Annotated in this window: 53 protein-coding genes (2 of these 53 running past the window's edge); 26 read left to right on the top strand and 27 right to left on the bottom strand. The window is 72.3% G+C overall.

The features are described 5' to 3' along the window. Nucleotides 1–984 carry the 5' portion of a CaiB/BaiF CoA transferase family protein gene (locus IE317_RS03050; protein ID WP_191306482.1) on the bottom strand. 225 nt of this gene lie to the left of the window's left edge, so only the first 984 of its 1209 coding nucleotides appear in the window; its start codon is at nt 982–984; the stop codon falls past the left edge of the window. A gap of 116 nt (nt 985–1100) precedes the next feature. Between IE317_RS03050 and IE317_RS03045 the strand changes: the two genes are divergently transcribed. From IE317_RS03045 to IE317_RS03035, 3 genes are all read left to right on the top strand, one after another. Continuing rightward, a complete protein-coding gene (locus IE317_RS03045; protein WP_191306481.1) occupies nt 1101–1895 on the top strand; it encodes an IclR family transcriptional regulator in 795 nt (264 codons plus the stop codon). Between the two features lie 148 nt (nt 1896–2043). Then, nucleotides 2044–3438 (top strand): MFS transporter, encoded by a 1395-nt coding sequence (locus IE317_RS03040; RefSeq protein WP_191306480.1) that lies wholly within the window; start codon nt 2044–2046, stop codon nt 3436–3438. Between the two features lie 159 nt (nt 3439–3597). After that, nucleotides 3598–3870, top strand: coding sequence for a DUF1883 domain-containing protein (locus IE317_RS03035; RefSeq protein ID WP_191306479.1), 273 nt, complete (start codon nt 3598–3600; stop codon nt 3868–3870). A 124-nt stretch (nt 3871–3994) separates the two neighbouring features. On the opposite strand, the gene IE317_RS03030 is transcribed toward IE317_RS03035, so the two are convergent. Continuing rightward, nucleotides 3995–4795, bottom strand: coding sequence for a methyltransferase domain-containing protein (locus tag IE317_RS03030; RefSeq protein ID WP_191306478.1), 801 nt, complete (start codon nt 4793–4795; stop codon nt 3995–3997). Between the two features lie 103 nt (nt 4796–4898). Further along, entirely contained in the window at nt 4899–5849 is a 951-nt protein-coding gene (locus IE317_RS03025; RefSeq protein WP_191306477.1) for a Leg1-related protein, read from the bottom strand. A 429-nt stretch (nt 5850–6278) separates the two neighbouring features. On the opposite strand from IE317_RS03025, the gene IE317_RS03020 reads away from it, so the two are divergent. Genes IE317_RS03020 through IE317_RS03010 form a run of 3 tightly spaced genes read left to right on the top strand, consistent with a single transcriptional unit; the run spans nt 6279 to nt 8443 of the window. Beyond that, nucleotides 6279–6599 (top strand): hypothetical protein, encoded by a 321-nt coding sequence (locus IE317_RS03020; RefSeq protein WP_229902437.1) that lies wholly within the window; start codon nt 6279–6281, stop codon nt 6597–6599. Between the two features lie 20 nt (nt 6600–6619). Continuing rightward, a complete protein-coding gene (locus tag IE317_RS03015) occupies nt 6620–7849 on the top strand; it encodes a nucleotide sugar dehydrogenase (protein WP_191306476.1) in 1230 nt (409 codons plus the stop codon). 60 nt (nt 7850–7909) lie between these two features. After that, nucleotides 7910–8443: an EF-hand domain-containing protein gene (locus IE317_RS03010; protein ID WP_191306475.1), complete on the top strand. Its 534-nt coding sequence runs from the start codon at nt 7910–7912 to the stop codon at nt 8441–8443. A 53-nt stretch (nt 8444–8496) separates the two neighbouring features. On the opposite strand, the gene IE317_RS03005 is transcribed toward IE317_RS03010, so the two are convergent. The 6 genes from IE317_RS03005 to IE317_RS02980 are packed head-to-tail and all read right to left on the bottom strand — an operon-like array spanning nt 8497 to nt 13835. Continuing rightward, nucleotides 8497–8901, bottom strand: a complete 405-nt coding sequence (locus IE317_RS03005; RefSeq protein ID WP_191306474.1) for a DUF6917 domain-containing protein — start codon at nt 8899–8901, stop codon at nt 8497–8499. Further along, on the bottom strand, nt 8898–9785 hold the full coding sequence (locus IE317_RS03000; protein ID WP_191306473.1) for a Gfo/Idh/MocA family protein: 888 nt from the start codon (nt 9783–9785) through the stop codon (nt 8898–8900). The genes IE317_RS03005 and IE317_RS03000 overlap by 4 nt, the downstream gene beginning before the upstream one ends. Beyond that, nucleotides 9782–10873: an Ldh family oxidoreductase gene (locus tag IE317_RS02995; protein ID WP_191306472.1), complete on the bottom strand. Its 1092-nt coding sequence runs from the start codon at nt 10871–10873 to the stop codon at nt 9782–9784. The genes IE317_RS03000 and IE317_RS02995 overlap by 4 nt, the downstream gene beginning before the upstream one ends. Next, nucleotides 10854–12122 carry a M20/M25/M40 family metallo-hydrolase gene (locus tag IE317_RS02990; protein ID WP_191306471.1) on the bottom strand — a complete coding sequence of 423 codons (1269 nt, stop codon included), beginning with the start codon at nt 12120–12122 and terminating at the stop codon, nt 10854–10856. Before IE317_RS02990 ends, IE317_RS02995 begins: the two co-directional genes overlap by 20 nt. Then, nucleotides 12116–12970: a sugar phosphate isomerase/epimerase family protein gene (locus tag IE317_RS02985; protein ID WP_191306470.1), complete on the bottom strand. Its 855-nt coding sequence runs from the start codon at nt 12968–12970 to the stop codon at nt 12116–12118. The genes IE317_RS02990 and IE317_RS02985 overlap by 7 nt, the downstream gene beginning before the upstream one ends. After that, complete coding sequence (locus tag IE317_RS02980) at nt 12960–13835, bottom strand: hypothetical protein (RefSeq protein WP_191306469.1); 876 nt, start codon at nt 13833–13835, stop codon at nt 12960–12962. The genes IE317_RS02985 and IE317_RS02980 overlap by 11 nt, the downstream gene beginning before the upstream one ends. A 364-nt stretch (nt 13836–14199) precedes the next feature. Between IE317_RS02980 and IE317_RS02975 the strand changes: the two genes are divergently transcribed. From IE317_RS02975 to IE317_RS02935, 9 genes are read left to right on the top strand one after another with little or no spacing between them, the layout of a single operon-like run. Next, on the top strand, nt 14200–15405 hold the full coding sequence (locus IE317_RS02975; RefSeq protein ID WP_191306468.1) for a DegT/DnrJ/EryC1/StrS family aminotransferase: 1206 nt from the start codon (nt 14200–14202) through the stop codon (nt 15403–15405). Next, nucleotides 15402–16535 carry a DegT/DnrJ/EryC1/StrS family aminotransferase gene (locus IE317_RS02970; RefSeq protein ID WP_191306467.1) on the top strand — a complete coding sequence of 378 codons (1134 nt, stop codon included), beginning with the start codon at nt 15402–15404 and terminating at the stop codon, nt 16533–16535. Before IE317_RS02975 ends, IE317_RS02970 begins: the two co-directional genes overlap by 4 nt. Nucleotides 16536–16540: 5 nt before the next feature. Then, nucleotides 16541–17209 (top strand): class I SAM-dependent methyltransferase, encoded by a 669-nt coding sequence (locus IE317_RS02965; protein ID WP_191306466.1) that lies wholly within the window; start codon nt 16541–16543, stop codon nt 17207–17209. Further along, nucleotides 17209–18174: a UbiA family prenyltransferase gene (locus IE317_RS02960; RefSeq protein WP_191306465.1), complete on the top strand. Its 966-nt coding sequence runs from the start codon at nt 17209–17211 to the stop codon at nt 18172–18174. Before IE317_RS02965 ends, IE317_RS02960 begins: the two co-directional genes overlap by 1 nt. Then, nucleotides 18171–19532 carry a protoporphyrinogen/coproporphyrinogen oxidase gene (locus IE317_RS02955; protein WP_191306464.1) on the top strand — a complete coding sequence of 454 codons (1362 nt, stop codon included), beginning with the start codon at nt 18171–18173 and terminating at the stop codon, nt 19530–19532. The genes IE317_RS02960 and IE317_RS02955 overlap by 4 nt, the downstream gene beginning before the upstream one ends. A gap of 11 nt (nt 19533–19543) precedes the next feature. Then, nucleotides 19544–21100 carry a class I adenylate-forming enzyme family protein gene (locus IE317_RS02950; RefSeq protein ID WP_191306795.1) on the top strand — a complete coding sequence of 519 codons (1557 nt, stop codon included), beginning with the start codon at nt 19544–19546 and terminating at the stop codon, nt 21098–21100. A gap of 9 nt (nt 21101–21109) precedes the next feature. Beyond that, nucleotides 21110–21895: a class I SAM-dependent methyltransferase gene (locus IE317_RS02945; RefSeq protein ID WP_191306463.1), complete on the top strand. Its 786-nt coding sequence runs from the start codon at nt 21110–21112 to the stop codon at nt 21893–21895. Next, a complete protein-coding gene (locus IE317_RS02940; RefSeq protein ID WP_191306462.1) occupies nt 21892–23463 on the top strand; it encodes a CoA transferase in 1572 nt (523 codons plus the stop codon). The genes IE317_RS02945 and IE317_RS02940 overlap by 4 nt, the downstream gene beginning before the upstream one ends. Beyond that, nucleotides 23460–25091, top strand: coding sequence for a class I adenylate-forming enzyme family protein (locus tag IE317_RS02935; RefSeq protein ID WP_229902436.1), 1632 nt, complete (start codon nt 23460–23462; stop codon nt 25089–25091). The genes IE317_RS02940 and IE317_RS02935 overlap by 4 nt, the downstream gene beginning before the upstream one ends. Here the strand turns inward: IE317_RS02935 and IE317_RS02930 are convergent. Genes IE317_RS02930 through IE317_RS02910 form a run of 5 tightly spaced genes read right to left on the bottom strand, consistent with a single transcriptional unit; the run spans nt 25081 to nt 31354 of the window. Next, complete coding sequence (locus IE317_RS02930; RefSeq protein ID WP_191306794.1) at nt 25081–27036, bottom strand: NPCBM/NEW2 domain-containing protein; 1956 nt, start codon at nt 27034–27036, stop codon at nt 25081–25083. The two genes, IE317_RS02935 and IE317_RS02930, sit on opposite strands and share 11 nt — an antisense overlap. 56 nt (nt 27037–27092) lie before the next feature. Further along, on the bottom strand, nt 27093–28988 hold the full coding sequence (locus tag IE317_RS02925; protein ID WP_191306461.1) for a CocE/NonD family hydrolase: 1896 nt from the start codon (nt 28986–28988) through the stop codon (nt 27093–27095). After that, the gene (locus IE317_RS02920; RefSeq protein WP_191306460.1) at nt 28988–29809 is read right to left on the bottom strand and encodes an ABC transporter substrate-binding protein; all 822 of its coding nucleotides are present in this window, start codon (nt 29807–29809) and stop codon (nt 28988–28990) included. The genes IE317_RS02925 and IE317_RS02920 overlap by 1 nt, the downstream gene beginning before the upstream one ends. Nucleotides 29810–29831: 22 nt before the next feature. Next, nucleotides 29832–30611, bottom strand: coding sequence for an amino acid ABC transporter ATP-binding protein (locus tag IE317_RS02915; protein ID WP_191306459.1), 780 nt, complete (start codon nt 30609–30611; stop codon nt 29832–29834). Then, nucleotides 30611–31354, bottom strand: coding sequence for an amino acid ABC transporter permease (locus IE317_RS02910; RefSeq protein ID WP_191306458.1), 744 nt, complete (start codon nt 31352–31354; stop codon nt 30611–30613). Before IE317_RS02910 ends, IE317_RS02915 begins: the two co-directional genes overlap by 1 nt. A 104-nt stretch (nt 31355–31458) precedes the next feature. On the opposite strand from IE317_RS02910, the gene IE317_RS02905 reads away from it, so the two are divergent. Continuing rightward, the gene (locus IE317_RS02905; protein WP_191306457.1) at nt 31459–32535 is read left to right on the top strand and encodes an ArsR/SmtB family transcription factor; all 1077 of its coding nucleotides are present in this window, start codon (nt 31459–31461) and stop codon (nt 32533–32535) included. Between the two features lie 144 nt (nt 32536–32679). Here the strand turns inward: IE317_RS02905 and IE317_RS02900 are convergent, their stop codons facing one another. Then, nucleotides 32680–33447 (bottom strand): S1 family peptidase, encoded by a 768-nt coding sequence (locus IE317_RS02900; RefSeq protein ID WP_191306456.1) that lies wholly within the window; start codon nt 33445–33447, stop codon nt 32680–32682. A gap of 272 nt (nt 33448–33719) precedes the next feature. Here IE317_RS02900 and IE317_RS02895 point away from each other — a divergent pair, with 272 nt between their 5' ends. Beyond that, complete coding sequence (locus IE317_RS02895) at nt 33720–34652, top strand: hypothetical protein (protein WP_191306455.1); 933 nt, start codon at nt 33720–33722, stop codon at nt 34650–34652. A gap of 208 nt (nt 34653–34860) precedes the next feature. Further along, nucleotides 34861–35715 (top strand): carbohydrate-binding protein, encoded by an 855-nt coding sequence (locus tag IE317_RS02890; protein WP_191306454.1) that lies wholly within the window; start codon nt 34861–34863, stop codon nt 35713–35715. A gap of 2 nt (nt 35716–35717) precedes the next feature. On the opposite strand, the gene IE317_RS02885 is transcribed toward IE317_RS02890, so the two are convergent. Then, nucleotides 35718–36683: a LysR family transcriptional regulator gene (locus IE317_RS02885; protein ID WP_191306453.1), complete on the bottom strand. Its 966-nt coding sequence runs from the start codon at nt 36681–36683 to the stop codon at nt 35718–35720. A 252-nt stretch (nt 36684–36935) separates the two neighbouring features. Between IE317_RS02885 and IE317_RS02880 the strand changes: the two genes are divergently transcribed. Further along, complete coding sequence (locus tag IE317_RS02880; RefSeq protein ID WP_191306452.1) at nt 36936–37241, top strand: hypothetical protein; 306 nt, start codon at nt 36936–36938, stop codon at nt 37239–37241. 5 nt (nt 37242–37246) lie between these two features. Here the strand turns inward: IE317_RS02880 and IE317_RS02875 are convergent, their stop codons facing one another. From IE317_RS02875 to IE317_RS02865, 3 genes are all read right to left on the bottom strand, one after another. Further along, nucleotides 37247–38461, bottom strand: a complete 1215-nt coding sequence (locus IE317_RS02875; RefSeq protein ID WP_191306451.1) for an MAB_1171c family putative transporter — start codon at nt 38459–38461, stop codon at nt 37247–37249. Between the two features lies 1 nt (nt 38462). Next, nucleotides 38463–38906: a hypothetical protein gene (locus tag IE317_RS02870; RefSeq protein ID WP_191306450.1), complete on the bottom strand. Its 444-nt coding sequence runs from the start codon at nt 38904–38906 to the stop codon at nt 38463–38465. Between the two features lie 67 nt (nt 38907–38973). Next, complete coding sequence (locus IE317_RS02865; protein WP_191306449.1) at nt 38974–39417, bottom strand: helix-turn-helix domain-containing protein; 444 nt, start codon at nt 39415–39417, stop codon at nt 38974–38976. Between the two features lie 173 nt (nt 39418–39590). Between IE317_RS02865 and IE317_RS02860 the strand changes: the two genes are divergently transcribed. The 6 genes from IE317_RS02860 (at nt 39591) to IE317_RS02835 (ending at nt 49590) form a co-directional block, all read left to right on the top strand. Beyond that, nucleotides 39591–42629 carry an AfsR/SARP family transcriptional regulator gene (locus tag IE317_RS02860; RefSeq protein ID WP_191306448.1) on the top strand — a complete coding sequence of 1013 codons (3039 nt, stop codon included), beginning with the start codon at nt 39591–39593 and terminating at the stop codon, nt 42627–42629. 91 nt (nt 42630–42720) lie between these two features. Continuing rightward, nucleotides 42721–44106 carry a CHAP domain-containing protein gene (locus IE317_RS02855; RefSeq protein WP_191306447.1) on the top strand — a complete coding sequence of 462 codons (1386 nt, stop codon included), beginning with the start codon at nt 42721–42723 and terminating at the stop codon, nt 44104–44106. A 17-nt stretch (nt 44107–44123) separates the two neighbouring features. After that, nucleotides 44124–45569, top strand: coding sequence for a glucosaminidase domain-containing protein (locus tag IE317_RS02850; RefSeq protein ID WP_191306446.1), 1446 nt, complete (start codon nt 44124–44126; stop codon nt 45567–45569). A 315-nt stretch (nt 45570–45884) separates the two neighbouring features. Then, on the top strand, nt 45885–48467 hold the full coding sequence (locus IE317_RS02845; protein WP_191306445.1) for a WD40 repeat domain-containing protein: 2583 nt from the start codon (nt 45885–45887) through the stop codon (nt 48465–48467). A 108-nt stretch (nt 48468–48575) separates the two neighbouring features. Next, nucleotides 48576–49109, top strand: a complete 534-nt coding sequence (locus IE317_RS02840) for a hypothetical protein (protein ID WP_191306444.1) — start codon at nt 48576–48578, stop codon at nt 49107–49109. A gap of 208 nt (nt 49110–49317) precedes the next feature. After that, entirely contained in the window at nt 49318–49590 is a 273-nt protein-coding gene (locus IE317_RS02835; protein WP_191306443.1) for a sigma factor-like helix-turn-helix DNA-binding protein, read from the top strand. 43 nt (nt 49591–49633) lie between these two features. Here the strand turns inward: IE317_RS02835 and IE317_RS02830 are convergent, their stop codons facing one another. From IE317_RS02830 to IE317_RS02795, 8 genes are all read right to left on the bottom strand, one after another. Further along, nucleotides 49634–50140 (bottom strand): DUF2231 domain-containing protein, encoded by a 507-nt coding sequence (locus tag IE317_RS02830; RefSeq protein WP_191306442.1) that lies wholly within the window; start codon nt 50138–50140, stop codon nt 49634–49636. Continuing rightward, complete coding sequence (locus IE317_RS02825; RefSeq protein WP_229902435.1) at nt 50137–50922, bottom strand: FAD:protein FMN transferase; 786 nt, start codon at nt 50920–50922, stop codon at nt 50137–50139. The genes IE317_RS02830 and IE317_RS02825 overlap by 4 nt, the downstream gene beginning before the upstream one ends. After that, nucleotides 50919–51356, bottom strand: a complete 438-nt coding sequence (locus IE317_RS02820; protein WP_191306441.1) for an FMN-binding protein — start codon at nt 51354–51356, stop codon at nt 50919–50921. The genes IE317_RS02825 and IE317_RS02820 overlap by 4 nt, the downstream gene beginning before the upstream one ends. A 14-nt stretch (nt 51357–51370) precedes the next feature. Next, entirely contained in the window at nt 51371–52756 is a 1386-nt protein-coding gene (locus tag IE317_RS02815; protein WP_191306440.1) for a ferredoxin reductase family protein, read from the bottom strand. A gap of 47 nt (nt 52757–52803) precedes the next feature. Continuing rightward, a complete protein-coding gene (locus tag IE317_RS02810; RefSeq protein WP_191306439.1) occupies nt 52804–54183 on the bottom strand; it encodes a HAMP domain-containing sensor histidine kinase in 1380 nt (459 codons plus the stop codon). Continuing rightward, a complete protein-coding gene (locus tag IE317_RS02805) occupies nt 54180–54872 on the bottom strand; it encodes a response regulator transcription factor (RefSeq protein WP_308443387.1) in 693 nt (230 codons plus the stop codon). Before IE317_RS02805 ends, IE317_RS02810 begins: the two co-directional genes overlap by 4 nt. Before the next feature lie 56 nt (nt 54873–54928). Next, a complete protein-coding gene (locus IE317_RS02800) occupies nt 54929–55399 on the bottom strand; it encodes an ATP-binding protein (protein ID WP_191306437.1) in 471 nt (156 codons plus the stop codon). 117 nt (nt 55400–55516) lie between these two features. After that, entirely contained in the window at nt 55517–55864 is a 348-nt protein-coding gene (locus IE317_RS02795; RefSeq protein ID WP_191306436.1) for a spore germination protein GerW family protein, read from the bottom strand. Between the two features lie 159 nt (nt 55865–56023). Between IE317_RS02795 and IE317_RS02790 the strand changes: the two genes are divergently transcribed. Further along, nucleotides 56024–56176: the 5' end (the start) of a class I fructose-bisphosphate aldolase gene (locus IE317_RS02790; RefSeq protein ID WP_229902434.1), read on the top strand. It continues 531 nt past the right edge of the window; 153 of the gene's 684 nt are visible here — the first part of the coding sequence; the start codon lies at nt 56024–56026; its stop codon lies beyond the right edge, outside the window.

Below are 56176 nucleotides of genomic sequence, written 5' to 3'. Positions count from 1 at the left end.
GATGCCGGCCGCGGTCAGGATCGGTCCACAAGGGACGGACGCGTCCCGCAGCGCCGCCTCGGCGGCGTCCTGGGGGAGCGTCGCCGTCCACGCGCCGATGACGTCGTCGAGCAGCCCGGCGTGTGCGACGCGGCCGGCGTTGTCGGCGAAGCGGGGATCGTCGGCCAGGTCGGCGCGGCCGACGGCCTGCATGAGCCGCCGGAAGATGGCGTCGCCGTTGCCGCTGACCACGATGTACTTGCCGTCGGCGCAGCGGTACGTGTTGGACGGTGCCACCCCGGGCAGCGCGGAGCCCGCCGGTTCCCGCACGACGCCGAACGCGTCGAAGTCCGGGAGCAGCGACTCCATCAGTGAGTAGACGGCTTCGTACAGCGCCACGTCGACCACCTCACCCGGGACCGCGCCCGGCTCGCGGTCGCGCCGGAGCAGGCCCATCAGCGCGCCGATCACCGCGTAGAGCCCGGCGACGGAGTCGGCGAGGCTGACGCCGACCCGCGTGGGCGGCCGGTCCGGGTAGCCCGTGAGCGCGCGGAGGCCGCCGATCGCCTCGGCGACGCCGCCGAAGCCGGGCCGGTCGCGGTAGGGGCCGGTCTGGCCGTAGCCGGAGACCCGGACGACGACCAGCCGCGGGTTGAGCGCGCGCAGCTCGTCCGGGCCGAGGCCCCAGCGCTCCAGGGTGCCGGGCCGGAAGTTCTCGAGCAGCACGTCGCTGCGGGCCGCCAGCGTGCGGACGATTTCCTGGCCTTCGCGGCGGCGCAGGTCCACGGTCACCGAGCGCTTGTTGCGGCCGAGCGTGCGGAACAGCAGCGAGGTGTCGCCGTCGTGCAGCCGCCAGCGCCGGAGCTCGTCTCCGGTGCCGGGGCGCTCGACCTTGACGACGTCGGCGCCGAAGTCGGCCAGCAGCCGGCCGGCGGTCGGCGCGGCGATGAAGTTCCCCAGTTCGACCACCCGGATGCCCGCCAAGGGTCCGGTTTGCTCTTCCATACCCGGCTCCAAACCACTATGTGAGTTGCAAACTCAGAATACGGTTGAGTGTCGCGGAGTCAACAGCGGCGAGCGTGGATAGACTGTGCGGCACACCACGGGCACGGGGCGGGGCGATGGCAGAGGAAGAACGCAGCGGCACGACGCCGGTGCTGGTGCTGCGCAAGTTCAAGCAGATCCTCGAGTCGTTCACGATCGACAACCCCGAGCTGACGCTGCAGCAGATCACCCGGTCGACCGGGCTGCCGGCCAGCACGTGCCAGCGGCTGGTGCACAACCTGGTGCGCGAGGGCTTCCTCGACCGCTACGACGACACCTACCGCGTCGGCCTCGGCCTGGTCCGCTGGGCGGCGCCCGGCACGTTCGGCCTCGACCTGGTCCGGCTGACCCGGCCGGTGCTGCAGCAGCTGCGCGACGAAACGGGCGAGACGGCGTGCCTGTACGTCCGCGACGGCGCCTACCGCACGGTGATTTCGCTGGCGGAGTCCCGGCATCCGGTGGTGCGGCTGTTCGTCGTCGGCATGGTGATGCCGCTGCACGCCGGCTCGGCCGGCAAGGTGTTCCTGGCGTGGGACAAGCTCGCCCTCAAGGACGCCATCGGGCACGGCCTGGCCCGCTTCACCCCGCGCACGGTGGTCGACCTCGACCTGCTGTCCGAGCAGCTCGGGCAGATCCGCGAGGCCGGGTACGCGGTGAGCTTCGAAGAGCGCGACCTCGGCGCGGCGTCGTTGAGCGCGCCGGTGCTCGGGCTCAACGGCGAGGTCAGCGCGGCCATCGGGATCGGCGCGCCGACGCAGCGGTTCACCGCGGCCGACGTGCCGCGGCTGGCGCCGATCGTCGTCGAAGCGGGCCGGCGCGCTTCCGAGCGGCTCGGGTACCGGCCCGGCGTGGAGCGCGTCGCCGCGCTCTGATCTCCCGCGACGCCCGGTTCGTGCCGGAAACCGCCTTGTTGCCCGTTGACGGGGTCCGGCGCTGCCCCGTCCGTCCTTGACTCCTCGCCGCGTCCGTCACATCATGAGTCGGCCAACCACATCGTGGATAAGTCAAAGGAGACGACGGATGGCGAACATCCCCGAGGCCGCCGTGCCGGGCACCGGCACGATCGCGGGCCGGCTCGACCGCCTGCCCATCACCCGCACGCACCGCCGGGCCACCGTCGCCGTCGGGCTGGGGCTGTTCTTCGACTTCTACGAGGTCTTCCTGACCGGCGTGCTCAGCTCCGTGCTCGTCGAGGAGTTCAAGCTGACCAAGGCGGATCTGCCGCCGCTGCTGGCGTCCACGTTCGTCGGCATGTTTTTCGGCGCCCTGCTGCTCGGCCGGCTCGCCGACCGGTTCGGCCGCCGCGGCGCCTTCCTGCTCAACCTCGGGCTGTACTCGCTGTTCTCGCTGCTCGGCGCATTCAGCGGCAGCGCACTGATGCTGCTTGTGACGCGGTTCTTCGCGGGCATCGGCCTCGGCGCGGAGCCGCCGCTGGCCGACACCTACCTCACCGACCTGCTCCCGGCCCGCAAGCGTGGGCGGTTCATCGCCTGGGCGTACACGCTCGCCTTCTGCGGCTTCCCGGTCGTCGGCTTCCTCGCCCGCGGGCTCACCGACCACGAGATCTTCGGCATCGAGGGCTGGCGCTGGCTGTTCGTGATCGGTGCGCTGGGCGCCGGCGCGGTCTTCCTGCTCCGGCGCGGCCTGCCGGAGTCGCCGCGGTGGCTGGAGTCCGTCGGCCGCACGGAGGAGGCCGAGCACCTGGTGGCCGGTCTCGAAGCGGAGGCACGCGGCGGCGTCAACGAAAACCTCGCCCCGCCGCGCGGCACCACCCGCAAGCGCGCCGGGGCGCCGGTGCGGGAACTGTTCGGCCGGGGGATGCGCCGCCGCACGTGGATGATGGTCGTCTTCCACATCCTGCAGACGCTCGGCTACTACGGCTTCGGCACGCTGGTGCCGCTGGTGCTGGCGGCCAAGGGCTATGCCGTCTCGCAGTCGCTGCTGTTCGCCGCGCTGACCTACCTCGGCTACCCGGTCGGCTCGGCGTTGTCGCTGCCGATCGTGGAACGCGTCGAGCGCAAGTACCTGGTGGTCGGCTCGGTGCTGGCGATGGCGGTGTTCGGCATCGCGTTCGGGTACGCGGGCTCGATGACGCTGATCCTCGTCTTCGGTTTCCTCTACACGGCGACCAGCAACCTGTTCTCGAACGCCTTCCACATCTACCAGGCCGAGATCTTCCCGACGGCACTGCGTTCGACGGCCTCGAGCGGCACGTACTCGCTGTCGCGGCTGGCCAGCGGCGCGATGCCGTTCGTGCTGGTGCCCCTGCTGAACTCGCACGGCCCGACCGCGCTGTTCCTGGTCGTGGCGGGCGCGCTGGTGGTGGTCGCGGCGGACATCGCGGTCCTCGGCCCCCGCACCACCGGCCGCCGCCTGGAGAGCGTCAACGACGAGGCCGCCCCACTGCGACGATGACAAGCCTCGGCAAGACCTCCAACCGACCGTGAATTCCCCACCCATTCGGTGCTGTAACAGTGGATTCAACGAATTCGACCCTACTGAGGTGATGTTTTAGCCCAGCCTCCGGTTGAAAAAGCCGAGCGGAGGACGACTTTCGTCTTCCCGGAGGTAGCCATGGCATCGGAAGTGGCGGTGTTCGACCTCGGTTGGTTGAGCAGATCCACCACCGTCCGGGTCGAACTGGACGTCATGGCCAACGTCCGGCTGATGACGAAGGCCAATGTCGACGCCTACACGAAGAGAATCGCCTACCGCATGCTCGGCGGAGTGGCGACAATACGGCCGTTCGACATCGAAATCCCGGCGGATGGGCATTGGTATGTCGCGGTGGACACCGAAGGGTTGACCGCGAGCCGTTTTCAGGCCGAGGTCACGATCGTCGTCTGAACACTCACCACGCGGACGTGAACACCTTCGGTGATGCCGCGCTCGGGATCCGGCGGCGTCGGTTGCCGTCGCCGGCGTGGTGCAGGCTTGCCGCGGATCATGCACGCCGCCCGGACTCCCGCAATCAGGCGCGGGCGAGCACTTCTCCGTGCGGGATCAGCAGCCAGCCGTCGGGGTGCGCCGCCCAGTCCTGCCATGCCCCGGCGATGGCGTCGAGGTCGGCCTGCGTGGCCAGCCCGCGGTCGAGGGCCATCCTGCCGACGGAGGAGTGGATCCGCTCGGCCCACATGTCGCCCCACGTCGTGCGTTCCTCCGGGGTCGCGTAGCACCACACCGAAGCGGACGGCGTGACTTCGGTGAACCCCGCTTCGTGGGCCCAGGCGAGCAGCCGCCGACCGGCGTCGGGCTCGGCGCCGTTGCCGCGGGCCACGGCCCGGTACAGGTTCTGCCAGTCGTCGAGCCGTGGGTCCTCGGGCCACCACCGGAACGCGCCGTAGTCGGCGTCGCGCGCCGCGACGACTCCGCCGGGGCGCGTCACCCGCCGCATCTCGCGGAGAGCGGCGACGGGGTCCGAAAGGTGCTGGAGCACTTGGTGGGCGTGGACGACGTCGTAGCTGTCGTCGGGATCGGAGAGCGAGTACGCGTCGTCGACGGCGAACTCGACGGACACCCCGCGTCGAGCGGCGTTCGCCCGGGCGGCGGGGAGCGGATCTTCGGTGATCTCGACCCCGCGCACCCGCCCGGGCGCGACGGCTTCGGCGAGGTCGACCGTGATGCTGCCCGGACCGCATCCGACGTCGAGCAGGTCCAGGCCCGGGCGGAGCAGCGGCAGGAGGTAGGCCGCCGAACTGGCTGCGGTGCGCGCGGCGTGGCTGGCCACGACGACCTCGGCGTGGCCGTGGGTGTAGACGTCCTTGCCTGCCATGGCAACCCCGCCTCTCAAATAGTGAGACATTGCGTCCGCATGGTGAACGCTACTCCTGGCCGCCCTTCTCGGGCAATGGACTGCCGTGGACGACGAGCCTGGGTTACGGGCGCAGCAGGTGGCCGAGCATCCGCCTGCGGGCGGCGGCGTTGTCGCGCCGGGGGTCGAAGATCGCGTCGAGCAGGGTCAGCACGTCGTCCCGGGCGGCTCTGGTGCGCATGATCCGCCGCCACAGCCACAGGTTCAGCGCGTAGCGGCGGGGTGAGGTGGTGGCCAGGCGGAGGACGTTGGCGACGTTGCGCCGGACCTTGTCGGGAAGCGTGCGCAGGCCGGGACGGTGCTCGAGCAGCGTTTCCGGCAGCACGTCGAGGCCGTGCTCGGTCATGAAGTCGAAGTCGGTCCGCCAGGCCGCCGCCCCGAGGTAGTCGACCATCCGGCACCAGCCGCGCAGGAACGTCAATTCGAGCGGCGCATACGGGGCCGGGTCGATGCCCGCGATCGCCGTGACCACGACGTCGAGACAGGTCTTGTGCGCCTTCCACAGCGCGATCCGGAGCGGCTCGACGTCGGCCTTGGCCCGGGTGCCGGTGACCATCGCGAAGTAGCGCCGCCATTGCTCGACGCTGGGCGCCAGCTCGTCCGGGACCACGCCGCCGCGCACGTACCGGAACCGGGCCGTGCCGGGGGCGTCGGCGATGTCGAGCGGAGCGACCACACCGGCCCGTTCCGCGCCCAGCCACGGGATCACGCTGAGGGTGTAGTTGCCGTAGGCCCATGGCGCGTCCGGATCGATCATTCCGTCAGCGCGTGTGGTGGCGCCCAGGCGTCCGGTGCGGCACTGCCACTGGAGCTGGAACGCCCAGGCCCACAGGGGATTGTGCCGGTTGTCGGCTCCGAACAGCCCGTCCGTGTTCGTGGCGTCGATGAGGTGCCGGTAGGCCGCCATCCGGTGCTCGAACCGGAACGGGTCGAACCGGTCGGTCAACTCCGCCGCGGAGACCCAGACCGCGTACAGGTCCAGGTCGGCCAGCTCCCGAGGATGGACTGAGGTCACCCACCCAATCTAGCCGGTCAGCCCGGCTTGTCGAGCCATTCCCGCAGTTCTTGACCGTATCCTGTGTCCGCTGCTGGAAATTGTAATCCGCAGTGGGGCTCGGACGGCCTAATCGCCGGTGTGGACCGTCACGCTCGGCCACCTCTGCGGTATTTGCGCGACACGCGGCTCGTTCGCCCGTCGGGCTGATGAGCGGCGCGAACAGGCGTGCGGCTGTGGTGGTGTCGTGACTACAGTGCGCGTACGGCGGATCGTGTCAGGCGCGCGGCATGCGGGTGGGGCAGCCTCTGAAACGACGCTGCGTGGTCGCCCAACGGATGTCATCTTCGTCTTTCCCATCCTTTCCGGGCTATTGCCGTCGACCCTCCTGACGTGTCGCACCGGCATTGCTAAATTCGATCGGAGAACGAAAAATCTGCGGAGGTAATGATGAAGAAAGTGCTGGCGTCCGGGGTGGTAATGGTGCTGTTCGGGCTCGTGTTCGCCGTCGGGTCGAGCGCATCGGCCGATCCGGCGGCGGACACCGGCCGCGTCGTCGTCTTTTCCTCGGAAACCCAAGCGCTCGACAACTGGGATGATCCGGCGGGGTGCCAGAAGCTGCCGGTCGCCGCGCACGTGCTCGTCAACGAGACCGACCGAGTCGTCGACACCTACGCCGATCCCTTCTGCGTGACACCGGGCGTCTCGGTGCAGCCGGGGTACGGCACGCACGTCGCCCCGGGCACGGGCTCGTTCTCGGTCGGCGAGTGAGGCACCGCACGGATTTGGCGGTGATCGGGCTGGGCTACGCCGGCCTGCCGCTGGCCGAGGCGGCCTGCCGATCGGGGTTGCGCACCAGGGGATTCGACATCGACGGCACCGTCGTCGCGACGCTGGCGGCGGGCCGGTCACCCGTGGCGGGAATTTCCGACGCCGACGTGGCCGCCATGCTGGACTCCGGGTTCACCGCCAGTGCCGACCCGGCGCAGCTCGGCGCCGCGGACACCGTCGTGATCTGCGTGCCGACCGGCCTGACCGCCGATCGCGTGCCGGACCTCGGACCGCTGCGCGCGGCGTGCGCCGCCCTCGGCGACCGGTTGCGGCCGGGCACGCTCGTCGTGCTCGAGTCGACCAGTTTTCCCGGCACGACGGAGGAAGTCGTGCTGCCGATCCTCGAGCGGCGCAGTGGACTGCGGGCCGGCGAGGACTTCTACCTCGCGTTCGCGCCGGAGCGGATCGATCCGGGCAACACGCGCTTCGGGCTCGCGGACACCCCGAAGGTGATCGGCGGTCACACGCCCCTGTGCGCCAAGTACTGCGCCACGTTCTACAGCCGCTTCGTCGACGCGGTGGTCGTGGCCAGAGGGACGCGAGAGGCCGAACTCGCCAAGTTGCTCGAGAACACCTACCGGTTCGTGAACATCGCGCTGGTCAACGAATTCGCCCGGTACTGCGCCTCGACCGGCATCGACGTGTGGGACGTGGTGCACTGCGCGGGCACCAAGCCGTTCGGCTTCGCGTCGTTCACCCCCGGCCCGGGCGCGGGCGGGCACTGCATCCCCGTCGACCCGGTTTACCTGACCACCCGTGCGGGACAGGACGGCTTCACGTTCACCATGGTGGAGGCGGCCGCGCGGATCAACGAACACCGGGCCGCGGACGTCGTGGACCGGGCCGGAGCCCTGCTCGGCGACCTGCGCGGCGCCTCGGTGCTGCTCCTGGGGGTGACCTACAAGGCCGACGTGCCGGACGTGCGCGAGTCGCCCGCCCGGCCGGTCGCGGCGCAGTTGCTCGCGCGCGGAGCGGACGTCGCCTACCACGATCCACACGCGCCCGGGTTCGACGCCGACGGCCTGCCGCTGCGCCGGGAAACCGATCTGCCGGCCGCCGCGGCGGCCGCGGATCTGACGATCCTGCTGCAGGACCACCGGGCCTACGACCCGGTCCAGCTGGCGAGCGCGTCGCGGCTGCTGCTGGACACCCGGGGACGGGTTTCCGGCAGCAGCGTCCGGTACCTGTGATCTTCCCGGCCCACACCGGGCCGGGCAGTTGTTCGTCCATCCAACGAAGGGACAGCCAGTATGACCACCGCAGTCAGCACCGATCGGCTCCGCCAGCGGTTCGCCAAGTGGGACGTCGACGGCAGCGGCACTCTGGAGCGCTCCGACTTCGAACGTGAGGCGGAGCGCGTCGCCGGCAAGTTCGGTGCCCAGCCCCAGTCCCGGGAAGCCGTCGCGCTCCGGGACGCCTTCCGGAACCTGTTCGACTTCCACGCCCGGGAGGCGGGCGTTCCGCCGAACGGTTCGGTCACCGAGGAGCAGTTCCTGCGGATCAACGAGAAGCTCATGTTCTCCGAGGGGGAAGCGAGCTTCAACCGGGTTCTGCGGCCGGTCATGCAGGCCATCGTCGGTCTCTGCGACCGCAACGACGACGGCATGATCAACCGGGAGGAGTTCATCGCCTACCTCCAGGGGGTCGGGGTGGACCAGTCCGCCGCGCAGGAGGCCTTCCGCCAGATCGACACCGACAACAGCGGTGAGCTGACCGTCGACGAACTGCTGGCCGCGGTGCGGAACTTCCACTACGGCAAGCTCGACGTCCCCTTGCTGGGCTGAGCGACGCGGTCCGGAGCGGGGCGGCCCGGGCGGGGCCGTCCCGCTCCGGGCTGTCAGCTCGCCGGGGCGAAGGTCACCGGCTGCTCGGGGGACAGTGCCAGGTCGCCGCCGGAGACCGGCACCGGGACGGCGATGAGGATGTTGTAGTGGTTCGGGAAGTGACAGGCGTCGAAGCCGTGCACGGTCCCGACGAGCCGCTCGCCGATCCACACTTCGTCGCCGCGATCGATCACCCCCGCGTTGTGCAGCTCGGCGAACCCGAGAAAGCCCACCCGGTCGATCCGCGCACCCGGCGCCGTTTCGGCGTGGTCGGTCGTCACGAGTTCGTGGACTTCTCCTTCGCGCACGCACCGGCTCGCGTGGGGTTCGAGGGTCATCCCGCGCTCGGCACGCCGGTGCAGCAGTACCTTCACCAGCGCACCCCGCACCGTGCGTTTGGCGCCGTTCTCGTTCGTCACGCCCGGTTCTCCTCTCGGTAGCAGGCCTCGACGAGCTGCAGTGCGGCGAGGCCGTCCCCGGGAACGCGCGGGCCGCTCCGCGCGAGTGCGGCGAACTCGGCGACCACACCCCGGTATTCGTGGTGCAGCGACTGCTTGAAACCCGGGTGACCGGCGAGCAGATCCGCGCACCGGACGCTGCCGTCGGCCGACTCCACCCGCATGTCCTTCACCTCGCCGGGGAACGACCAGTCCAGCTCCACCCGCGCGGTCGCGCCGGAGTCCGCGCGCAGGGCGATCTCGGCCTGCCGGTCCACCCCGCCGGCCCGCGTGATGTCGACGTCGGTGACCGTGACGTCGCCGAGGAACAGCCGGACGAGGTCGAACGCGTTCGGCCCGTTGTCGGCCACGCAACCACCGCCGCACCGCACCGGGTCGAGGTACCACGCGTCCACCCCGACGTGGTCCTCGATCCGTTCGAGGTAGCGCACGGTCACGTGCCGCACCGGGGAATCCGGTTCGGCTCGCAGCGCGAGCAGGTTGTCGTTGTACCGCCGGTGGAACGCGGTGAACAGCGGCCGTCCGGCCGCGCGCGCCAGCCGGTCGAGGTCGACGGCGTCGGACAGCGTGGTCGCCAGCGGCTTCTCGACGCACACCGCGAGACCGGCGGCGAGCGCGTCCCGGCACACGGCGGCGTGGGCGTCGTTCGGCACGGTCACGACGACCGCGTCCAGACCGGCTTCGGCGAACATCCGGCGGTGGTCGATGTAGCAGGCGAGGGGCTCGTGGAGCAGTTCCGGCCGCCGGTCGCACACCGCGGCGAGGTGCAGGTCCGGCCGGGCGGCGATCGCCGCCCGGTAGAACGCCCCGATCACGCCCAGACCGACCAGACCGACCCGGATCACCGCGGCAGTCCCAGCGCGACGAGGTCTTCGTGGACGTCCCGAGCGAGGGGCACGCCCTCCACCCGGTGCCGGGCGGCCCGCTCGGCCTCCAGCCAGCCGGGGTAGCGCACCGGATCCGCGTCCGCCGCGGGCGGGCAGTCCAGCAGCGTGCCGAACATCGTGCGGACGGTGCCGGCGAACCCGCCACCGGGCCGCAGCGTCTCCGGGGCGACCACGAGCACCAGATAGCCGATGTCGTCGTCGGTGCCGTGGGGTCCACCGTCGCCGTCCAGCGCCGCGGGGGCCGGTCCCAGCGCGGCGCCGGACAGCGCCGCGGCGAGCAGCTCCACCGCGAGAGCGAGCCCGAAACCCTTGTGGGCGCCGGTCTCCGGGGCACCGCCCAGCCAGCGCAGGTGGGCTTCGCCGCGGTCGAACGCCGCCGGGTCGGTGACCGGACGGCCCTGGTCGTCGGCGAGCCAGCCGGCCGGGATCGCCTCGCCGGCCCGCGCGGCCGCCCGGACGCGGCCGGTCGGCACGACGGTCGTGCTCATGTCCAGGACGAACGGCCGGCCGGGACGGGCCGGAGCCGCGACGCTCAGCGGATTGGTGCCCAGCATCGCCAGCGCCCCTCCGGGAGGCCGCGCGATCCGCTGGCCACCGCAGTTGCTCGCGACCACCCCGATCATGCCGCGCGCGGCGGCGACGGCCGCGTGGTGCCCGGCGCAGCCGAAGTGCGTGCCGCCGCGCACCGACACGAGCCCGACGCCGTGGTCACGCGCCTTGCCCGCCGCGAGCTCCACGGCTTCGGTCGCCGCCCACAGGCCCAGCGCGGTGCCGGCGTCGACCACCGCGGCCGGGCCGGTGTCGCGAACCACTTCCGGTTCGGCCCCGGGATCACACCGGCCGGTGTCGAACAGGGGGAGGTACAGCCGGCGCAGGTTGGCGAGCCCGTGGGACCCGAGCCCGTGCAGGTCGCCGTACAGCAGGGCGGTGGCGGCGGCCTCCGCTCGTGCCGGGGGCACACCGCGGTCGTGGAACACGCGGGTGGTGAACGACAGCAGCTCCGCGTACGGCACGCGGATGCCGGTGTCAGGCAGGGTCAGGGACATGGTCCTCCTCGTGGCGTACCGCGAACTCGGTGAGCACGCGGGTGACGGTGGCGGCGAAGGCGTCGAGCTGGGCCAGCGCGGCGAACTCACCCGCGGCGTGGGCGTGGTTGCCCGCGAGGTCGCCGGGCCCGAGGACGACGGTGGCCGTGCCGGGCACGTCCTGCATCCAGATGGCGTCGCAGGTGAAGGCCGGTTCGGCCGGTGGCCAAGCCGCCACCCCCGCCGCGTCGAGCAGCCCGGTGGCCCACCGGTCGCGGCAGTCCAGGGCGGGCAGGCCCCGTTTGTGCCACCGCAGGGACACGATCTTCGCGGCGTCCTCCGCGGTCCGGCGCAGCTCCCTGGTCGCGTGGAAGCGGTAGCGGAACCGGGCGAGCCCGGACCGCAGGGCGCGGGCGAGGAGTTCCTCGAGGCGGCGGCCCGCGGCGGCCGTCGGGTAGGACAGGTTGAGCAGCAGGCGTCCGGTGCCGTACACGCGGTTGTGCGCCGTGCCGGTGTGCAGCCCGGCGACGCACACCCGCCCACCCGGTTCCGCGCCGTCCAGTGCGGTGGCGAAGTGCTGGGCCAGGAAACCGAGCAGCACGGTCGCGTTGTGCCCGGCGCCGGGCTCGTCGTCGACGCTGCCGGTGCCGTCGACGGACACGCAGGCCGTCATCGCCGCGGTCGACCTGGTCAGGTAGCGCAGGCCGGTGGGTTCGCAGAACACGTTGAGCCGCCCCACGTGTCCCGCTTCGACGAGCGGCCGGGTGCCGTAGACACCCATGGCGCCGCCCTCTTCCCCCGCGACGGCCTGCACCAGCACCGCGACGCGGTCACCGAGCACGGGCAGCGCGGCCCGCACCCCGGCGAGCATCGCCACCGCGGGGCCCTTGGCGTCGATGGCCCCGCGGCCGGTGAACCGGACGCCGTCGAAACCGGCGGGCTCGACCCCGGCGACGGTGTCGAGGTGCACGTTGAACATCACGGCCGGCGCGCCGGCCGGTCCGTGGCGCAGCACGAGGCTCGGCTGCACCGCGAGGAAACCCGGCTCTCCCGCGCGTTCTCGCACGGTCAGGGGCACGTCGTCCCGGTCGAGGACGGCCGGATCCGGCGCGGCGTGGTGGACGGTGGTGAACCCGGCCGCCGTGGCGGCCGCGGCGAAGACCCGCTGCGCCGCCGGCAGGTCGGTGCCCTCGCCCCCTCCCTCGAGCGGGTTGACCGTGGGGATGCGCAGCAGCGCGAGCAGCAGGTCGTGGTCGGCGGGGCTCAGCACGGCGTCGCCTCGACCAGCTCCGCCAGCCGGCGTCCGGCAGCGACGAACGGCGACGCGCCCGTCGAATCGGCCCACCGGCCCTCGTGCGGGCGCGTGACCAGGTGCGGCTCGAGGGACAGAGCACCGGCGTACCCGGCCGAGCGCAACAGCCGCAGGCATTCGGCCACCCCGGCCCGGCCGTCGCCCGGCAGGGTGTAGACCGGGCCGGCTTCACCGTCGGCGGCGTCCTTGACGTGGACGTGCGCCACGAACGGGAGCAGCTCGGCCAGCAGGGACGGCGCGTCGTAGCCGTGGGCGACCCCGTTGCCGACGTCGAACAGCAGCTTCAGCGCGGGGCTGCCGACCGCGTCGAGCAGTGCGAGGCTGCGCTCGGCGCTGGTCGCCGCCCAGCCGGCGCAGTTCTCGTGCAGAAGGGTGATCCCGTACCCGGCCGCGAGGCCGGTGAGGACCCGGAGCCGTTCGACGACCGCCCGCCGCCAGGCGTCCTCCGGCAGCCCTGCGTTCGGGTACGACATGACGCGCACGAAGGGAGTGCCCAGGTCGGCGCACAGCCCGGCCAGCGCCGACAGTTCGGCGGTGTCCCGGTCGAGCGGGTCGAGCACGGAACCGGCCCAGCCGCCGATCCGGGAGTCGAGGCACACCACGGTGAGCTCGGCCGCGTGGACCGCCCGGACCAGCCGGTCGCGCCCCGCGTGGTCGAGGTCGGCGACGGCGTGCCCGTCGACCGTGCGCAGTTCCACCGCGTTCCAGCCGAGGGCCCGCACGGCGGCTAGCTGGCCGTCGAGGTCCGGGGCCGCTTCGTCACCGATACCGGCCAGTCCGCCGGCCGGCCAGATTTCAGCGCGCACGGGCGGGCTCGTTCTCGGGCGAACGGGCGGCGTCGCGGGCCTCGGCCAGCAGCCGCACCACGGCCGCGTGCACGGCGAACTCCCCGGGCGGTGCGGCCGCCGCGCCGGTGAAGTACCGGTAGGCCGCCAGCAGGAAGGCGCCGAGTGCTTCGTCTTCGAACACCTCGCGCGGGCCGGCGCCGACCCGCAGCTGGGCGTGGTGGTCGTCGGCGGAGACGGGGTAGTGACCCACCACCGTCGTGTCCCGCAGGCGCAGGATGATCTCGCGGCGGCGCACCGGGGACGTCAGGTCGGAGTGGATGGTCGTGCGGGGGCCGCCGCGGTGCCGCACCGACAGCCAGGCTCCGCCCAGCGGTCCGGCGTGCGGATCGGTCCACCCGGCGCCGGTCAGCTCGGCCGGCCCGGCGATGGTGAGCGCGACCGCCAGCGCGTGCGGCACCTCCACTTCGAACGCATCGGCGTGCGCCCGATCGCTCGCCCGGGCGAACCTCGGCTTGTCCTGCCGTACGGAGATCGACGCGAGGGGACCGTACTCACCCGACCGCGCCAGCCGCGCGAGCCGCCAGGTGAGGGCGGCGGCGAGCCAGTGCGTCACGACCACCACGTCGAGGCCGTGCTCGGTGCGGAGCCGCTCGATCGCCGCGAGCGCGTCGAGGTCACCGGCGACCGGTTTCTCGACCACCAGCCGACGGAATCCCTGTGCGGCAAGGGAAGTGAGCACGGCGACCCGGGTGGCGGGCGGCGTGCACACGTGTACGACGGTGTCGCCGGGCGGGACGAACGCCGTGAGCCGGTCGAGCGAGTCCGCGATGATGTCGACGCTTCCGTCACGCAGAGCCATTCCGGCCGCGGGATCGAAACCCACGATCGAATGACATCCGAATATTTCCGGGAATTGCGCGCGCAAGCGCCGCAACACCGGCACGTGCAGGCCCGCGCCCGACCGCCCGAGCCCTGCGACAACGCTGTGCGGCATCGCCGTCCTTTCGTCGTGACGTGGGATTCGCCCTGTGTGGCAACGAGAACACGATCGACGGTAGCGCCATGTCCGATCCGTTGCGACAGTTCACGTCCGCGGCGCCGCTCGGGCGTCTTCGCGCTGTGTCGCCGGGTTGGTCCATTGGATCATGCTCGCGCCTCGTCCGGATGATTCCGGGCCGAAGTCCTCGCCGCCGTCGCCGGACGCGGGCTACGTTCGAAGGGCGTCCATCCGCGACCGACGAGGAGCCATGTCCGTAACCTCCCTTCCCCACAAGGGAAATCTCCGCGACTCCGGGTCCGCGCCGGTCCCGTTCTTCAGCCAGGCAGCCGGTTTCCGGCGGCGGTGGCCGGAAATCGAGGCACGGCTGCACGAGGTCGCCGACAGCGGGAAGTTCTCCCACGGTGCCCAAGTGGCCCGGCTGGAGCGCCGGCTGGCCGAGTACACCGGCGCGGCCCACGTCGTCGGCGTCAACAGCGGCACCGACGCGCTGATCCTGCTTCTGCGGGCGTGCGAGCTGGGCGACGGCGCGGGGGTGCTCGTCCCGGCGTTCACGTTCGTGGCCACCGCGACCTCGGTCGTCCACGCGGGCGGACGGCCCCAGTTCACCGACATCGACCCGGCGACGTACCAGATGTGCCCGGAAGCGGCCGCCCGCGCGATCACAACACGCACGCGCGCGATCATGCCGGTGCACCTCTTCGACCGGATGGCCGACGTGGCCGCGTTCACCGCGCTCGCGGCCCGGCACGGGCTCACCCTGCTGGAGGACAGCGCGGAGGCGATCGGCATGCGCCGGCAGGGCAAGCACGCGGGGCTGCACGGTGCAGGCGGCGTGCTGTCGTTCTTCCCCAGCAAGACACTCGGCGCCCTCGGCGACGCGGGTGCAGTGCTCACCGACGACGCCGGGATCGCGGCGAAGGTCGCCGCCCTGCGGCACCACGGGCGCCCGGGCGCCACGCTCGGCGATTTTCCCGCGATCAAGACCGGCAGCGAACTGGCCGGGGTGAACAGCAAGATGGACGACGTCCAGGCCGCCGTGCTGATCGCGAAGCTGTCCGCTTTGGAAGAGGACATCACCCGGCGGGCAGAGCTCGCCGCCGCCTACACCGAGCGCCTGTCCGGCATCCCCGGCGTGCTCCGGGTACCCGGTCCGGTGACCGACGGCGGCGGCGACCGCGACGTCTGCTACGTCTACGTGGCCGAGGTCGACGACCGGGACGGCCTGGCGAGCACCTTGGCCGCCGCGGGAATCGGCACCGAGGTCTATTACCCGGTTCCGCTGCACCTGCAGCCGTGTTTCGCCGATCTCGGCCACCGGCCGGGCGACTTCCCCCACGCGGAGGAGGCCTGCCGCCGCACGGTCGCGCTGCCGCTCCACCCCGATCTCACGCTCGCCGAGGTCGACCGCGTGTGCGCGGAAATCCGGCGCCACTACACGGGAACTGCGTCATGACGTTGCCGTTCTTCCCGCCGGACCTGTTCGAGGCCGACCGCGACACGCTGATCGAAATCGTCCGCGACCTCGGCACCGGCCCCGCCCAGCGGTTCATCCTCGGCGACCACACAGCGCGCTTCGAGCAGGCGCTGCGTGACACGGTCGCCGGTGCCGACGTGGTCGCCTGCGGCAGCGGCACGTCAGCCCTGTCGCTCGTGCTCGCCGCGCTGGACATCGGCCCCGGCGACGAAGTCGTGGTTCCGGCCTTCGGCTGTGCGCCGATCGCGGCGACCGTGGTCACCGCGGGCGCCATCCCCGTGTTCGCGGACGTGCGGCCCGACACCATGACGCTCGATCCCGAGCTCGCCGAAGCGGCGATCACCCCGCGCACCAAGGCGATCATGCCCGCGCACCAGTTCTCGGTGATGGCCGACATGCCCGCGTTCGAGGACATCGCCGCCCGCCACGGACTGCGCCTCGTCGAAGACTCCGCGGTCGCCCAAGGCGCCACCCTGCACGGCCGGCCCGCGGGAACGTGGGGCGACGCCGGGGTGTTCTCCTTCGTCCAGGTGAAGTCGTTCGGGATGCCGGGGGAGGGCGGGGTGGTGGTCACCCGGAACCCGGACCTGGCGCGGACCGTGCGGATGCTGCGCAACCACGGGCAGGACGGCAGGCAGCGCTTCGTCCACCACCGCATCGGGTACAACAGCCGGTTCGACGAGGTGCAGGCCGCGTTCCAGCTGCGACGGCTGCCCGGCCTCGCCGCCCGGCTCGCGCGCCGCGCCGACATCGCCGAGTACTACACCCGGCAGTTCGCGCCCCTGGCCGGCCGCGGCATCACGCCGCCACCACCCGGCCGCGACGGACGCTGCTACTACGTCTACTGCCTGCGGGCCGACCGCCGTGACGAGCTGGCGGCGCACCTCGCCGCGCTCGGCATCGGCACGCACGTGTACTACCCGGCCCCGTTGCCCGCCCAGCCCGCCTTCGCGCGTTGGGCCCCGGCGGGCAAGGTGTGGCCGAACGCAACGGCCGCCAGCGAAACCATCCTCGCGCTTCCGGTGTACCCCCACCTGACCGATGCGCAGGTCGAGCACATCGCCGCCGCGGTGTGCCAGTTCGCCGACCGGAAGGACCCGAGACCGTGAACACGATGACGAGTGCGCCAGGCGGCACCCGGGAAGTCACCGAGGACGAGATCGCCGCGGAATGGCGGGAGCGCGCGCGGCGGACCGGTCTGCGCCGGGTCATGCGATCCTCGCAGCCGGACAGCCTCAACGTCGGCGTGACCCGACAGACCCGCGCTGTCGTGACCGACCAGCTCGCGCTCGTCGCGGAGCGCCTCGGCCGGCGTCCGCGGCACGCCCTGGAAATCGGTTGCGGCATCGGACGGCTGACGCCGGCCATCGCCGCACACGCCGAGCGGGTCCACGCGATCGACATGACGCCGGCGATGCTGGACCAGGCCCGCGCCACCTGCCGCCACCTGCCCGCCGTCGAGTTCGCCTGCGTCCGGGCCGATCGCCTGCGGCCACCACGCGAACGGTACGACGCCGCGGTGTGCGTGTGGGTCCTGATGCACGTGCTCGACGAAAGCCGGCTCCGCGACACCTGCCGGGTGATCGCGAAGTCCGCCCGGCACCTCACGCTCATCGAGTACGAACACGCGAGTGTCCCGGTGAGCAAGTGGTCGCGCCTGCGCACCCTCGAGGAGTACGTCCGGCTGCTGCCGGGAGCCGAGGTCGTCGACGAGCGGATGGTGGACTACGGCGGCGACCGCTCGTTCGCCGCGCTCATCGCGTTCGGTGGTCAGGACGCCTGATGACCGACGCAACTGTCCGGGCGAGGCCGTCCACCGTGCGCGAGGCCAAGGTCGTCACCTACGCGAGGCTCGCGAAACTCGACGTGTTCGACTACTACCTGAGCCTGCTGGTCGTCCTCTCCGCGGTCCTGCTGCCGATCGGCGACTTCGATCCCGCGGTGTTGACGACACTCGGCCTGTTCGGGCTCGGCGCCGTCCTGATGACCGCCTCCCTGGTGGCGTTCGACGACCTCACCGGCTACCGCGACGGCAGCGACACGGCCAACTACCGCGCCAACCCGACCCTGCGCCGCGCCCGGCGCAAACCCCTGGTGACCGGGGCGCTGACCGAACCCGAGGTGGAGTGCTTCGGCTGGCTCACGGCCATCGCGGGCGCCGCCGTCTTCGCCGTCGCGGTGATGACCGCTCCGCACGCTCCACAGTGGACGATCTGGCTGATCGTGGCCAACTTCGTGGTCGGCATCCAGTACTCCTACGGGCTGAAGATCAGCTACCACGGCTTCCAGGAGGCGTACATCGCCGCACTGGGCTGGGTCATGGTGCTCGCGCCCTACGGCCTGGTCACCGGCCGCTTCGACGGGTTCGTCCTCGTGCAGGCGCTGCTGTTCGGGCTCGGGCCGCTGCTGTTCGGCGTGTACTCGAACACCAACGACATCGCGGGGGACCGCGCGGTCGGCCGGCCCACGGTGGCCGCGCTGACGACTCCCCGCGGCAACCGGCGGTTCGTCGCGGCACTGTCGCTGGGGGAGTTCCTCCTCGGCGCGGTGGCGTCGGCGACGGGCGTGGCCCCGTGGTGGTTCGTCCTCCTCATGCTGCCCGTCACCGTGCTGCGCGTCCGCCAGTTCGGCATCGGGTTCGGTGCCCGCGGCGACATCCTGCGGGCCCGGGCGATCGGGTTCACCGCGCACCGGGTGGGCGCCGCGCTGCTCGTGGCCGCGAACCTCGTCCTGGCGGTCACGAAATGACCGGGAGACGGGCCACGGACGTCGACGTCGCCGTGGTCGGCGCCGGGATCGCCGGGCTGACCGCGGCGCACGAACTGGTCCGCGCGGGCCTCACGGTGCGGGTTTTCGAGACACGGAACCGGGTCGGCGGCCGCATGGCCAGCCACCGCCACGCGGGCTACACGATGGACGAGGGCGCGGAACAGATCCCGTCGAGCGGGTACCGCGCGACGTGGGAGCTGGTGCGGCGCACCGCCATGGCGGAGACGGAGGTGCCGCGGATCGGCGGCCCCCTCGCGATGTGGCGCGACGGCGCCGCGCACAGCGGGGTCTCCGACCCCCGCGGGCTCGTCAGCCACGCCGGACTGCGGCCGCGTGCCCGCGTCGACCTGGCCCGGTTCCTGGCCTGGACGGCGCGGCACCGGCGGCGGTTCGACCCCGACGTGCCCGAGGCGAGCCCGCTGGGGGACACCACCGTCGCCGCCCTCGCCCGCCGGTACCACCCCGACCTCCACGACTACCTGTTCCAGCCCGTGGTCGGCAGCTTCTTCGGCTGGCAGCCGGAACGCTCGGCGGCAGCACCGTTCGTCAGCCTCCTGCTCGACGTCGGCCCGCCCTCGACGTGGCGCACCTACCGCGACGGCATGGACACCCTCGCCCGCACCCTCGCCGGACACCTCGACGTGCGCACCGGGACCACCGTCACGCAGGTCACCGCCGACACCGGGATCGCCGTGCTCACCACCGACCGCGGCCCGGTCACCGCCGGGGTCGCCCTGCTCTGCGTTCCCGCACCCGTCGCCGCGCGGCTGCACACCGACGAGCGCGAACCCGTACGCCGGTTCGTGGACGCGTGCACGTTCACCCCCACGCTGAAGGTCGGCTGCCTGCTCGACCGCCCACTGGCCCTTCGCGCCCACAAGGCGCTCTATACGCTGCTGACTCCCGCCGCCGAAGAACCCGTGCTGGCCGGGATCATCTTCGACCACGTCAAACACCGTGGGCGCGCGCCGGCGGGCTGCGGACTGCTCACCCTGATGACCAGCCCCTCGGCCATCCCGGGGCTGCTGGACGCCCCGGACGACGCCGTCGCCGCCGCCCTCGTGGAGCCCGCGACGCGGTACGTCCCCGGCTTGGCCGACGCGGTGACGGCGACGTTCACCCACCGGTTCCGTCACGGGCTGCCCGAGGCCACCCCGGAGGCGTTGCGCCTGCGGGCGGGGTTCGCCGCCCGGACCGGCCCGTACCCGGTGGACTACGCGGGCGACTGGGAGTTCCTGCGGCCCAGCAGCGAGGGCGCGGTGCGTTCCGCGGCCCGCACCGCCTCGCGCGTGCTCGCCCACTTCCGGACAGCCGTTCGCGTGAAGGAGCCGGTGTGAAGCCCTACGACATGGGTCTGCTGTTCGACGAGTGCGCCGACCGGGGCGTGCCGACCGTCGTGCACCTCGACCGCCCGTTCGACATCGCCCCGGACGCGGGCACGACGCACGACGTTCCTGCACTGGCCCAGCTGGTGTGGACCGCGGCAGGCTGGCTGGCCGCGGCGGGGGCCCGGCGCGGCGACCGCGTCGCGATCGTCAAGGACAACCACTGGGACTACGACCTGCTCGCCTGCGCGGCCGTGCGGATCGGCGCCGTGCCGGCGAAGCTGTCCGGTCACCTGGCGCCCGAGTCCCTCGCCGTCCTGCTCGGCCGGCTCTCACCGGCTGTCCTGGTCACGACGGCCGAGGTCCTGGCCGCGGCCGATTCGGCCGGAGCCGACCTGACCGATCTTTGCCGGACGACGGTGACCGTCGACCGCGCTCACCCGCGCGCGGTCCACGTCGGCGAACTTCGTCAGGCCGCCCCGCCGCCACCGCGCCGGCCCCGCGAAGACGAGCCGCTGGTCATCATGCACACCTCGGGCACGACCGGGCTTCCCAAACTGGTGGTGCACTCCACCCGCACGATCATCGGCGCTCTCGCCCGGGTGGAGGCCACCCGCCTGCCGATGGCCGGCGTGCGCCGCAGCGACACGGTGGCGAACGCCAGCTCGTACGCCCACGGCCGGACGTTCTGCTGGACGGCGAGCGTGCTGTGCCTCGCACCGAAGAAGATCGTCGTGCTGACCGACACGCACCCGGACCGCGCCGACCCCGTGCTGCGCGCCCACCCGCCGACGGTGATCGAGGCCTTGCCGGCCGCCTACGTGCGCCTCCAGCCCCTGACCACGCGCCTGGACAACGCCTTCCGCGACGTCCGGTTGTTCGCGAGCACCTACGACGCCGTGCACCCGCCGACCGTTCGCGGCTACCTCGCCGCGTCGGCTCGCCGGCGTCCACTGTGGATGCAGGGGTGGGGGCAGAGCGAGACCGGGCCGATCACGTTCCGCTTCCTGGGCCGGAAGTCGGCCGCCTGGCGGAACGCCGGCCGCGCCATCCCGTTGCGGACGCGGCTGCGGGTCGTCGACCCGGCCACGCTCGCCCCGGTTCCCCGCGGCCGTCCGGGCGTCGTGCAGGTCCGCACGCCGGCGCGTTGCCTGGGGTACGTCGGCGAGGCCGAGCGGTTCCAGGGCAAGTGCACGGACGGGTGGTGGAACACCGGCGACGTCGGGGCGCTCACCCGGACCGGATCGGTGCGCCTGCTGGACCGCGAGGTGGACACGGTGGCGGGGCTGAGCTGCCTCGCCGTGGAAGACGTGGTCGAGGACCGCCTGGACGCCGTGGCCGAATGCGTCGTGCTCGGCCGGGCCGGCGCACCGCCGCTGCCGGTGGTCGTCACGGCCGACGGCACGCTGGACCCCGCGGCCTGGTCGGCGGCGGTCGCGGACCTGCCACGCCTGGCCGAGCCCGTGGTGCTGACGGGGGACGACGTGCCCCGCACCGGGACCGGAAAGGTCCGCCGCACCGCGCTGCTCGCCGCGCTCACCGGGAACACCGCCACCGCGGGTTCCGGCCGCTGGACCTGAAGGAGCACCATGACCCTCGCCGACCGGCACTACGTGTTCGACAACGACAACACCCACAGCGACGAGCAGCACCGCTGCCTGGCCGCGGCCTACGATCCCGCCACCACCGCATCGCTGGCCGCGACCGGCGTCGGCCCGGGATGGCAGTGCCTCGAGGTCGGCGCGGGCGGCGGCAGCATCGCGCACTGGCTCGCCGGACGCGTCGCCCCCACGGGCCGCGTCCTGGCCACCGACATCAACCCCCGGCACATCCGCCCGGCCCCCGGTCTCACGGTCGAACAGCACGACGTCGTCCGGGACGCCCTGCCGGAGCAGCGGTTCGACCTGATCCACGCCCGGCTCGTCCTGCTGCACCTTCCCGAGCGCATCGCCGTGCTCGGCAAGCTGGCGCGGGCGTTGAAACCCGGCGGCTGGCTGCAGCTCGACGAGTTCGACATCGCCTACGGGCCCGCGCTGGCCGGACCGGAAACCGGGTTGTACGAACGGTTCCTCGACGCCAAGGCCGAGCTGATGCGGAGGGCGGGTGCACTGGGCACGTGGGGACGTTCGGTGGGCACGGCGATGACCGCGGCCGGCCTGGACCGGGTCGAGGCGCGGCCGCACGTGTCGCTGTGGGACCGCGACTCCGCCGGCCTGCAGCTGCTCGTGCACCACACCCGGCACCTGCGGGACAAGTTCGTCGCGGTCGGATTCTCCGACGACGACCTCGCCCGCGTGCGGGACGTCATGGCGCACGAAGACTTCCGCGCGTGCTCCTGCCTGTTCTACACCGTGCGCGGCCGGCGGCCGGCATGACCGCGACCCTTTCCGCCGCCCACCCGGCGGCCCGGCTCGCCGGCGACCACCTCACTGCGCTCGGCGCCGGTGACAGCGCGGTCGAGCCGGTCGTCGGCTGGGCCGGTCCGGTCGACCTGCCCCTCACCGGCGAGCTGCTCGTGCAGGCGGCCTGCGGGATCATGCACGTCCACGGCCGGGCGCGCGGCGCTCCCGAGCCGCTGGCCGTCGACTACGCGACGGCGGTGGCCGGGGTGCTCACCGCGGCCGGAGTGCTCGCCGCGGAATTCGCGCGCGCCCGCGGGGTACCGGTGTCCGCCGTGGGCACCTCCGTCGCCCAGGCTGCGCTGCTGTCGGTGGGCCAGTACCTGGCGTGCGGGCACGGCGACATCTCTCCCGCGGTCGGCGTGCCCCCACCGTTCGTGTCCGGCGACGGTGTCCGGTTCGAGATCGAAACCCTGCGCGCCGAGGATTGGCACCGGTTCTGGCGGACGATGGGGGCCGCGGAACCGGCGCTGCGCCAGGGGTGGCCGCCGTTCCTGCACCGGTTCGCGACCGCGACCTGCCCGCTGCCCACTGTCTTGCACGACGTGCTGTCCGCACGTTCGTTCACCGAGATCCAGCGCGCCGGGACCGCGAGCGAGGTGAGCGTCGTGCCGATCGGTGACGCACAACCGGTACCGGTGTGGACCTTCACCCCCTTGCCGGGTGGCTCCGGGCCATCGAGGGCCTCGGGAACCGACCCCGGCCTCGACGCGCCGCTGCGGGGCGTGCGAGTGGTCGAGTCGGCGCGCCGCGTCCAGGGGCCGCTGGCCGGACACGTGCTGAGGCTGCTCGGCGCGGACGTGCTGCGGATCGAGCCGCCGGGCGGCGATCCGGCGCGCGGAGTACCCCCGCTGACCGCCGGCGTGTCCGCACGCTTCGCGGCGTTGAACGCGGGCAAGGACGCCGTCGAACTCGACCTCACGCACCCGGCCGGGCGGGTCGCGGCGAAGGAACTGGTTGCCGCCGCGGACGTGTTCCTGCACAACTGGGCGCCGGGCAAGGCCGCCGCGTGGGGCCTGGACGCGCCGGACCTGGCGGCGGTGCGGCCCGGGCTGGTGTACGCGGCGGCGTCGGGCTGGGGCCCGCACCTCGGCGAGCGGCCACCGCTCGGCACGGACTACGTCGTCCAGGCGCACAGCGGGCTCGCCGCGGTGCTGCGCCCGCCCGGCGAGCCGCCCGCACCGTCCCTGATGACGATCACCGACGTGCTGGGCGGACTGGTCTGCGCGGTCGGCGCGCTCGCCGGCCTCGTCCGCCGGGAACGCACCGGCGCCGGTTGCCGCGCCGACACGTCGCTGCTGTCCGCGGCGAGCACGGTTCCCCGGACCCGAGGCCGGTACCGCCGTCCGGTGCGGACCGCGGACGGCTACGTCGCCGTCTCGGCTCTGCACGACGACACTCCGCAGTGGACGACTGAGGAGTTGCTGACCCGGCTCCGCGCGACCGGGGTTCCCGCGGTGGCCGTGACGACCGACCTCGGCGACCTGGTCGCGGATCCCCGCTTCACCGCCGCGCTGAACCGGCCACCGTGGGAATTCCGGTGAGCGCAGTATGGACGTCGACAGCGGGCGTCGCGATCCCGGACCTCGTACCCGAGCGGCTGCGGCGGGCGTGGGTGCGGCAGGGTCTGTGTCCCGGCACGGACATCCACCGGTCGTTCACCGGGCACGTGAATGCGCACCCGGACCGGCAGGCGGTGATCGACGACGCCGGTGCGGTCACCTACGCCGAACTCGACCACGCCGTGTCGGCCACCGCGGCCGGTCTGCTCGCCGCCGGGCTCGGCCGGCGCGACGTGATCGGCATCCGGATGGTCAACAGCAGGCACGCGGTCGCGGCCGAACTGGCGGTGGCCGCCATCGGCGCGGTGTCCATGCCGTTCCCCGCCGGGCGGGGCAGCCGGGACGCGCGCAGCCTCCTGCGCCGGGCCAAGGCGACCGGCCTGCTCGTCGACCAGGGCACCGGCGGCGACTTGGGGGCGCTGCCCTGCCTGCGAGCGATCCTTGCCCCCGAGGAGTTCGCCACCGCGGCGGCGGCCGCTCGTCCCACGCCCGAGGTGGTTTCCGGCGACCCGGCGCGCATCCTCGTGTCTTCCGGCTCGGAGGCCGAACCGAAGATGGTCGCCTATTCGCACGAGGCGTTCCTGGGCGGGCGCGCGAACTACGTGCGTGCGCTCCACGGAGACGACACCCCGATGCGCAACCTGGTGCTGGTGCCCCTGTCGTCGTCGTTCGGCTCGTGCGGGATCCCGGTCACCGTGGCGGCCCTCGGCGCGACCCTGATCGTGCAGCGGCAGTTCGATCCCGGCGCCGCGCTGCGGGCGATCGACGAACACCGGCCGACGCACGTGTTCGGCGTGCCCACGATGCTGAGCCGCCTCGCCGGACGCCACCCGCCGCACCGCCCGCGTGGGCTCCGTGCGCTGGTGTCCAGCGGCGCACCCATGCCGCCGTCGACCGAACGCCGGATCCGCGCCCGGTTCCGCACCCCGGTCATCCTCGTCTACGGCTCGACCGACGGCGTGAACTGCCACAACGCCGTCGACGGCCGACCCGACCCGGCCGTCGCGAGGATCACCATCGCCGACGAAGCCGGCCGGCCCCTCCCGCGCGGCGAGACGGGCGAAATCCACGCCCTCGGGCCGATGACGCCGCTGTCCTATGTGGCCGATCACGAGCTGAACGCGCGTTACCGCACCCCCGGCGGCGGGGTCCGCACCGGCGACCGCGGCTTCCTCGACGAGCAGGGCGCGCTGCACGTGACCGGCCGCGCCCGGCAGGTCGTTCTCCGCGGCGGACGCACGATCAGCCCGGCCGAAGTCGAGTTGTGCCTTTCCGGCCACCCCGCCCTCGCCGAGGTCAGCTGCGTGGGCATCCCGGACCCGGACCTCGGCGAGCGGCTGTGCGCGTGCATCGTGCCCCACGCCGACCACCCGGAACCCGACCTGGCCGAGCTCGCGGACTACCTCCGCACCCACCACGATTTCGAACCGGTGAAGCTCCCGGAACGCCTCATCGTCCTCCCGAGCCTGCCCCTCGGCCCGACCGGCAAGGTCTGCCGGACGACTTTGGCCCGGCTCGCCACGGGCGGCGCCGGTGCTGACCTGCAGCTCCAGGCGAGGGCCACCACCGCACCACGGCCGGGGTGGCCGGCTGCCGGTCTCAGCAGGTGATGGTGGCGTTCGCCCAGTCGGCGTGGTCGTTGGTGTTGCCGTCGCCGGCGTCGTTCACCGACAGTTCCAGCACCTGGACTCCGGTCAGCTGCGCGGACAGCGCCTGTGCCTTGTCTCCGGGGTGCATGACGCCCGTCGCGGCGAGTTCCTTGCCGTCACCGAGGATGCGGAACCCCACGCTGCCACCGGAGTTCTCGTCGTCCATCCCGACCAGGGCGCCGACGGACGTGCAGGACGCGCCGACGTAGACCCGCACGCTCGAGGGGGCGTGGGCACCGATGCCGTCGTCGTAACCGACCCCGGCGATGGTGATCCGGTGGCCGTCACCCGGCTGGGCCTCGCCGTTGCTGGTGCCGCGTTCGGCCGGGCCCCAGCCGTTGTCGGACGACAGCCACGGAGCCTTGGACAACGCCGTCGTGCCCGACGGCGGGCGGGAGACGAGCGGTGACGTGCCTTCCGCGCCCAAGGCGCGCTTGCCCCACGCGGTGGAGTAGTCGGCTTTGGCGGCCAGCCTGACGCGCTCGCCACTCGGCGCCACCGGGTTGAAGGTGATCTGCTGCTGCCACGACTTGCCCGGGGGTACGGCCGGGACCGTGAACGTGCCGGGGCCGTCGAGCTGCCAGCCGGTGGGCGTCGCGACGGTGGCGCGGAGCTGGGTGATCGGCGTGCTGCCGTCGTTGGTGACCTGGAGGGTGGTGGTCAGCGGGCGGTCGGCGGGCACGTAGTCCGGCGCCGGCAGGGCCAGCGTCGTCATCGGCGCGGCCGACGGGTGCGTCGAAGGCCAGACCCGGAAGACCGACGAGTCGTGGGACGCGACGGCGTCGCGGAGGGCGCCCGCGGTTTCGGTTTCCGTGCCGGTCCACAGGTCGCGGACGCGGAAGGTGTGGCCCTCAAGACCGAGTTCCGCCGCCGTGGTGCTGATGGTCGTGCTCGCCGGCCCGCGGTTGAACAGCACGACCGCGGCCGATCCGTCGGACATCGGCTTCGCCCAGACCTCGGTGTCGCCGTCGTCGCGGAGCTTGTGGCCCTGTGCGCCGGCCCAGTCCTGGTCCAGCGCGATGACGTCCTTGTTCTCGAGGATCGCCTTGGTGGCCGGCGACATCGCGGGCAGGTCGTTCCCGGCCAGCAGCGGCGCGTTCAGCAGCGCCCACAGCGCGAAGTGCGACCGGTACTCGGCGTCGGTCATGCCGCCGTTGCCGACTTCGAGCATGTCCGGGTCGTTCCAGCCGCCGGGGCCCGCGAACTTTTCCAGGCCGACCTGCTGGTCGAGGATGAAGGTCATGCTGCCCCAGTTGTCGCTGATGTCGCCGGTGGTGCGCCACAGCTGCGCCCCGGCGTCCCGCCCCCAGGTCCACGGCTTGTTCTCGCCCCATTCGCAGAGGGCGTAGATCATCGGGCGGCCGGTCTTCTTGATCGCGTCGCCCATCTTCGTGTAGCGCTCGATCGCCGGCCGGCCCTGGTTGTTGCAGTTGTCGTACTTGAGGTAGTCGACGCCCCAATCGGCGAAGGACTGCGCGTCCGCCTCCTCGTGGTCGAGCGCGCCGGGCATGGTCTTCTGGCAGGTCAGTGTCCCGGCGCTGGTGTAGAGGCCGAGCTTCAGGCCGAGCCCGTGGACGTAGTCGGCGAGGGTTTTGATGCCGTGGGGGAAGCGTTCGTGGCTGGGTTCGAGCTTGCCCTCGGCCGTGCGGTTCTGTTCCGCCCAGCAGTCGTCGATGTTGACGTATTGGTAGCCCGCGTCCTTCATGCCGGACGACACCAGCGCGTCGGCGGCACCGCGGATGAGGTCCTCGTTGATGTCGCAGCCGAACCTGTTCCAGCTGTTCCAGCCCATCGGCGGCCGTTCGCCGACGCGCTGGGCGGCGAAGTAGCCCGGCTCCGCGGCTGCAGCGGGGACAGCTTCGGCGACCGTGACCACCGAGGTGCAGGCGGCGATCGCGACGGCCATTCCAACAAGACGACGCACGAGTACCTCCCAGAGCGCGCAACTTTGCGCAGACTCACTCAACAATCAACACCACGGACCGGCGGCCGTCTACGTCCGTTAGTAGGTAATCCCCCCGCGTCCGGCAGCACCGGCAGGGTCAGCCAGGAACGGCCGTCGACGTGGACGCGGTTGGTGGCCACCACCTTCCGCCGGTCACCCACTTCCCGGGCGCCGGTGTTGGTATTGACGTCGAAGCGGGGGAAGTTGCTCGAGCTGACGTCGAGCCGGATCCGGTGCCCGGCCCGGAACAGGTTGGCCGTGTCGGGCGCTTCGACGGTGATTTCGTAGACCTCGCCCGAAACGAGCGGCTGCGGTTCGGCGAAGGATTCCCGGTAGCGGCAGCGGAGGATGCCGTCGGTCAAATTCATCGCGAAGCCCTGGGGATAGTCCGTGCTGGGCGGGTGGACATCGATCAGCTTGATCGTGAAGTCCGTATCGGCCGCGGTGGAGGAGACCGCCAGCCGTACGGTGACCGGCCCGGCGACCGCGACGTCCCGCTTCAGTGGCGGGGTCTGGAACACGAGCACGTCCGGTCGGCTCTCCAGCGGCAGGAACGGTGGCGCCGCGCCGAAGAAGCGGGCGTCGGGACACTGGTGAAACGCACCCCCGGTCATCACCGGCTCGCCGGAGGTGACCTGGCCGCCGAGGGTCGGCACCGGGTTCGCCGGGTCGTAGTCGTACTCCAGGCAGCCGCCGTTCACCGGGTTCGGGTCGCGGGTGAGACCGCCGCTGACGTCCAGGCGGAACACCTGCTCTTCGGCGGTCTCCGGCGGCCACGTCGTGGCGGTGAGCCACCGGCCGCCGTGGTCGAGCCGTCCCTCGGGCGTGCGGCGACCGGAACCGCCGCCCATCAGGAAGTACCGCACGGGAGGAGGGGGTTCGCCGGAGGAGGCCAGGTGGGCGTCGAACCAGCGCAGCCGCATCGTCACGTAGTCGTCGTCGAGGTTTCCGTCGAGCGGCGCCTCGGGGCCGAAGTCGACGTCACCGGCGTGCCGGACGCTGCGCGCGCCGTGGGTCCACGGCCCGAGGACGAGGTAGGCGGGGCTGTGCTTCTTGCGGCCCAGCTCGCGGAAGTTCTCGGTCGCGGTACGGATGTAGGGGTCGTACCAGCTCGAGATGTGCAGGCTCGGGACGTCCGGGAAGCGGTCGTAGAAGCCGCGGGCGAAGATGCCCGGCTGGCGCCAGTAGTCGTCGAAGACGCCGTGTTCCCACTGCTGCAGCAGGTAGTCCTCGTAGTCGGGGACGAACCGCAGCGGCGTCGACCCGCGCCGCCACGGCATCCGGGTGAACCACGCCCGCAGGTCCTCGGAGTCCAGTGTGGCCCGCAGCACCGGGTCGGCGAGCACCTTCGCGCTGCTGCGGGCGCGGTGGAACGCCCACGTCACCTGCTTCAGTTCGAACGCGCCGCCCATCCGCGTGCCGGCTTCGTACGCGCTGGCGAAGCCACCCGAGTCGAGGAACATGGCCGCCAGATGGGGCGCGCCCAGCGACGCGAGGGCGGCCTGCGCGTGCGCCGAATAGGAGACGCCCATCGTCGCGACCCGGCCGTCGCACCAGTCTTGGCCCGCGATCCATTCGACGGTGTCGTAGCCGTCTTCGGGCTCGTTGAGGTACTTGGTGAACGTGCCGCCGGAATCGCCCCGGCCGCGGCAGTCCTGGCGCACGACCAGGTAGCCGCCGTCGACGAACCGCTGGGCGACCGCCTCGGGCGACGGCGGCCCGGCGCCGTCCGAGGGACGGGCGAGCCGGCGTCCGTACGGCGTGCGCTCGAGGAGCACCGGGCCGGCGGGCGGATCCGGCCGGGCCGCGTAGAGGTCGGCGACCAGGACCGTGCCGTCGCGGGCGGGCACGTCGAGAACGCGCCGCCAGCACTCCCGGCCGCCCGGCAGCTCCAGCCGCTCCCAGCCGCCCATCAGAGCCCGCCCGCGAACTGCGCGCCGAGGCCGGGCCAGGCAGCCACGAGCTGGGGGAGCGGAGCGGTGGTGAAGTACTTCCGGTACAGCCGCGCGTAGGTGCCGTCGGCGACCATCGCGCCGAGTTGCTCGTCGAGCGCGGTGAGCAGTGCGCCGTGGTCTTTCGGCACGGCCATCGACGTCGGGTGCGCCACCGGTGCCGAGGCGGCCTGGCGCAGGGCGGGGTACTGCTTGAGGAAGTGTTCGGCGTCGGGACCGCCGACGACGAAGGCGTCGAGGCTGCCGTTGAGCAGGTGGCTGACGGCGGCGTTGGCGTTGGGGAACCCGATCGGGACCGCGGAGGGCATCTTGGCCGTGACGAACGGTTCCTGCGTCGAGCCGGTCACGGCGCCGACCTTCTTGCCGGCGAAGTCGGTCAGCTTCGACGCACTGCTCTGCGCGGCGGTGAGCACCGCCGTGGTGCTCCAGAAGAGCGGTTTGGTGAAGGAGACACTCTTCTGCCGCTCCTCGGTGACGCCCAGACCGGCCGCGGCGAGGTCGTACTGGTGGCTGGTGAGCCCGGCCAGCGATGACGTGACCGACGTCGACTTGTAATCGACCTTCAGCCCGAGCCGCTTGGCGGCCTCGTCGGTGAGGTCGATGACGAACCCGGCCGGTTTGCCGGACGGGTCGCCGAAGGCGAACGGGGGCTGACTGGTCTGGGTGGCGGCGCGGATGGTGCCCGGTTCGATCAGGCCGTAGGGGTTGTCGGCGGCGGGATCGCCGCCGCAGCCGGCGAGAAGCAGCCCGGCCGCGGCGACGGCGATCAGGGGTGAACGCATGGGTGGTCCTTTCCGGACGTCCTCAGAGGACACGAGCGAGGAAGTCGCGCAGCCGCGCGGTTTCCGGGTTGTCGAGGGTCGCGCGTGCGGGACCGGCTTCGGCGATGCGGCCGTCGTCCATGAACACCACGCGATCGGCCACCTCGCGGGCGAAGCCGATCTCGTGGGTCACCACGAGCATGGTCATGCCCGAGGTGGCCAGCGAGCGCATCACGTCGAGGACGTCCTTCACCAGCTCGGGATCGAGGGCGGAGGTCGCCTCGTCGAAGAGCATCACCTCGGGTTCCATGGCGAGCGCGCGGGCGATCGCGACGCGCTGCTGCTGCCCGCCGGAGAGCCGGCCGGGCCGCTGACCGGCCAGGTGCGCCAGGCCGAGCCGGTCCAGCTGGGTCATGGCGGCGGCTTCGGCCACGTCCTTGCCGAGACGGCGGACGTGCCGCAGCGCGGCGGTGACGTTCTTGAGCACGCTGAGGTGCGGGAAGAGGTTGAAGTGCTGGAACACCATGCCGACGCGGGTGCGGACGGCATCGACGTCGACACCCGCACCGGTGATCGCCGTACCCGCGACGCGGATCTCGCCCGACGTCGGCTCCTCGAGGAGGTTGAGGCACTTGAGCAGGGTCGACTTGCCGGATCCGGACCGCCCGATCAGGCAGACGGTCTCCCCGGCGGCCACCTCCAGGTCCACGCCGCGGAGGACCTCGATCGGGCCGTACCGCTTGTGCAGGCCGCGCACGGACACCGCGGACGGCCCGGTGACGGCCGTTGCGTCGTCGAGTTCGGAGACGGTCTCGGCGGCCATCAGACCACCGCCTTCGCCGGGACGGCCGCCGGTGCCGCCGTCGTCAGCCGGCGTCCTTCTCGCATGCGCCGGTCGAGCCGGTTCACCGCGTAGGTGAGGGGAATGGTCAGCAGCAGGTAGCAGAGCCCGGCGGCGACAAGCGCCGACGAGTTGTACGTGGCCGCCTGCCGCTCCTGGGCGATGAAATACAGCTCCCGCTGGCCGAAGCCGAGTCCGAGCAGGTACACCAGTGCGCTCTCCTTGACGTCGATGATGAACTGACCGGCCAGCGCGGGCAGGACGTTCCGCACGCCCTGCGGGACGACGACGACCCGCATGGCCGTGAGGTAGGGCATGCCCAGGCTGCGTGCGGCGTGCAGCTGCCCCGCCGGAACGGCCTGGATGCCGGAGCGGAAGATCTCGGCCGAGTAGGCCGCGGAGATCAGCGCGATGGCGAGCACGGCGTAGCCGAGCGGTTCGCGGCCGAAGGGCCGGAGGCCGGCCGCGGGCAGGCCGACTCCGACCAGGCTGACGGTGACGATGGCCGGCAGGCCGCGGAAGACGTCGACGTAGATCCGGGCGGGCAGCCGGACCAGCCGCCGCCGGGACAGCAGCAGCATGGCCAGCAGCACGCCGCCGAAGACGCCGAAGACGATCGCCAGCGCGGCGATCAGCAAGGTGTTGCGCAGCCCCTCGGTGAGCAGCGCGGGCAGCACGTCCAGGATCTCGCCGAGATCGAAGAAGGTGCGGAGGAAGTCGTGCATGACCTGGCCTCTCGTGTCGCGATCCCGGAAGGCTAGGTCCGATTCCCGGCGGGGGCGCGGATGCTTACCGCGACCGCGGTAAGCATCCGTCCTAAGCTGCACTCATGTCCGTGGTGCTGACCGTTCAGGGTGCGCGGGCGGCCGACCTCGTCACGGGGGTGTCGCCGCTGGCGGAGCTGCTCGCGTGCCTGCACTCGATCGCCGAGCCGGACCACCACTTCGAGGTCCGGCCGTGGCTCACCCGGATCCGCGCGGAGACCTCGGAGGCCCTGCAGGGCCGGTTGACCACCTACGCGCCGCTGTGGGCCCGACGCCGCTGCCGGCTGTTGCTGCCCTTCGAGCTGCCGCTCGGGCAGACCTTCGAGGCGGAGCTGCAGCGGATCGAAGCGTTGCCGGTCGGCCGGTTCGCCGCGGCTGCCGCCGAGGCGATCCACGGCGGCCTGGTCGAGCTCGGCGACCTGGTGGGCGACGCGGCGGCGAGGGACGCCTACGTCGTCTCGTGCGAGCGGCGGTCGTTCGGCCGCGGGGAGCTGGCCCGGCACCTCGTCGCCGATCCGGAGGCCTTCCGCGCGGACTTGCTGGACGTGCTGCGAGTCTGCGCCGAGGAGTTCTTCACCGACGAGTGGGCGCGGGTCTCGCATCGGCTGGAAGCCGAGTGCACGGCGGTGCGGGCCCGGGCGGGCGCGCTGTCGGTCGCCGAGGTGCTGGCGTCACTGAGCCCGAACGCGGCCGTGCGGCACGACCCGGCGTCGGTGGTGTTCGACAAGCTGCAGTCGCTGCGCGCCGACCTGCGCGGTCGCCGCTGCCTGCTCGTGCCCTCCGTGCACGCCCGGCCGCACCTGATCGTCAAGGTCGACCCGGAGTACCCGGTGGTCGTGCACTTCCCGGTGGAGGGCGACGGCGCTCGCGACACCCTGGCGCAGGTCCGCCTGCGCCTGGCGATCCTCGCCGACCCGGCCCGGCTGTCGCTGTGCCGCCACCTGGTCAACGAGCCGATCACGACCTCCGACCTCGCGGCTCGGACCGGCATGACGGTGCCGCAGGTGTCCCGTCACCTCGGCCGCTTGCGCGAGGCCGGCCTGCTGGTCTCCCACCGGGACGGCCGGATGATCCAGCACCGCCTGAACCTCCAGCGCCTGCTGCCGATGGGCGTCGACGTGCTCACCGCGATCATGCGGTGAGCGGCGATCGCCGATTCCGGCACACCGGGGGAGCCGGCCACTGCCACCACGACGGACGTGAAACCTCGGTGTCCCCTGGGGAATCGGCGTGCGACAGGGGTCGCCGACCGGTCGGGGGAACCCGGTCGGCGACCCCCGGGGCGGTCAGATGCCGCTGACCTGGCGGATCCAGCTGCGGCCCGCCGCGACACTGCCGTAGGTGGTCGTGCTGGACCGGTCGCTGGTCGAGCACACCCCGACCTGGACGCCGCCGTCGATCATCGGGCCGCCGGAGTCGCCGCCGGCCACCGCGCCGTCGAGGGTGTCGGCCGTGATCGCCGGACCGCCGAAGTAGTCGCTGTCGTTGGTGTCGGAAATCCGGACCGAGGCCTGCTTCAGGACGGCCGACTGGTGGCTGCCTTCGTCGGTGGACTGGGTCGCGCCCCAGCCGTAGACGCGCGCCGAGTCGCCTTCCTGCGCGTCCGAGGAGCTGTCGGCGAGCCGGGCGAACGTGCTGCCGCCGTTGGCGTTCAGCTTGATCAGGGCGAGGTCGCCTCCGGAGTACACGTACGTCGTCGACGCTTTCACGTGCACACCGCCGGAAGCGCTGTTCGAACCGACGTACAGGTCGATGTCGGTCAGGCGCCGCCCGTTGTTGTCGTACATGCAGTGCTTGGCCGTCAGCACCCAGCGAGCGCCGATCAGCGTGCTGGTGCAGAAGAAGGTGTAGCCGTTGGCGTGCCCGTTGAACCGGGTGATGTACCCCGGGTTCTGGGCCGTGCTGCCGCCGATGATCGACGGCTGGGCGTCGGGCGGAAGCGGGGTGACCGGGGTGCTCGCCGACGCCGGGGCGGCGGCGAGCGTGGCGAACGCGGCGCACGAACCGACGAGCAGCGCGGCGGCGCGAGCGAACCGGCCGGAGGGGTGGCGCATGAGGACTCCTTGAGGAGGGGGAACCGGTGGGGACTCACTGAACGTAAGCGACCGGTGCCTTGCCGGTAACCGTCCGAAGATCCGGGCCGATCAACGGAACGGAACGGATCTTTCGGCGGGTTGCGCGGTGCCCGGCCGACGTTCGTCGGGTGACAGCCGCGGTTCGCGACTGTTAGACCGGTGACGGTCCGGCACCACCGGACGCCTGAGCCACGACGGCGCGATCCGCCGGACGGCACCCCGTTTCTCCGCACCGACGCCGAGGATCGCCGATGCCGCTGTTCGCGGTGCCACCACCGGAACCGCCTGGGCGGGAGCTGGGGCAGACGCTCGCCACCGGTCCGTTCAGCCGCGCGCTCTCGCTGGCCATCGACCGCAGCGGGCTGGGTCTCGCCCGCCTCAAGGACCGCCTGGCGGCCGCCGGAGTTCCCGTCAGCACCACGACGCTCAGTTACTGGCGCACCGGCCGGACCCGCCCGGAACGGCCGGACTCGCTGCGCGCGGTGTCCGTGCTGGAGGACGTCCTCGGCGTGCCGCCGCGGTCGCTGATCGAGCTGCTGGCCCGGCCCGGGCACCCGGACACCCCGGATCCGGTGCGCTGGGAGCGGCTGTGGGGTCCGCGCAACGGCGTGCTGCCGGTGCTGCATTCGTTCGACGCGGCCGACGAGACGTCGTTGCTGGTGCTCAGCCTGCACGAAGTCCTGGAGGTCGACGCCGACCGCTGCCTCACCCGGCTGCGGGTGCGCGAGGTCGTGCGCGTGCTGGAAGAACCGGTCCAAGCCAAGGTGGTGGCGCTGCGAGGCTGTGTCCCGGGACGTCCGCCGCGGCTGGTGTCGACGCGGTACTGCCGCCCCGTGCGCACTGAGGTCCTCCCGGAGCTGGGGTTCGTGATCAGTGAGCTGGTGCCGAGCCGCTCGATGGCCGTCGGGGAAACCGCGATCCTCGAGTACGAATTCGAATACACCGACGGCGTGCCGGACGCCGGCTACGACCGCCGCTTCCGGCATCCGGTCGCCGAACACCTGCTGGAGGTCCACTTCGCCCCCGGCGCGCAGCCGGCGACGTGTCACGCCTACCGGCTGGACGCACCCGGCGGCCCGGAGCGCGACGTCACCGCGGTACCGGTGTCGCCGTCGATGCCTGCACACCACTTCGCCACCGGCACAGCGCCCGGCATCCGGGGCATGCGGTGGAGCTGGTCATGACCGAGCTCGGGACGGCTCCGTGGGGTGGCCACGCCGCTGCCCCGAACGGCGCCATAACACTTCGCGGCGGCGGAAGTCATGCCCCCGCCGACCGGCCGCGATGCCGCCGACCCGCCGAAAGTCGGTGCCGCACAACGGAAAGCGCGTCCTAGCATCCGGATCCCCGTGGGCGGGCACCCGGCCGCCCCGTGACGAGGGAGACGCGCCGATGCGGAAGCTGCTTGCCGTTCTCTGCTGTGCCTTCGTGACCACGATCGCGGTGGCCGCCCCGGTGTCCGCGGCGCCGGGCGGCACCGTGCCCGGCCTGACCGGCGCCGCCGCCGAAGCGGCGGCCGGCCCGATGGCCGAGAAGTTCCGCCAGCTGCGTCAACCGCAATCCCTGGCGCAGCGGCACACGTTCTGGGGCCCGGAACCCCAGCTGTCCTCGGGCGCCGACGGCGTGGTCGTGACCCAGAGCATCACGCCGGGCCTGCGGATCTCCAACTCCTCCGACGTCGTCTACGCCCCGACGATGAAGCCCACCGGGCATTCGTGCATCGAAGTCGTGACCGCGTACGGGCTCGGCGAAGCCGCGCAGGTCTGGGCCTGGGACTGGTGCCGTTCGGTGTCGCCGGCGAAGGTCGTCCCGATCGACAGCGCTTTCCTGGCCACCTACACCAGCACGGTGGACGGGCACCCGGCCTACACCGTCCAGGAGGTGCGGACCAGCTCGTCGGGCAACAGCTGGACGGCGTCGCTGCGCAACGTGAAGACCGGCGCGTGGGACACGCTGTTCAGCCAGAGCGGCAGCGACCAGAGCTCGCTGAACGAAGGCTGGGACATCTTCGAGCTCTATTCGACCCGCAATCCCGCCACCGGCAACGCCTACTACTGCTCGGACGCGCGCGGCGCGGTCTTCGAGTCGAGCTCGCTGCAGCTGCGGATCGCCGGGCGCTGGGTCGCCGCGTCGCCGTCGAACTCGCCGCTGCGCCCGACGGCGAACCCGCGTCCGGCCGACTACGACTGCTCGACCCTGCGGTTCGACGTACCCTCGCCGAACAGCACCTGGCGCGTCACCGTCTGAGCTCAGCCGGCCGGCAGCAGTTCGCGGCCGCCCGCGTGCCACCAGGTGTCGAACGCGGCGCTGCAACCCTGCCGGCCGGCGTAGCTCGCGACGACGGCCGCGTGGATCTCCTCGGCGTGCGCCGCCACCGGCGTGCCCGGCCGGTAGCACAGCCGCAGCTCCTGCCACAGGGGCGCACCCTCGATGGCCCGCACGGCGATGGTCCCGGGCCGGTCCCTGCGCGTGGCCAGCGCGGGTGCGACGGCCATGCCCGCGCCGACGAGGTCCAGCAGCGTCGCCAGGCACTGCGGCCGGTGCGGCTGGTCGAGGGCCACGCCGTGGCTGCGGCACACCCGCTGCAGGTACGCCGACCACCGGGTCGTGCCCGGCGGGTCGTCGGCCCAGGGGTGCTCGCCGAGGCCGGCGAGCGGCACCGCACGGGTCCCGGCCAGCGGGTGGTCGGGTGAGAGGATGACGAAAACCGGCTCCCGGGGATGCACCACCAGCGTTTCGACGCCGTCGGGGATCACGGAGCCGGGCAGCGGCGGCAGGTAGACCAGCGCGAGGTCCAGTCCGCCGGCGGCGAGCTGGGCGAGGGTGGCGGACTCGTCCGGGTCCTCGTGCACGCTGACACCCTGGCTCCACGGCCGTTCCCGCAGCCAGTGCGACACGGCGAGGTGCAGGAAACCGCAGTACCCGCCGACGCGCACCGGCCCGGCCGGCGCCCGCCGTTCCCCGATCCGCTCGGTCAGCGCGGACACCCCGGCCAGCACACCCCGCGCGTCGGCCACGACATCGGCACCGAGCCGGGTGGGCACGCACCCGCTGGGGGACCGGACGAACAGCGCCCCACCGACGGCCTGTTCGACCCGGCGCAGAAGGCCCGAGAGAGCGGGCTGCGTGACGTGGAGAAGCCGAGCCGCCCGGCTGAGACTCCGCGCATCGGCCACGGCCACGAGCGCGCGCAGGTGGCGCAGTTCCAGCTCCACGCCCCCACTGTAGGCGGCTTGATCAGCGGAGACATCCGACTCGAGTCGGACGATCCTCGCCCGGACGCGGGCGTAGGCCGGCTGGCCGTCGCCGTCCCCGAAAGCGGTTGCCGTTCGCGGGTTCAGCCGGATGGTGCGAGCCCGTGCGGCATCGGTGTGGTCAGGCCGGGCCACGACCCGGTGCAGGGTCACCCGCGGCGGGTGACGACTCGGGGCCGCCCGGACCGCAGGGTCGGCCGCGGAGGTGCGGCGATGGCGAAGCGGGCGGACGGGCGGCCGACGGTCACCCGGCAGGTGGCCGCGGCGATTTCCGTGACGGCACTGGCGGCGGCGTTCGCCGTGGTCGTCGGCGCACTGATCCGGCACCCGCTCCAGCTGGCACTTGAGGCGGCCCGTTGCCAGACGAAGCTGCCGGCGCACAGGCTGCTGCAACCAGTGCGCGGCAAACCCACGGCCACGCTCGTGATTGAGTCCGGCCGCGTCGAGGTCTTCGGTGGCCGCTCGGCGACCGGTCCGGCACGGTCACCGGGCGGCCGCGGGTTCGTGCCGGGACGGTGAGGCCGTCATCGCGTGTCCCGGCCGACGCGTCCGCCGAGGACGTCGGCGACGGTCCGGACGACCTGCTGGTCACCCATTGCCGTCCGGAGGCGCAGCAAGTCGGCCAGTTCGTCGTCGAGGGTGCCGTCGGTGGTCCGGGCCGCGGGCCGGGGGCCGGGTCCGCGAGGTGGGACGTGGTCCTTCCGCTGCAACCCGAGGTGCAGCACGCAGGCGTCGCGGCCGGCCGGGTCGTCGGCCCCGCGGTCCCGCAAGGCCGCTTCGGCCGCCTCGTGATCCGCGGGACCGACGTACCCGGCCAGCTCCAGTTGCGCGTCGCGGATTTCGATGATCCGACGGTACAGCCGCCGCCGGAACGTCCGGGTCGGGAGCACCGCGGCGGGCAGGCGCGGTGGTGGCTCCAGCACCGTGCCGGGGACGGCGTCGGTGAGCGTCCGCCACAGGGTTCCCAGGCGGTGGTAGGTGATCCGGTGGCGGATCTGCCGCGCACCGGCCCAGGCGACGCGGACGAGTGCGGCCGATCCGGCCAGCGCCGCCGCCGTCCACAGCAGCAGGAAGGTGATCGTTCCGTAGACGGGCCGCGCGATCTGGTCGAGGAAGCCGAACCCGTGTCCGACGATGTACCACATCCGGGCGGCCACGTAGAGCAGCCCGGTCGCCGCGCCCAGCAGCAGCAGCGACAACGCCGATCGCAGCGCGCCCCGCCGTGCGGAACGCCGGCGCGGGAGGAGGAACGCGACGGCGAGGGCCAGGCCGAGGCCCAGGCACACCTGGAACAGCAGCTGGTAGGTGACCACCGCCGGGTGACGGACCTGCCACAACCCGAAGTCCGGCTGGTCGAGCCGACGGGGGATGAGCAGGAAGAGCGTCACCAGCGCGGTCATGATCACCGTGAACGCGAGCTGCCCGCGCCGCAGCATCGCTCGCCGCCCGGCATCGACGCCGGCCGCCGGCTCCAAGATGGCGATGAAGGCCAGGAGGGTGCCCAGGTGCCCGAGCAGGATGGCCAGGTCCGGCACGTGCGCAACGGTGTCGACCGCGTGGCGGACGCCGGGCAGCGACGTCGGCACGCACAGCAGCAGGAGGAGGAAGAAGGCCGTGACGGCCCGTTGCGGCGCCGACCTCGGCAGCCGTGGCAGTCCCGATACGACGACGAGCCAGAGCACCACCGAAGCGGCCGCGGCCACCACCGGCACGGTGAACACGGGCAGTTCCGGGGACACCTCAGCCGCCTTCCGGGAAACCGAACACCTCGTCGAGCGGGCCGGCCGGGGAAGCCGCCCGCGGCGATGGCCAGCCGGCTTTCTCCAGGATCAGGGCCGCGATCATCTCGGCCTCCCGCTCCTGCCGGCTCGAGTAGCGGGTCCGCAGCAGGACGCTGCGGACCATGTCCGGGTCCAGGCCGGGCAGCAGCGCGACGATGCCGTCCGGCTCGCCCGGGTGGTGGTCGCACACCAGGTGCCCGAGCTCGTGGAGGACGATGTTCTGCCGGTGCAGGGCGCTGACACCGGTGGCGTGGTAGACGTGATCGGCCTGCTCGGTCGCGATCCACATCCCGCAGGGCAGGTCCGGTCCCGGCGCGAACGGCAGCTCGTGCACGTACAGCGGCCGCCCGCGGAGCCGGGACACCTGTTCCAGCAGGGAGGGCAGGGAGAACGGCCGGGGCACGGGGAACTCCCGGAGTCGCGCCCGGCACTCCCGCCACAACCTCCGGTTGCTCCGCGCGGACGGTTCCCTAGTCACCCGGCGGCTGCCGCTCGTCGTCGGCGGGAGGCAGCCCCTCGACCGCCCGCGCGTGCTCGATCATGCCCGCGACCGCCTGGAGCCCCGCCGCGGACAGGCCGTTGGCGCGCAGGGCCAGCGCTCGGACCGAGCGGTTCCGCAAGGTGGCCAGCAGTTCGAGCTGGGCGTCGATCTCGGAGGTGTCCTCGTCGAGGAAGTACGACGGCCGCACCCCGAAGAACTTCGCCAGCGCTTCCAGGTGCTTGATGGTCGGGTTGTCCCGCAGCCCCCTGCGGAGCTGCCAGACGTAGGTGTGCGAGATGGACACGCCCTGGGCGCGGATGGCCGACGCCACTTCCTCGTGGCTGTACTCGGCTCGGCCCGCGGGCCGCACGGTGCGGAAGAGCCGGTCGAGACGGTCCGCGAGGGACGTCGGTGCGTTCTGCCCGGCAGCCATGACGCCCCCCTCGTGTCGTGTGTCCGGCAGCGGCCGTTGACAAGCAGGATAACGGTCGGTCAGGATGGCCTCGATCAACTTCAGTTTATGGAAGTTACGAACCGTAAACTGGGGTTGCGAGGGCGGCGGGGGGCCGCTCCGCGACGCCGCGTGGCGTTCTTGGGGGAGGACACGTGGATTTCCGGCTGCTGGGACCGCTGACAGTGGTCGTGGACGGGACGTCGATCCCGCTGGGTGGCCCGAAACCCAGGACGCTGCTCGCGGTGCTGGTGCTCAACGCCGGCCGGGTGGTGACCGGGGAAGCGCTGATCGCGGCGTTGTGGGGAGAGGACCCGCCGGGCCGGGCCCGGGCCATGCTGCACACGTACGTGTCCGTGCTGCGGCGAACGCTCGCCGCAGCGGCGCCGGCGAGCGGGGAACTCCTGATCCGCCAGGCGCCCGGGTACCTCCTGCGGGCCGACCCGCAGTCGATCGACCTCACGCGGTTCGACCAAGCCGTGCTGGCCGGCCGCCAAGCGCTGGCCGACGGCGATCCGGCGCGGGCGTCAGCCGTCCTGGCCGGCGCGCTGGCGCTGCGGACCGGCGAGCCATTGGGCGGCGTCGGGGGCGACTGGGCGGAACGAGCCCGCGACCGGCTCACCGATGCCTGGCTCGACGCGCTGGAGTCCCGGCTGACCGCGGACTTCCGGCTGGGCCTGGGCCGGACGCTCATCGGAGAGCTGACCGCACTGGTCGACGAGCACCCCGTGCGCGAACCATTGCGCGCGCTGCTCATGCTGGCTCTGCACGAAGCGGGCCGGCAGGCCGACGCCCTTCAGACGTTCCACCACGCCCGGCGCATGCTGGACGACGAGCTGGGCGTGGCACCGGGTCCGGAACTCCAAGCTGCCCTGCGCAGCGTGCTGAGCCGGCCGACCGGCGATCGCGGACCGGCGGCCACACCGGTGGCGGTCGCCGTCCCGCGCCAGCTCCCACCCGCGATCGCCGGCTTCACCGGACGGCGGGACGAAGTCCGCCGGGTGGTCGACGCCCTGCGGCCGGCCGGCCCGGCCGCGGCCCGGATCTGCGCCATCTCGGGCAAGCCCGGTTCCGGCAAGACCACGCTGGCCGTGCACGCGGCGCACCGGGTCCGCCAGGACTACCCGGACGGACAGCTCTACGCCAGCCTCGGCGACGCGCACCTGGAACCCGTCGACCCGGACGAGGTGATCGTCCGGTTCCTGCGCGGGCTGGGCGTCGCCGACGCGGCGATGCCCGCCGCGGCCGGTGAACGCGCCGATCTCTACCGGTCGCTGCTGGCCGAACGGCGGGTGCTGGTCGTTCTCGACAACGCCTTCGACGAGCAGCAGGTCCGGCCGCTGGTCCCGGCCGGTGCGGGCTGCGCGGTCGTGGTGACCAGCCGGGCCCGGATGACCACCCTGCCCGGGGCGAGCCTGCTGGACCTGCGGGAGCTGCCCGAGCCGGAAGCCTTGGCCCTCCTGGCGGCCGTCGTGGCCGACGACCGGCTCCGGGACGACCCGGACGCGGCGCGGAAGATCGTGCGGTTGTGCGGCCACCTGCCACTGGCCGTGCGGATCGCCGGCGCCCGGCTGGCCGCGCGGCCACACTGGCCGGCGGGGCTGCTGGTGCAGCGGCTGAGCCGGCAGGACCACCTGCTCGACGAGCTGGTCATCGGCGACCTCGAAGTGCGGCGCAGTCTCGCGCTGAGCTACGACGTACTCACCGAACCCGAGCGGACCGTGCTGCGCCGGCTCGCGCTGCTGGGGGTGCCGGAGTTCGGGAGCTGGCTGGCGGCCCCGCTGCTGGACGTGGCGCTGCCCATCGCGAACGACGTCGTCGAGCGGCTGTTCGACGCGCAGCTGCTGGACGCGACCGGCGTCGGCTCGGCCCGCTACCGGTTCCACGACCTCACCAGAGCGTTCGCCCGGGAGCTCTGCGAGCTGGACCCCGACCGGCCGGGCATCCGCGCGGCGGTCGAACGGATCTGCCGGGCGATGCTGGAACTGGTCCGCCTCGCCACGGCCCGGATGCCGGGCAGCGCGCTGCACACCACCCCGAAGAGCGAGGGAATCGACCACCTGGACGCGGTCACGGTGAACGAGCTGCTGGCCGAGCCCGGCCCGTGGTTCGAAAGCGAGCAGGAACTGCTGGTGAACCTCGTCGAACTGGCCAGTGAGCTGGACATGGTGGACATCGCCGCCACCTTGGCCGTCGAGCTGTCGACTTCGTCGTACGCCGTCCACAACCGGTTCAGCCAGTGGCGGCGCAGTCACACCGCGGCGCTCGACGCGGCGCGGCGGGTCGGCGACCGCGCCAGTGCGGCGCTGCTCCTCGTGGGCGTCGGCCGGCTGTACTACGAGCAGGACCGCTTCGACGAGGCGGTGGCGCACCTCAACCAGGCGCTCGAAATCCATCACGAGCTGGACGACTCCGGCGCCGAAGCCAGAACCCGGCTGGAACTCAGCGTGGTCCTCCGGGAGCGGGGCCGGTACGCCGAAGCCGAAGAGACAGTGGCCCCGGCGATGCCCGTGCTCCGGTCGGCCGGTACCGCCGAAGAGCGGGCGAGAGCCGACCACAACCTGGGGATGCTCCGGTGCGAACAGGGCCGGCTGGCCGAGGCGGCGCAGCTGACCGGCGCGGCGATTTCGGCCTGGCGGTCGGCCGGCAACCCGCGCGCGGCAGCGCTGGCGCAGAGGTCGCTGGGCATCGTGCACCGCGCGGCCGGCCGGCTGGACGAGGCCGCGGATTGCTGCGCCCGGGCGGTCGCCGTCCTGCGGAACACCGAGACCCGGTTGATGACCGCGTACGCCGAGCAGGCGCTGGCCAAAGTGCGCATCCGGCAGGGCCGGGGGCGCGAGGTCCGGCAGGCGCTCGACACCGCGTTGACGACCTGCAACGAAATGGACGACGGATTCGGCCAGGGGCTGATGCTGCGCACGCTGGGGGAGCTGGAGCTCGCCCTCGGCGACCCGGAAGCAGCCACTCGGTACCTCACCCGGTCGCTGGCGTGGTGGCAGGCACTGGACCTGCCCGTTTGGCAGGCCCGGACCAGCCGTGATCTGGCGGTCGCCGCGGCATTGCTCGGTGACCGCCGACGCGCCGGAGAACTGCGGGCCGCCGCCTTGGCGGTCTTCGAGCGGCACGGGTGCCGTGAGGCGACCGAACCGCTGCTGCTGACCTCCACGCCTGAAGCGTCGCAGCGCGTTCTTTAGAAAACCTCAAAATCCGCATTGAGAAAATCCAGAGCCGGGGACGTCAGGGTCGATCCCGACGAATCGCCTGTACCGAAGGGAAGTCCCCGAAATGTCCCGCACCGTGTTGAAACGGATGCTCACCGCCGTGCTGGCGGCGACGGCGGCGGTCACGATCGTGGCCACGCCGGCGTCGGCGGCGACCGCCCAGGACGTGGTCGGCCTGGCCAAAGCCAATCTCGGCAAGCACTACTGCGAAACCAACAGCCTCGGCACCCGCGGCTACGAAAGCAGCTGCAGCGGCGAAGCCTGGTGCGCCGATTTCCTCAAGTGGGTGTGGCGCAACGAAGGTCTCAACGTCGACGGCCTCTCCCCGGCGGCCAGCTCGTTCTACCAGTACGGGCGGCGCAACGGCACCCTGCACGCCGACGCCGGTTACGTGCCGCAGCCCGGCGACGCGGTGGTCTTCAACTTCGACGGCAACGACTACGCCGACCACGTCGGCATGGTGACCACCGTGGACGCCGACCGCCGCATCCAGGTGATCAACGGCAACTTCGGCGACAACCCGACCACGTCGACGGTCGCCTACTCGTCCGGTTACGGCCAGGTCGGCGCCATCATCGCCGGCCAGCGCATCAGCGGCTTCATCACCCCGGTCGGGCTCACCACCCCCGCCGTCTCTTCGTCGATCGCGGTGGGTTCGGACGGGCTGCAGATGGTGCTGACCGGCAACGGCACCGTGCTGGCGAAGAAGGGTGTCGGGCTGTACGGCTGGACGGTGGAGACCGATCCGGGTGTGCAGAAGGTGGCGACCAACGGCGGGGTCCAGATGATCCTGTTGAAGGACGGGACGGTGCTGGCCAAGAACAGTGTCGGCTTGTACGGCTGGACCGTCGAGACCGATGCGGTCGTCAGTGACATCGCGGTGGGTTCGGACGGGACGCAGATGATCCTGGACCGGTCCGGGACGGTGTCGGCGAAGAAGGGGATCGGCCTCTACGGGTGGACGGCGGAGACCGACGCCGTGGTGAAGCAGATCGCGACCGACGGCGGTGTCCAGGTGATCCTGGACAAGTCGGGCACGGTGCTGGCGAAGAACGGCATCGGTCTTTACGGCTGGACGGTGGAATCCGACGCGGTCGTCGCGGACATCGCGGTGGCTGCGGACGGCACGCAGATGATCCTGGACAACAGCGGCACGGTCTCGGCGAAGAACGGCATCGGCCTGTACGGCTGGACGGTGGAAACCGATGCGGTCGTCAGTGACATCGCGGTGGGTTCGGACGGGACCCAGATGATCCTGGACCGTACCGGGACGGTGTCGGCGAAGCAGGGTGTGGGTCTGTACGGCTGGACCGTGGAGACCGACGCCGTGGTGCAGAAGATCGCGACCAACGGCGGGGTCCAGGTGGTTCTCGACCGCAACGGCACCGTCCTGGCCAAGAACGGAATCGGCCTCTACGGCTGGACCGTCGAATCCGACCCGATCGCCTGAAAGCGCGGAGATCCGAAATGACTCAGAAAACCCGGTACCGCGGTGCGCTCCTGCTGGCCGCCGCCACCGCCCTTTCCCTCACGGCCACCGGACCGGCGTTCGCCGCCCCGCCCGGCCCGCCCGACGCCCCCGCCGTCATCGCCGACGCGGTGCGCGAGGGGGCGATCAACCCGCAAACGCAGGCCACCACCCCGGATTTCGTCGCCGTCGCGGGCCCGGCCGCGCAACCCAGCCAGGCCGAGTTCGGGGTGCCGGCCTCGGTCACCGTTGCGCAGGCGATCCTGGAGTCCGCCTCGGGAGAGGCCGCGCCGGGGAACAACTACTTCGGAATCAAGTGCGGCAGCAGCGGCCAGGGCCCGATCGCGACCGGCTGTCAAACCCTGCCCACCACGGAATGCGATCCGGACTGCCACACGGTGTACGCGTCGTTCCGCGTCTACGCCTCGATGGCGGACTCGTTCCGTGACCACGGCCTCTTCCTGCGGTCGAACTCCCGCTACAGCAAAGCGTTCGATTTCACCGGCGACCCCGACCAGTTCGTCCGCGAAGTCGCGAAAGCCGGGTACGCGACCGATCCGAACTACGCCACCAAGGTCATCGGCCTGATGGGGACCTACGACCTGTACCGGTTCAACGCGCTGCCGCCCGGAATCTCGGTGGGCTCCGACGGCACGCAGATGGTGTTGAGCAGGAAGGCCAACGGAACGGTCCTGGCGAAGAACGGGATCGGCCTGTACGGCTGGACGGTGGAGACCGATCCGGGTGTGCAGAAGGTGGCGACCAACGGCGGGGTCCAGATGATCCTGATGAAGGACGGGACGGTGCTGGCCAAGAACGGCATCGGTTTGTACGGCTGGACCGTCGAAACCGACCCGGTCGTCAGTGACATCGCCGTCGGCTCCGACGGGACGCAGATGATTCTCGATCGCGCCGGGACGGTGTCGGCGAAGAAGGGGATCGGCCTGTACGGGTGGACGGTGGAGACCGATGCGGTGGCGAAGCAGATCGCGACGAACGGCGGGGTGCAGATGATCCTGGACCGGTCCGGCACGGTGCTGGCGAAGAACGGCATCGGCCTGTACGGCTGGACGGTGGAAACCGACGCGGTCGTCGCGGACATCGCGGTGGGTTCGGACGGCACGCAGATGATCCTGGACCGTGCGGGGACGGTGTCGGCGAAGAACGGCATCGGCCTGTACGGCTGGACGGCCGAGTCCGACGCGGTGGTCGCCGACATCGCGGCCGGGTCCGACGGGATGCAGATGATCCTGGACCGGTCCGGAACGGTGTCGGCGAAGAAGGGAATCGGTCTCTACGGGTGGACGGTGGAGACGGACGCGGTGGTGAACCAGATCGCGACGAACGGCGGGGTGCAGATGATCCTGGACCGGTCCGGCACGGTGCTGGCGAAGAACGGCATCGGCTTGTACGGCTGGACGGTCGAATCCGACCCCATCGCCTGATTCGCCGCTCCCACACCAGAGCCGGGCGGTCGCGTTGCCGGTGTTCGGCAGCGCGACCGCCCGGCTCTCCGCGCCGGAAGCCGATGGACTCCCAGGTCATCCGCGCGACGCAGCGCACAGTCGCCGGAGGGTATGCATCGACGCTGACCGGTCGCCGTCACACGCCGGCGTCGACCGGCTGTACCTGGACAACCCATTCGGACTCGACGAATTCACCGGTTTCGAGGCGCTCGGTAAAAGGTGCTGCCAGTGCTGCGGGCCGAACTGACCCGCTGACGTACTCGAAGTCCCATCGTTGAGGCGGGTTCGTCCACCATGGACGGCTCGAGTTCCTGGGCGGAGCACAAACATCAGGCACCCGTCACCTACCACGACGCCGCCTACCAGATTATCGCCTTGGCCTACGGTCACTGGACTCTCGCCGAGATCCGCTGCTGGCCGAGGCTGCGCGACTGGCTGTCCGAAGATCGGGATGGCCGTCGGGTCCACCGCCAGCTCACCGATGCGACCGAGATCTGGGAGTCGGTCGACCGGGATCCAGGTGCCCTCTACCGCGGTACGCGCCTGGCGGTGGCCCGGGAATGGGCGGCGCGCGACGAGTCCGTGCTGACTGCGAGGGAACGTGAGTTTCTCGGCGCCGGTCTGGCGGCCGAAACCGCCGAACGGCTCGCGGCCCGACGGCGGGCGCGCCGACTCCGGCAGTTCGTCGCGCTGTTGAGCGTCCTGCTGGTGCTGGCGGCGGTTGCCACCGGCTTCGCCTTCGACGCCCGGCGCACGGCCACCCGCCAGCGCAACATCGCTCTGTCGGAAAAGGTGGCCGGGCAAGCCGCGGCGGTGCGGACCGCCGATCCGCCGCTCGCCGCTCAGCTCGGTCTGGCCGCCTACCGGCTCGTGCCCACGGCCGAAGCCCGGAGCACCCTGCTCAGCGGGTTCGCGACCCCGTATGCGGTCCGGCTCGTCGGGCACACCGGGAACGTGAACGCGGTGGCCGTCAACCGCGGCCGGCGCCTGCTGGCCAGTGGGAGCCAGGACGCCACTGTCCGGCTGTGGGACCTCACCGACCAGGAGCACCCCGTACCGCTCGCCACGGTCACCGGACACCCGCGCAACGTCAACGCGGTGGCCTTCAGCCCCGACGGGACCCTCCTGGCCACCGGCAGCTGGGACCACACCGCCGCGCTGTGGGATGTCCGGGATCCCCGCGCTCCGCGGAAACTCGCCACGTTGGCGGGGCACTCGGACGACGTCAACGCGGTGGCCTTCAGCCCGGACGGGCGCACGTTGGCCACCGGCAGCACCGACCACACGGTCCGGCTGTGGAACCTGGCCGATCCCGGGCGGGCCGGCGTGGCGCCGCGCGTCCTGGCAGGTCAGGACGGCGGCGTCGTGGCGGTGGCGTTCAGCCCGGACGGCAGGACGCTTGCCACCGCGGGCTGGGACGGTACGGCGGGGCTGTGGGGCCTCGCCGGCGGCCCCGCCCCGCCCCGGCTGCTCGCCGGTCACCGCGGCCCGGTTGTCTGGGTCGCCTTCAGCCCCGGGGGAGGGCTGCTGGCCACCGCGGGGCAGGACCACACCGTGCGGCTCTGGGGCGTCGCCGACCCCGCGCATCCCACGGGGGTGGCGACCCTGACCGGGCACACCGACGTGGTGCGCGCCGCGGAGTTCAGCCCGGACGGAAAGATGCTGGCGACCGCGGGACTCGACCGGCGCGTCCGGCTCTGGGACGTCACCGATCTGCGCCGGACCGGCGAACCCCGGGTGCTGACCGGCCACACCGGCGGGATCGCGTCGCTGGCCTTTGCCCCCGACGGCCACAGCATCGCGACCGGCAGCGACGATCGGACCGTGTGGGTTTGGGACCTGCCCGGCCCGGTACTCACCGGACACCGCGACTCCGTGTGCGCCCTGGCGTTCAGCCCGGACCGGCGCACGCTCGCTACCGGGAGCTGGGACCACACCGCTCGGCTGTGGGACGTCACCGATTCCCAGCACCCCGCCGAGCTGGTGGCGTTGAACGCTCATGCCGACTCGGTGTGTGGGCTCGCGTTCAGCCCCGACGGGCGGACACTCGCCACCACGAGCTACGACCACACAGCCCGGCTCTGGAACGTGACCGATCCCCGGCGTCCGGCTGCCTCCGCGTTGCTCGTCGGCTGCACGGACAACGCCAACGGCGCTGCGTTCAGCCCGGACGGCCGGACCCTCGCCGTCGCGTGCCTGGACCGCACGGCCCGGCTGTGGGACGTCACCGACCCCGGGCGGCCCGCGCCGCTACCGATGCTGCGCGGCCACCGCGACGGCGTCAACGGCGTCGCGTTCAGCCCGGACGGCCGGACGCTGGCGACGGCGAGCTGGGACCACACGATCCGGTTGTGGGACCTCACGAACCCGCGCGATCCCGGCGAGCTGGCCACCCTGCCGGGCCACGACGACGGCGTGAGTTCGGTGGCGTTCAGCCCGGACGGCCGTCGGCTGGCCTCCGGCAGCTGGGACCGCACTGCCCGGTTCTGGGACGTCGCCGACCGGCGGCACCCGGGCACGCTGGCCACCTTGACCGGGCACAGTGACACAGTGTTCACGACGGCGTTCAACGCCGACGGCACCACTTTGGTCACCGCGGGCGCGGACCGCACCGTCATGCTTTGGTCACTCGCCGATCCGGAACACCCGGCGGAATCGGCCACGCTCACCGGCCACCTCGACCGTGTGTACCTGGCCGTCTTCAGCCCCGACGGGCACACGCTGGCCACCGCCGGTGCCGATCACACCGTCCGGCTCTGGGACACCGATCCGGAACGCGCCGCCGCCCGCGTCTGCGCGACGGTCGAACCGGCGATCACCGGAACACAGTGGGCGGAGTTCCTGCCGGACATCGGCTACCGGCCGCCGTGCCGGTGATGTTGCCCGGTTCTTGTTGTGCGGCCGCGTACGGCCGACGCCGGACAACGCGGGCGGGCTAGACAGGGCGTGACCGGAGTTTCGTCGGCATGACCACGGGAGGGAATCATGAAGGTGTTGAGCAGGACGGCCATCGCGCTGGCCGGGGCCGCGTGTTTCGCGGCGGCGCTGGGAACAGGCGTTGCCCACGCAGCGTCGCAGGACGGCACCTACTGCGCGCTGCTGGTCGGCAAGGCCACAGGGGACGCGTCTTCGCCATTGCTGGGCAAGGTTTGCTCGGACGTGTCCCTCGCCCAGGCGGAATCCGGGCTGCGGGCCACCCGGTCGCTGCGTGACTCCGTCACGATCATGTACTGGTACGAGAACGTCGACTACATCGACTACGCCCCCAGCGGCGGGGGCGCGATGGCCACCATCATCGGCGACGACGGACCGTGCGACGCCGCAGGCTACCGGGTCGAGCCCGGCTCCTGGTGGTCGAAGAACCTGACTTCCCTCGCGTGCAACAACAGCTGCTACACCGCCCGCGTCTACAACCGCGCTGTGAACGACGCCGACGACTTCAGCATCTACGTCGGCGGGCGCGGACACTGGCTCGAGCGCTTCAACGACAACGTCGGGCGCATCCAGGTCCACTCCTGACGGCTGTGTGACCGGGCGGTGGGCGCAGACGGAACCTTCCGACATCATTTTGCCGGCATGGTCATGGAGGCCTCCGGTTGGTCGCCGTGCCGGCGGCGTTGCCGGACTACGCGTACGGGCCCGAGAAGTTCCTTGCCTGGGTCTTCGGCGTCGCCCGCACAAGGTCGCCGACTACCACCGAGCCCGGAACAACAGCCGGGAGCAGCTCGTGCCGTCGGCGGAGGCGCAGCAGGCCCGGACGTCCCGGTCGGCGCCGGCCGCGAGTGACGAATTCGCCCGGCTCGAGCAGGAGCGGCGGGTGGGGCGGCTGCTGCGGCGGCTTCCGGTGCCGCACCGGGAAGTCCTCGCGCTGCGGCTGGCCTTCGGGTACTCCGCGGAAGAGACGGCGCGGCTGCTGGAAATGCCCAGCGCAGGCGCGGTCCGGGTGGCGCAGCACCGTGCGTTGCAGCGGATCCGGCGGCTGGCTCACGGTACCTCGTGACCACCCGGTCGTCCTCGCCGCGAGCCGGGCCCCGCGGATGGGTTCAGTGGCCCGGGCCTCCCGCGGCCGGCGCCGAGCTGAATTGGCCTTGCCAGGTGGCCTGGGCACCCGAATCGCCGATGCGGTAGATGTCGAAGACGGCCGCCCCGGCGGCCGCGACGGCCAGCACCGAAATCACCACCGTGACGGCGGTCGAAGCCGGGGCCAGGAACGTGCGCCCGGAGCGGCGGGTCTCGCGCTGGCGCCACCACACCAGCAGGGCCAGCACGGCCACCGGGATCGCCACCCAGATCGCCGTGTCGCCGAGCTCGGTGTGGGTGCGCACCAGCGGCGTGCGCGCAACCCGGCGTTCGAGCCATTCGCCCGCTTCGGTGGTGATCGGGACCAGGACCACGACGAGGACCGACAGGATCGCGTTCGGGCCGGCGAGCTTGGCGCGCGCGGCCGGCCACAGCGCGCTGAGGACCAGGAGCAGGGCGGACAGCGGCAGCAGCACGACGATCGCGTGCACGAGCAGGATGTGGGCGGGGAGGCCGTTGACGGTGGTCATGATGTCCTCTGTGGAGCGAGGTGGGGAACTGGGCGGAGATGTCCTCGCGGGGCACGGGCGAGTGCGGCGACCTCGTAACCGGGCGCCCGGGTGGCGACCCACTCCACGACGTCCTCACCGCCACGGGCGAAGGCGGCGGTGGCGAACACGTCGGCCCACAACAGCGTCGGCCCGGTGACGGTGACGGCGAGCAGCCCGCCGGGGTTGGTGCCGGTGTGCGGGTCGACGATGTGGTGGCCCCGGGCGGCCGTTCCGGACGTGGCGACGCCGCCGGTGCGCAGCTCGAGGATGGCCAGGAACGCCGCGGGGTCCGTGGGGTCTTCGATCGCGACCCGCCACGGCGGTGCGGCCGTCACGCCGACCCGGGCGGAGAGGTCGCCGCCGACGTTGAGGTAGTGGTCGAACCCGCACAACCCGGCGAGGTGCGCGGTGGCTTGTTCGGTGGCCCAGCCCTTGACCAGGCCGGACGGGTCGAAGCCGTCGGGGAGCCACGCGTCGAAGTAGCCGTCGGTTCGTTCTCGCGCTTCTTCGCACAGCGCCAGGACTTCGATGAGCCACGGGTGCTGCTCGTCGCGGGGGAGCTCGCCGCGGCGGAGCGCGCTCACCTTGCTGTCCGGCCGGTAGGTGCTGAACAGTTCGTCGACCGCCCGCAGGTGCCCGAACACCGCGGCCACGGCCGGTTCGACGGCGGGATCGGAGTCGATACGCCGGCCGCGCAGGTGCAGGCTGGCCTGGGTGCCCATGACGGGCCGCGTCCAGGACCGGCGGGGCGTGGTGGTCACCCGTGGGCCTGGTCGATCGCCGACTGCAGGGACTGCTGGTAGCCCTCGGAGGTGTAGGTGGCGCCGCTGACGGTGTCGATCTGGGCGCTCTGGGCCTGCAGCGTCTCCTGGTTCAGCTCCGGCACGGCTTCGGAGTTGATCCGGACGTCGCGGCCGCTTTCCTGGGGATATTCGATCGCGTCCGCCGCGGTGATGCGACCGCCCGCGACGGTGATCCGGACCTGGACCGGGCCGTAGCGGGTGTCGGCGGCGTCGCCGGTGAACGTCCCATCGCCGGTGGCCGCCGCACCTGCCGCGGTGGCGGTCGGGCTCGCGGTGCGGGACGGCTGGGTGCGGCCGGTGGCGACCGGCGTGGCGTCCGTGCTGGTGCGGTAGCTGAACAGCAGCACGACCACCGACACGGTCGCCGCGGCGGCGATGGCGATCCTGCGCATCGAAGTCTCCGTTCTCACCAGGCGAACCGTTCGAAATGGACAAGGTCGGCGGGGACGCCGGCGCGGCGGACGCTGTCGATGACGGCGTCGGTCCAGGCGTCCGGGCCGCAGACGTAGACGTCGTGGTCGGCGATGTCCGGCACCAGGTGGCGCAGCACCTCCTCGTCGGGCACCGGGGCGTACCCGGCGGGCAGCCAGGACGTGCGATCCCGCGAGCGCCGTCCGAGCAGGGAGTGGACGCGGACCCCGCGGCGGGCGGCCAGGTCGTCGAGTTCGTGCCGGAACAACAGGTCCGCCGGGCGGGCGGCGCGGTGGAACAGCACGGCTTCCCCGGGCCGGTAGGGGAGTTCCTCCAGCAGCGCGCGCAACGGCGTGATCCCGATCCCGGAGGCGAACAGGGCGATCTTCCATCCTCTTCGGACAGTTGCGGTCAGCCGCCCGTACGGGCCTTCGAAGATCGCGCGGGTGCCCGGCTGCAGGGTGGCGAGACGGCGGCTGCCCGGGCCGAGGTCCTTCGCGGTGATCCGCAGCCGGTGCCCGTCGGGTGCGGCGGAGAGGGAGAACGGCTTGCCGCGCGTCCAGCCGGGTCCGCCGGAGAACCGCCAGACGCAGAACTGGCCCGCGGCGGTCGGGAGCCGGTCGAGGTCGCGGCCGCTCAGGTAAATCGAAACCACGCCGGGTGCCTCCGGCACGACCTCCTCGACGACCAGCCGGTGCCGCGCGTTGAGCCATACCGGCCGGCCCACGCGGAACACGAGCACGGTGCCCGCCGCCGCGGCGTAGGCGGTCCACCAGAAGGCGGTTGCGACGGGGGAGGCGGTGAAGTCGGCGCCGGTCCAGAGCTGGTGCGGTAGGGCGAGCCCGGCGCCGAGGTAGGCGTAGAGGTGCAGCAGGTGCCATGACTCGTAACGCAGCCGCCGCCGGGCCGCCCGCACCGACGTCACGGCGACCATGCCCAGCGCGGCGGAGCCCGCGGTGGCCAGGAGCATGCCGGGGTAGGTCGTCACCAGTGCCCACGCCTCGCCCAGGACACCGGAGCGGTCGGCCGCCGCGTAGCCGAGGGTGATCAGGACCAGATGTGCGGCCAGCAGCGTGATCGAGGTGAAGCCGACGAGCCGGTGGCGGCGGGCCAGCTCGTCCTGGCCGTAGCTGCGCTCCACCCACGGGATGCGCGCCATCAGCAGCAGCTGGAGCAGCAGCAGATCCGCGGACAGCAGCCCGGTGAGCCGTCCGGTGGAGGTGAAGAAGTCGGTCGCGAGGTCCTGCAGGCCGCGGCCGGACACCCAGAGCGCGACCACGAACAGCACACTCGCCCAGGCGGTGAGCCCGGCGGCGTCGCGCCACCACATACGGACTGTGGGCCGCGCGAGACGACGGGTGGCGAGCGTGGTGGTGGACATCGGGCTCCTCGGGTGATCGCTACGGGCTCCACCCTCCCGAAGCCCGGTTAGCCGTCGACGTGACCGGGGTGAGAGTTCGGTAAGAGCAGATCCGCTCCGACGGTGAACCCGACCACGGCCCCGCCGCCCGGGCGCGGCCCGGCGAACACGCCGCCGCAGTGGGTCAGCGCGATCTCCCGCACGATCGCCAGCCCGAGGCCGGATCCCGGCAGGCCGCGGGCACCGTCGGCACGGTGGAAGCGGTCGAACACGCGGGCCACGTCGTCGTCGCCGATACCGGGGCCGCGGTCGAGCACCTCGACGCGGCCGTCGCGCACGACGACCTCGATCGGACCTTCGGGCGCGAACTTCACGGCGTTTTCCAGCAGGTTCGTCACCGCCCGCTCGAGGGCCTTCGCCTGGCCGGTCAGCGCGGACGCGTCGGTTTCGACGGTGATGGCGCGCCCCGACCGTCGCCGGACGCGCTCGGCGGCGCGGTCGGCGATGTCGCCCAGCTCCACCGGCGCCGGTTCCTCGGCCTCGTAGCGGCGGGTCGCCAGCTCGACGAGCTCGTCGACCAGGTGGGTCAGCTCCCGGGTCTCGCCGTCGACGTCGTCGAGCAGCCGGGCGCGGGAGTCCGGGCTGAGCTCGGCGAACCGGCGCAGCACGCTGGCGTTGGTGCGCAGGCTGGTCAACGGCGTCCGCAGTTCGTGGGCGGCGTCCTGGACCAGGCGTTCCTGGTCGGCGCGGGCGTCGGCCAGGCGGCCGAGCATCCGGTCGAACGACGTCGCGAGCCTGCCGACCTCGTCGCGCCCGCCGGTGGGCACGGCCACGTCGTCGAGGCGGCCGTCGCTGACCTGCTCGGTGACGTCGGTCAGCCGGACCAGCCGCCGGGTGATCTGCCGGGCCAGCAGCCATCCGGCCAGGGCCGCGACGGCCAGGACCAGCGCGCTGACGCCGGTGATGCGGGCGGCCAGGCCCTTGAGGACGTGCCGGGATTCGTCGACGTCGATGCCGAGCTGGACGGCGCCGCGGCCGGGTCCGAGGGCCACGGTGATCACCCGGTAGTCGTCCCGGCCCGCGGTGAAGTCGCGGTAGCGGTGGTCACCGAGGGAGCCGGTGGCGGCGAGCGCCCGGTCGTCGTCGCCGACGTCGAGGCGCACCCGCCGGCCGCCCAAGGGCCGGGTGGTGCCGTCCGGGGCGATCGCCTGGGCCACCATGGGCTGGGCTTCGTCGTGGTCGTCGTCATCGGGGCCGCGGGTGACCGGGCTCGGGGCCAGCACCTGGGTCGCCCCGGCGGCGACCTCCGCCGACGTCGTCAGCAGCGACCGGTCGAGTTCGGCGTCGATGCGCTGGGAGGCCGCCTGGTAGCTGAAGACCCCGACGAGGATCGCCGCCGCCGCGCCGACCCCGGCGAACGCGATGGCGAGCTTGCTGCGCAGGTTCATGCCGGCCGCACCGAGTAGCCCACGCCGCGCACGGTGTGGATCAGCCCGGTGGCCCCGGCCTGCTCCAGCTTGCGCCGCAGGTAGCCGATGTAGACGGCGAGGTTCTTGGAGTCCGCGCCGAATTCGTAGCCCCAGATCCGCTGGTAGATCGTGCTGCGGTCGAGCACGATCCCGGCGTTGCGGACCAGGAGTTCCAGCAGATCGAACTCGGTTTTCGCGAGGGTGATCTCGGTACCCTGCCACCACACCCGGCGGGCGGCGGGGTCGACCGCGAGCTCGCCCAGCCGCAGCGTGCGGCGCGCGTCCGGTTCGGGGAAGGTGCGGCGGAGCAGCGCCCGCAGGCGGGCGAGGAGTTCGTCGAGTTCGAACGGCTTCGGCAGGTAGTCGTCGGCTCCGGCGTCGAGCCCGGCCACCCGGTCGGGGGTTTCGACCCGGGCGGTAAGCATCAGGATCGGCGTGGGGTCGCCTTCGGCCCGCAGCACCCGGCACACGCCGAGGCCGTCGACGCCCGGCATCATCACGTCGAGGATCAGCACGTCGAAGGCGTCCCGCCGCGCGGTGGCGAGCGCGCTGACGCCGTCGGTCACCTCGGTGACGTGGTAACCCTCGAGGTCGAGGGCTCTGACCAGCGACTCTCGGATGGCGCGGTCGTCGTCGGCGAGCAGGACGCGGTGCGGCATGGCCGCCATGATGCCCTCGAGCGAGCTTCGCGTCCTGCCCGGGTTTTCCGGGCGTCAACGGAGGGTTAACGGTCGGTAATCCGGACGGGTCCGGTGCCGGGCGACGAAGCACGCGGTGCCGCGTCGACCCCGGAGCAGGGCACCTCCGCCCACACCGTCTTGCCGACCGGGTGCTCCAGCACGCCCCAGGCGTCCGACAGCTTTTCCACGATTTGCATACCGCGGCCACCTGGTCTGTCGAGGGACGGCGTGGCGACCACGGGCCGATCTCGGCTGCCGTCGTCGACCTCGATCCGCACCCGGCACGGCACCCGAGTGTGGCTCATCCGGACTTGCCAGGGGCCCTCGCCGTGGTCGTAGGCGTTGGTCACCAATTCGGTGGCCACCAGCAGCACGTCCCCCAGGTGGGCGTCGTCGACGTGGGTCAGGGTGCGTGAGGCCCAGCGGCGGATCTGCACCAGAGCCGGCGCGGTGGTGCCGCGGAGGTCCATCGACCATCGCGACGGCTCATGGCCGGCGTCGCTCCGTTCGGACATGGCGGCATCGTCCCTTTCCGGGTCTCCGTCCTCGCTGCTGAAGACGTCCGCGCTTCGGCGATACCCCGATTACGGCGGTGCCAATCCCCACCCTCATCGCGCTCGTTCCGGTGGGGATCAACCCTGGCCGGCGCGGTACTTGAGCTTCGCCAGCCGGGTCGCGGCGAAGAGTGCCGCGACGGCGACCGCACCGAGGGTCGCCAGCAGGCGGTTCACGTCGACCGCCGGTTCCCAGCGGAGCTTGCCGTCCTTGATGACGTAGGCCCCGACCGGCTTGGCCGACAGCCCGAACCCGCCGCCTTCGCCGGAGCGGCCCTTCTCGTCGCGGCTGTCGCCGCCGCCACCGCCGGTGCCGACGGCCGACGCCACGATCACCGTGACGCCGTCGACCTCGTACGGCTCGCCGTAGACCATCTTGGTCTCCAGCCCGTCCTTCGCCTTCGCGAGCAGCTCGTCGACCTTCATGCGGCGAAGTCTCACCGCCGGGCGCGCGGGACTCCCAGAGCCGATGGTCCCCGGCGCGGGTGACCGAGGGCCCCGGTGCCGGTGGCGTTCGCCCGCGGTGGCGGCCACCCTCCCGCGATTTGCTGGTTGCACACGACATCAGCGACCCCGGAGGCCGTCATGGCGCACCGTCCCCCGCTGGCCGAGCTCGGGCTGAACACCGGCAAGAAGACCCGGCTGCACCGCATCCTGCACGAACACGGTCTCCGCAACGGCACGGCGTTCTTCCTCCCCTACGACCAAGGCCTGGAGCACGGGCCTCGGGACTTCTTC

The organism is Amycolatopsis bullii (assembly GCF_014654205.1).
Lineage (GTDB): Bacteria > Actinomycetota > Actinomycetes > Mycobacteriales > Pseudonocardiaceae > Amycolatopsis > Amycolatopsis plumensis.
The sequence above is the reverse complement of the archived record's forward strand: the minus strand, read 5'-3'. Positions and strand labels throughout refer to the sequence as shown.

What these genes read in the sequence shown, in the direction of transcription:
- IE317_RS03010 (WP_191306475.1), top strand. Translation starts at nt 7,910, where the DNA reads ATGACCACCGCAGTCAGCACCGATCGGCTCCGCCAGCGGTTCGCCAAG.
- IE317_RS02830 (WP_191306442.1), bottom strand. Translation starts at nt 50,140, where the DNA reads ATGACCACCGTCAACGGCCTCCCCGCCCACATCCTGCTCGTGCACGCG.
- IE317_RS02820 (WP_191306441.1), bottom strand. Translation starts at nt 51,356, where the DNA reads ATGCGCAGGATCGCCATCGCCGCCGCGGCGACCGTGTCGGTGGTCGTG.
- IE317_RS02880 (WP_191306452.1), top strand. Translation starts at nt 36,936, where the DNA reads ATGGCGAAGCGGGCGGACGGGCGGCCGACGGTCACCCGGCAGGTGGCC.
- IE317_RS02925 (WP_191306461.1), bottom strand. Translation starts at nt 28,988, where the DNA reads ATGGGCGGCTGGGAGCGGCTGGAGCTGCCGGGCGGCCGGGAGTGCTGG.
- IE317_RS02960 (WP_191306465.1), top strand. Translation starts at nt 17,209, where the DNA reads ATGACCGACGCAACTGTCCGGGCGAGGCCGTCCACCGTGCGCGAGGCC.
- IE317_RS03020 (WP_229902437.1), top strand. Translation starts at nt 6,279, where the DNA reads ATGAAGAAAGTGCTGGCGTCCGGGGTGGTAATGGTGCTGTTCGGGCTC.
- IE317_RS02840 (WP_191306444.1), top strand. Translation starts at nt 48,576, where the DNA reads ATGAAGGTGTTGAGCAGGACGGCCATCGCGCTGGCCGGGGCCGCGTGT.
- IE317_RS03040 (WP_191306480.1), top strand. Translation starts at nt 2,044, where the DNA reads ATGGCGAACATCCCCGAGGCCGCCGTGCCGGGCACCGGCACGATCGCG.
- IE317_RS02965 (WP_191306466.1), top strand. Translation starts at nt 16,541, where the DNA reads ATGACGAGTGCGCCAGGCGGCACCCGGGAAGTCACCGAGGACGAGATC.
- IE317_RS03035 (WP_191306479.1), top strand. Translation starts at nt 3,598, where the DNA reads ATGGCATCGGAAGTGGCGGTGTTCGACCTCGGTTGGTTGAGCAGATCC.
- IE317_RS02900 (WP_191306456.1), bottom strand. Translation starts at nt 33,447, where the DNA reads ATGCGCCACCCCTCCGGCCGGTTCGCTCGCGCCGCCGCGCTGCTCGTC.
- IE317_RS02910 (WP_191306458.1), bottom strand. Translation starts at nt 31,354, where the DNA reads ATGCACGACTTCCTCCGCACCTTCTTCGATCTCGGCGAGATCCTGGAC.
- IE317_RS02800 (WP_191306437.1), bottom strand. Translation starts at nt 55,399, where the DNA reads ATGTCCGAACGGAGCGACGCCGGCCATGAGCCGTCGCGATGGTCGATG.
- IE317_RS02995 (WP_191306472.1), bottom strand. Translation starts at nt 10,873, where the DNA reads ATGTCCCTGACCCTGCCTGACACCGGCATCCGCGTGCCGTACGCGGAG.
- IE317_RS02905 (WP_191306457.1), top strand. Translation starts at nt 31,459, where the DNA reads ATGTCCGTGGTGCTGACCGTTCAGGGTGCGCGGGCGGCCGACCTCGTC.
- IE317_RS02810 (WP_191306439.1), bottom strand. Translation starts at nt 54,183, where the DNA reads ATGAACCTGCGCAGCAAGCTCGCCATCGCGTTCGCCGGGGTCGGCGCG.
- IE317_RS02845 (WP_191306445.1), top strand. Translation starts at nt 45,885, where the DNA reads ATGGACGGCTCGAGTTCCTGGGCGGAGCACAAACATCAGGCACCCGTC.
- IE317_RS02850 (WP_191306446.1), top strand. Translation starts at nt 44,124, where the DNA reads ATGACTCAGAAAACCCGGTACCGCGGTGCGCTCCTGCTGGCCGCCGCC.
- IE317_RS02915 (WP_191306459.1), bottom strand. Translation starts at nt 30,611, where the DNA reads ATGGCCGCCGAGACCGTCTCCGAACTCGACGACGCAACGGCCGTCACC.
- IE317_RS02865 (WP_191306449.1), bottom strand. Translation starts at nt 39,417, where the DNA reads ATGGCTGCCGGGCAGAACGCACCGACGTCCCTCGCGGACCGTCTCGAC.
- IE317_RS03030 (WP_191306478.1), bottom strand. Translation starts at nt 4,795, where the DNA reads ATGGCAGGCAAGGACGTCTACACCCACGGCCACGCCGAGGTCGTCGTG.
- IE317_RS02970 (WP_191306467.1), top strand. Translation starts at nt 15,402, where the DNA reads ATGACGTTGCCGTTCTTCCCGCCGGACCTGTTCGAGGCCGACCGCGAC.
- IE317_RS02950 (WP_191306795.1), top strand. Translation starts at nt 19,544, where the DNA reads ATGGGTCTGCTGTTCGACGAGTGCGCCGACCGGGGCGTGCCGACCGTC.
- IE317_RS02920 (WP_191306460.1), bottom strand. Translation starts at nt 29,809, where the DNA reads ATGCGTTCACCCCTGATCGCCGTCGCCGCGGCCGGGCTGCTTCTCGCC.
- IE317_RS02855 (WP_191306447.1), top strand. Translation starts at nt 42,721, where the DNA reads ATGTCCCGCACCGTGTTGAAACGGATGCTCACCGCCGTGCTGGCGGCG.
- IE317_RS02930 (WP_191306794.1), bottom strand. Translation starts at nt 27,036, where the DNA reads ATGGCCGTCGCGATCGCCGCCTGCACCTCGGTGGTCACGGTCGCCGAA.
- IE317_RS02940 (WP_191306462.1), top strand. Translation starts at nt 21,892, where the DNA reads ATGACCGCGACCCTTTCCGCCGCCCACCCGGCGGCCCGGCTCGCCGGC.
- IE317_RS02815 (WP_191306440.1), bottom strand. Translation starts at nt 52,756, where the DNA reads ATGTCCACCACCACGCTCGCCACCCGTCGTCTCGCGCGGCCCACAGTC.
- IE317_RS02895 (WP_191306455.1), top strand. Translation starts at nt 33,720, where the DNA reads ATGCCGCTGTTCGCGGTGCCACCACCGGAACCGCCTGGGCGGGAGCTG.
- IE317_RS02945 (WP_191306463.1), top strand. Translation starts at nt 21,110, where the DNA reads ATGACCCTCGCCGACCGGCACTACGTGTTCGACAACGACAACACCCAC.
- IE317_RS02955 (WP_191306464.1), top strand. Translation starts at nt 18,171, where the DNA reads ATGACCGGGAGACGGGCCACGGACGTCGACGTCGCCGTGGTCGGCGCC.
- IE317_RS02975 (WP_191306468.1), top strand. Translation starts at nt 14,200, where the DNA reads ATGTCCGTAACCTCCCTTCCCCACAAGGGAAATCTCCGCGACTCCGGG.
- IE317_RS02795 (WP_191306436.1), bottom strand. Translation starts at nt 55,864, where the DNA reads ATGAAGGTCGACGAGCTGCTCGCGAAGGCGAAGGACGGGCTGGAGACC.
- IE317_RS03045 (WP_191306481.1), top strand. Translation starts at nt 1,101, where the DNA reads ATGGCAGAGGAAGAACGCAGCGGCACGACGCCGGTGCTGGTGCTGCGC.
- IE317_RS02890 (WP_191306454.1), top strand. Translation starts at nt 34,861, where the DNA reads ATGCGGAAGCTGCTTGCCGTTCTCTGCTGTGCCTTCGTGACCACGATC.
- IE317_RS02805 (WP_308443387.1), bottom strand. Translation starts at nt 54,872, where the DNA reads ATGGCGGCCATGCCGCACCGCGTCCTGCTCGCCGACGACGACCGCGCC.